A 54,789-nucleotide genomic window follows, 5' to 3' on the forward strand; every position below is an offset into this window, starting at 1 on the left:
ATCGACTCGCGCACGATTCTCGACCAGATGGGTGCCGAATCGCTGCTCGGGATGGGCGACATGCTGTTCCTGCCGCCGGGCACCGGTTATCCGCAGCGCGTGCACGGCGCGTTCGTCGCGGACGAAGAAGTGCACCGGGTCGTCGAGTACCTGAAGCAGTTCGGCGAGCCGCAGTACGAGGAAGGGATCCTCGACGGCCCGACGGCCGACGGCGCGACGCAGGACCTGTTCGGCGATGCGCCGGACGCGGAAGCCGATCCGCTGTACGACGAAGCCGTCGCGTTCGTCGTGCGCACGCGGCGCGCGTCGATCTCGTCGGTGCAGCGGCAGTTGCGCATCGGCTACAACCGCGCCGCGCGCCTCGTCGAGCAGATGGAGGCGGCCGGGCTCGTGTCGCCGATGGGCATCAACGGCAGCCGCGAGGTGCTCGTGCCGGCCGCGGCCGACTGAGCGCGGCGGCCGGTCGGCCGCCGTCAGCCGATACGGGCGCGCCGGGAAACCGGCCGCCCCGACACACGAAGGGCGCTGCATCGGCAGCGCCCTTTTTCATTTACAGCACCGGCACCAGCTTGAAGTCGACCGGCTTGCCGACCGCCACCTTCTGCGGATTCGGGCCGAGCTGCCCCGTTTCGACATTGCGGCTGAACACGTAGAACGTATCGCTGTCCTGGTTGCCGACGATCAGCCACTTGCCGGTAGGATCGATCAGGAACTCGCGCGGCGTCTTGCCGAGGCTCGACTGGCGGCCGACGTGCTTCAGCCGGCCGTCGGCCTGGTTCACCGCGTAGATCACCAGGTCGTTCGCGTCGCCGCGGTTGCTCACGTACAGGAAGCGGCCGTCCGGCGACAGGTGGATCGCGCCGCCGCCGACCTTGCCCTTGAAGCCCGGCGCGGTCATCGACACGGTCTCGACCGGCGTCAGCTTGCCGTCGTGATAGCCGAACACCTCGACCGACGCGTTGAGCTCGCTCGTTACGTACGCGTACCGCCCGTCGGCGCCGAACACCATGTGGCGCGGGCCCGAGCCCGCCTTCACCGGCGTGTAGCGCGTGTCCGTCGGGCTGATCAGCCCGCGGCTGCCGTCCACCGTGTAGCGGTAGCCGTAGATCTTGTCCGCACCGAGATCCTGTACGAACAGATAACGGCCGTCCGGCGAAAACACCGTCGAATGCACGTGCGCGCCGTCCTGGCGGCCCTTCACCGGCCCCGTGCCCTCATGGTGCACGGTCAGCGCGGCCTGGCCGACCGCGCCGTCGTCGCGCAGCGGAAACACCGCGAAGCTGCCGCCGGGATCCTTCGCGACCGAGTAGTTGGCGGTCACGAGGTACTTGCCGTCGGGCGACAGCGCGAGATAGCAAGGATCGTTCCCTTCCGACGACACGCGGTCGATGAAACTCAGCGCGCCCGTCTTCGCGTCGAAGCGGAATGCGCTGATGCCGCCGCGCGTGGTCGCCGGCCCGTCGTCGCCGGGCAGTTCGTTGACCGCGTAAACGGTGCGACCGTCGCGGCTCGGCAACAGGTACGACGGATTCACGGTCTTCGCCGACGACACGGGTGCGACGCTGCCGGTTTTCGTATCGAAGCGGTAAACATAGATGCCGTCGCTGCCGCCCGCCGTATAGGTGCCGACGAGCAGGTTGTAGACGCCGTCGGCCGGGGCGGGCGATTGCTGCGCGAATGCGTGGGTCGCGGAAAGGGAAAGCACGATCGCGAAACCTTTCATCCAGTGAGCGAGCCTAAGCGGGAACCCTCGTGTCGAAGCGCGTGCGTCACGCTCGCGTAAACGGTTGGGCATTGAATCCTCCTTGCGTCGAGTCGCTTCAAGTGTTGAGATAGGACGAAACGCCGGCCGTTCATGCGCTCCGCCGCCCGGCCGAGTATACGGGGCGCGGTGCCGGCGCGTGAAGCCTCGGCCGCCGCCGTCCGCATTGTGAACTCGAATACCCAAGGATCGCCTGCCCATGCCTGCCCTGATCGAAGACTACGCCCTCGTCGGCGACGGCCACACCGCCGCGCTGATCGCTAAAGACGGCTCCGTCGACTGGCTGTGCTGGCCCCGCTTCGATTCGGGCGCCTGCTTCGCGGCGCTTCTCGGCACCCCCGAGCACGGCCGCTGGCTGCTCGCGCCGGCCGCCGACGCCGCGATCACGCACACGACGCGCCGCTATCGCGGCGACACGCTGATTCTCGAAACCGACTACGAAAGCGCCGACGGCGCCGTCACCGTGGTCGACTTCATGCCGCCCGGCAACGGCTGGTCCGAACTGGTGCGGATCGTCGTCGGCCGCCACGGCACGATGAAGATGCGCATGGAACTGGTGTTGCGCTTCGACTACGGCTTCTCGATCCCGTGGGTCACGCAACTGACCCGCGAGGACGGCATGAAGGCGATCGCGGGCCCCGACACCGTCGTGCTGCGCACGCCGGTGCCGCTCACCGGCAAGAATCTCCACACGCTCGCGGAATTCACGGTGAGCGCCGACGAGCGCGTGCCGTTCTCGCTCAGCTATGCGGCGTCGCACCTGCGGCTGCCGCCCGCGCGCGATCCGCTGTCGATGCTCGCGCGCACCGAGAACTACTGGCTCGAATGGTCGGGCCGCTGCCAGGTACAGGGCCGCTACGCGGCCGCCGTGCGCCGCTCGCTGATCACGCTGAAGGCGCTCGCGTACGAGCCGACCGGCGGCATCGTCGCGGCGCCGACCACGTCGCTGCCCGAGAAGATCGGCGGCAACCGCAACTGGGACTACCGCTACTGCTGGCTGCGCGACGCGACGATCACGCTGCTCGCGCTGATGCGCGGCGGCTACTACGACGAGGCGCGCGCGTGGCGCACGTGGCTCGGCCGCGTGATGGCCGGCTCGCCCGAGCAGATCCAGATCATGTACGGGATCGCCGGCGAACGCCGGCTGCCGGAAATGGAGCTCGACTGGCTACCCGGCTACCAGGACTCGAAGCCGGTGCGCATCGGCAACGGCGCCGCGAACCAGCTCCAGCTCGACGTGTTCGGCGAGGTGATGGCCGCGCTGCACCTCGCACGGGTGGGTGGCCTGCAGGCCGACGACACGGTCTGGTCCGTGCAGTGCGCGCTGCTCGACCATCTCGAGAAGATCTGGCAGGAGCCCGACGAAGGCATCTGGGAAACGCGCGGCGGCCGCCGCCATTTCACGTTCTCGAAGGTGATGGCGTGGGTCGCGTTCGACCGCGCGATCAAGTCGGCGGAGATGTTCCGGCTGCCCGGCTCGCTCGACCGCTGGCGTGCGCTGCGCGACCAGATCCATGCCGACGTGTGCGCCAACGCGTGGCACGAAAGCAAACGGGCGTTTGCGCAGAGCTACGGCAGCGACGAGCTCGACGCCAGCGTGCTGCTGATGCCGCTGCTCGGCTTCCTGCCGCCGGAAGATCCGCGCATCGTCGGCACGGTCGAGGCGATCGAGCGGGAATTGCTGCACGACGGCCTCGTGATGCGCTACCGCACGACCGAGTACGACGACGGCCTGCCGCCCGGCGAAGGCACGTTTCTCGCATGCAGCTTCTGGCTGGTCGACAACTATGCGCTGCTGGGCCGGATCGACGACGCGCACCGCCTGTTCAGCCGGCTGCTTGCGCTGTCGAACGACCTCGGGCTGCTCGCGGAGGAGTACGACCCGGTGGCCGGGCGGCTCGTCGGCAACTTCCCGCAGGCGTTCTCGCACGTGGCGCTCGTGCATACCGCGATGAACCTGATGCACCACGAGGACGCAATGGCGCGCGCAGCCGGCCAGCCCGCGCCGGCCGTCGCGACGGGGCGTTGAACGGGGGCGCGAGCGGCTTGGTCAGATAACGTCAAATCGCAAAACTTTGATGAAAAATCGGGGAAATGTTGCATTGCACCACCCATCGTTGTCCGATATGATCGACGCGATTGTCCGGCTGCAATGCAACATGGCCGGTCGCTGACCCACACGGCACGCCGCGACGCCCCACGCCGCCCTTGCGCTCCGTCCCCCACGCGGGAGTAGTCTGCATGCTTTACCAACTGCACGAATTCCAGCGCGCCATGCTGAGCCCGCTGACGGCCTGGGCCCAGGCCGCGTCCAAATCGTTCGCCAATCCGTCCAGCCCGTTCTCGCTGATGCCGGGCGCGACGCGGATGGCCGCCGCGTACGAGCTGATGTACCGGCTCGGCAAGGATTACGAGAAGCCCGAATTCAACATTCATCAGATCGTCAAGGACGGCCACAACATCCCGATCGTCGAGCAGACGATCGTCGAGAAGCCGTTCTGCCGGCTGCTGCGCTTCAAGCGCTATTCGGACGACGCCGACGCCGTCACGCAACTGAAGGACGAACCGGTCGTGCTGGTCTGCGCGCCGCTGTCGGGCCACCACTCGACACTGCTGCGCGACACCGTGCGCACGCTGCTGCAGGATCACAAGGTCTACATCACCGACTGGATCGACGCACGGATGGTGCCGATCGAGACCGGCCCGTTCCACCTGCACGACTACATCGCGTACATCCAGGAGTTCATCCGTCATATCGGCGCGCGCAACCTGCACGTGATCTCGGTGTGCCAGCCGACGGTGCCGGTGCTCGCGGCGATCTCGCTGATGGCGAGCCGCGGCGAGGACACGCCGCTCACGATGACGATGATGGGCGGCCCGATCGATGCGCGCCGCAGCCCGACGTCGGTGAATTCGCTCGCCACGCAGCACTCGACCGCGTGGTTCGAGAACAACGTGATCCACACGGTGCCGGCGAACTATCCGGGCGAAGGCCGCCAGGTGTATCCGGGCTTCCTGCAGCACACGGGCTTCGTCGCAATGAACCCGGAGCGGCACGCGCAATCGCACTGGGATTTCTACCAGAGCCTGCTGCGCGGCGACGAGGACGACGCCGAAGCGCACCGCCGCTTCTATGACGAATACAACGCGGTGCTCGACATGGCCGCCGAGTATTACCTCGAGACGATCCGCGTCGTGTTCCAGGAATTCCGCCTGGCCGAAGGCACGTGGGATGTCGAAGGCGAGCGCGTGCGTCCGCAGGACATCCGGCACACCGCGCTGATGACGATCGAGGGCGAACTCGACGACATCTCGGGCAGCGGCCAGACGCACGTCGCGCACGAGCTGTGCACGGGCATCCCGCAGGACCAGCGCCGCAGCCTGACCGCCGAGAAGTGCGGTCACTACGGGATTTTCTCGGGCCGTCGCTGGCGCACGATCATCTATCCGCAGCTGCGCGATTTCATCCGCGAGCATGCACCGGAGCCGAAGCACGGTGCGACGAAGGATGTCCCGGAAACGCCGGCCGCCAAGACGCTCGCCGCCGTGCCGGCCGCCGACGCACCGGCCGAAACGACGCGCGCCACCACGGCGAAGCGCACGCGCGCGAAGGCGCCGGCGAAGGCCGCCGCCCCCGCCAAGGCCGCACCGGCCGCGAAACGCGCCGCCGCCGTCAGCCCGCGCGCAAAAGCCGTGCGCACGCGCAAGGCCGCCTGACGCATCGCGTCCCGACGAAAAAACGCCGCCGTTGCCTGCGCACGGCGGCGTTTTTACATCGGGCGGCCACTTCAGCGCCGCAGCAGATAGGCGAGCAGCACTTCGGTGTTCATCCTGACCATCTCCGCGCGCTCGTCGGCGTCGGTGAAGTCGCGGCCGAGCGTCGCGGCGAGCGTGAAGCGGTTCGACACGATGTAGTAGCCGAGCCCCGACAGCGTCACGTAGAAGCGCAGCGGATCGACGTCGGTGCGGAACAGCCCGGCCTTCTGGCCGCGCGTCAGCACGTTGCCGAGCTTCGCGACGATCGGCGACATCATCTCGCGGATCCGCGTCGACTTGTGCAGGTAGCGCGCTTCGTGCAGGTTCTCGTTGTTGATGAGCCTGAGCAGTTCCGGATGGTCGCGGTAGTAGTCCCAAACGAAATGCGCGAGCCGCGTGACGGCTTCGACCGGCGCGACGCCGTCGAGATCGAGCTCGCGCTCGGCCTCGGTCAGCGCGGAGAACGCGTGTTCGAGCACCGCCGTGAACAGCTGTTCCTTGCTGCCGAAATAGTAGTAGAGCATGCGCTCGTTGGTTTCGGCCCTGCGCGCGATCTGGTCGACGCGCGCGCCGAACAGCCCTCCACTCGCGAACTCTTCGGCTGCCGCCATCAGGATGCGGCGGCGCGTACCTTCAGGATCTCTTTTGATTTTTGGCTGATTCATGGTGGCGTTTTGCTATGTGAGCCGCTTGATCCGGACCGGCACCCCCACCGCCTTGGCGCCGGCCGCCCTGGAACGGGCGCGCCGCGAGCGGCCGCCCTCCTGCTGAGCCCCTGCAAAAAAGCGGTTCGATTATGCGCACAGACGGCGTCCAGCGCAATGCGGGAAATCGGCGATAATCGAGCTTTGGCAAACCTTTCCGGCCGCGCCCGACGCGGCCGAGAGCCATTCGGCGCCGCTGCGCCCGTTGTCACCGTGACCGATTCCAAAACACTCGCAGATCGCATCGAAGATCTGCTTCCCCAGACGCAATGCACGAAGTGCGGCTATAACGGCTGCCGTCCGTACGCCGAGGCGATCGCCGCCGGCGAGGCGAACTACAACCAGTGCCCGCCCGGCGGCGCCGAGGGCATCGCGCGCCTGTCGAGCCTGCTCGGCAAACCGGTGATTCCGCTGAACCCCGTCAACGGCACCGAGCATCCGCGGGCGGTCGCCTTCATCGACGAAAGCCTGTGCATCGGCTGCACGCTGTGCATGCAGGCGTGCCCGGTCGACGCGATCGTCGGCGCGCCGAAGCAGATGCACACGATCATCGAGTCGCAGTGCACCGGTTGCGATCTGTGCGTGCCGCCCTGCCCGGTCGACTGCATCGCGATGCTGCCGGTGACCGGCGAACGCACCGGCTGGGATGCGTGGTCGCAGGAGCAGGCCGACGCCGCACGCGAGCACCACGACCTGCGGCTCGCGCGCCAGCGCCGCGAACGCGAAGCCGCCGAAGCGCGCGCGGCCGCACGCCGCGCGGCGAGTGCCGCAAAACCGGCTGCGGGACAAGCGGAAACGCCGTCCGCCGCGCCGGCCGCCGCACCCGCGGACGACGCCGAAGCGAAGAAGCGCGCGATCATCGCCGCCGCGCTCGAACGGGCGCGCAAGAAGAAGGAAGAGCTGTCCGGGCAAGACGCCGGGCCGAAGAACACCGAAGGCGTGAGCGCGGCCGTCCAGGCGCAGATCGACGCGGCCGAGGCGCGCCGCAAGCGGCTCGCCGAACAGCAGGCCCAACGCGACGCCGAGGCGGCCGCCGCGAGCGGCAACGACGAAAAGAACGACGCAGGCAACGACGGCCCGGATGGCCCGTCCGCACCGCCCGACCCGAACGCTCCATGAACGCCAGCAAACGACGCGCGATCTACGAAACGCTGCAGGACCTCAATCCGCATCCGACCACCGAGCTCGAATACTCGACGCCGTTCGAGCTGCTGATCGCCGTGATGCTGTCCGCGCAGGCGACCGACGTATCGGTCAACAAGGCGATGCGGAAGATGTTTCCGGTCGCGAACACCCCGCGACAAATCGTCGCACTCGGCGAAGAAGGCGTCACCGAGTACATCAAGACGATCGGCCTGTACCGGACCAAGGCGAAGAACGTGGTCGCGACGTGCCGGATCCTGCTGGACCGCTACGACGGCGAGGTGCCGGCCGATCGCGAAGCGCTCGAAGGGCTGCCGGGCGTCGGCCGCAAGACCGCGAACGTCGTGCTGAACACCGCGTTCGGCCAGCCGACGATCGCGGTCGACACGCATATCTTCCGCGTCGCGAACCGCACCGGGCTCGCGCCGGGCAAGGACGTGCGCGCCGTCGAGGCCGCGCTCGAGAAGTTCACGCCGAAGGAATTCCTGCAGGACGCGCATCACTGGCTGATCCTGCACGGGCGCTACGTGTGCAAGGCCCGCAAGCCCGAGTGCTGGCATTGCGCGATCGAGCCGCTGTGCGAATTCCGGCCGAAGACGCCGCCGCCGAACGAGTGATGCGCCACCGAGATTGACATGCCGCAGGCCGCCCGGCGCCAGACAGCCAGGCGCACGATGCACGCCGCGTCGGCCGTTGGCCGGCCGGCATACCGCAGCCGCCACCACGATAGCGCGTCGCCACCCGCGCTGCCGCCCCGCTTCCCCCCTCCCCCCTTCCCGACTTACGCGTTGGACGTCGCCGTCGCGTCGTCTGCCGCCGCACCGCCCGCGCGCACCAGCGCCAGCACGGCAGCCAGAATCGCGACGCCACCCGCCCACTGCAGCGGCGACAGCGCTTCGCCGAACAGCAGCGCCGCAAGCGCGACCGTCACGACCGGTTCGAGCGTCGACAGCATCGACGTGCGCGCGGCCCCGAGCCGTTCGAGCCCGGCAAAGAACGCGAGCATCGCCGCCACCGTCGACACGAGCGCGATCGCGAGCATCGACGCCCAGCCGCCGGCCGTCGCGGGCCAGCGCGGCGGCGCGCCGAACGCGGCGCTCCGCACGACGGCGATCGCCACGAGCGTCGCGGTGGCCGACAGGCAGATGATCGCGGTGGTCGCGAGCGGATCGACGCCGCGCGTCGCCTTCGTGCCGCCGACGATGTACAGCGAATAGATCACCGCGGCGGCCAGCGCGAGCGCGATCCCGAGCGGCTCGCCATGCCCGCCGCCGACCATCAGCGCCGAACCCGCGACGCACAGCACGAGCGCGACGGCCTTCGCGCGCGTGAGGCGCTCGCCGAGCCACCACGCGGCCAGCAGCGTGACGAACGCCGGATACAGGTACAGCAGCAGCGCGACGAGGCTCGCCTGTGCGTGCTGCAGCGCGCTGAAATAGCAGAACGACTGCCCGACATAGCCGAGCGCGCCCATCGCCACGAGCGGCGCGAGCGCACGCCCGCGCGGCCACGCGACACGGCGATGCCGTGCGATCGCGGCGAGCACCGCGCCGCCGATCGCGAAGCGCACGATCAGCAGCCCGAGCACGTCGACGCCGGCCGCATACGCGTAGCGGCCGAAGATCGCCATCGCGCCGAATGCGGCGGCGGACAGCGCGACGTAGAGCGTGCCCTGCAGGGCGGCGGACGACGGGCGGGCGGTAGCGGTCATGATGGAACGAGGACGATCGGCGTGGCGCCGGAAATCGTCGGAGTGTAACGGCGCGGCGGCGGCGAGCCTAGCCCGCGCTTACCCGTTCCCCGGCGCCGGCTCAGGGTGCCGGCAACCCGCCGGCGCCGCGCGGCTACGCACCTGCTCGCCCGGCGGGCCGCCGCACAACCCGCTCCCGCCCGCCGCCAGCGCCGTCCGCCGACCCGGCGTACAATGCGCGACGCGGCACCACGCCGTCCGAATCACGACGTTTCCCCACCATGTTCAATCCAAGCCGCGACGAAGTGCGTCGCTTTTTCACCGAGACCTGGCGCAAGCAGCGCGCCGGCGAGATCCTGACGCCGCTGGAAGCGATGGCAGCCGACTGGATCGTCGAGCATCCCGAATACCACGACGAACTCGCCGATGCCGATGGCGCGAACGCGCGCGAGTACACGCCCGAGGAAGGCCGCACGAACCCGTTCCTGCACCTGTCGATGCATCTCGCGATCAGCGAGCAACTGTCGATCGACCAGCCGCCCGGCATCCGCGCTGCACACGACAAGCTCGCGGCCAAGCTCGACTCGACCCACGACGCGCAGCACGTGATCATGGAATGCCTCGGCGAGACGATCTGGGAAGCCCAGCGCACGAGCACACCGCCCGATACCGACGCGTACCTGCAGCGCATCTTGCGTCGCGCCTCGCGCGACTGAGCGCCGCGGCGCCGGCCCACGGGCGCGGCGCGCGGCGCGCGGCGCGCGGACAAAAAAATACCCCGCCGAGGCGGGGTATTTTTGCTGCGCGAGCCCGTCGGGCCCGTCGCGCTTACTTCTTGAACACGAGATCGGTTTCTTTCAGCGACTCGATGTAGGCCGCGATGTCCTTCATGTCGCTGACCGACAGGCTCTGCACCTGCGCCTGCATGATCGCGTTGTTGCGACCGAGCAGCGGATTCGTGAGGCCCATCTGGTACTGGCGCATCGCCCACACGAGGTAGTCGGCGTGCTGGCCGGCGAGGCGCGGATATTCGGCGTTGATCGGCTTGTTCATCTGCGCGCCGTGGCAGGCGGCGCAGTTGTGCGATTCGACCAGTTCCTTGCCCTTCGTGGTGTCCGCCGCGTGCGCGGTACCGATCGCGAGGCCGGCCGCCAGTGCAACCGCCGCCGTCTTGAATGCGTTGTTCATGAATGCTCCTGTCCCGCCGGTCAGATCGGCGGCGCGCGCTTTACTTGTAGGGATTGTCCTTCGTGTCGGCCTTCTGGACGGCGTAGTACGCCGCCAGATCCGCGATGTCCTGGTCCGTCAGCGAACCGGCGATCGCATTCATCGACGGGAAGTGACGATCCTTCTTGCGATAGGCCTTCAGCGCGTTCTCGAGGTATTGCTGGTTCTGGCCGCCGAGGACAGGCACCCGGTAGACCTCCGGGTACGCCGCGCGGTAGTCCTGGATGCCGTGGCAACCGATGCACATGGCGGCCTTGCTCGCCCCGTCCTTCGGGTTGCCGACCACACCGGCCGCCTGCGCGCTGCCCGCGAGCGCCACGAGCGCTGCGACAACGACGTGTTTGCCGACGAATTTGTTCATAGCTCTTGTAACCTAGCTTGAGGGGAAACTGGCGCCGAAGCGGCAACGGCCCGCGCCGTTATGCTTATCAGGTCGCCACGCAGGCCAAAAAAAACGGCCAGATTGTACCGCGTCGGCGGGGAACGCGTCCACAAGGCACCCCGGTTCGCCCCGCCACAGCCCCGCAACGATACGCGGGCGTGGCCCAACCGGACAGCCCTTCTGACTTATACTGGGTTTTTTCCCCCGATTGAGAAGAGCGCCGCCATGCGTTTCGAAGGGTCCTCGCACTACGTCGCCACCGACGATCTGAAGCTCGCGGTCAATGCCGCGCTGACGCTGCAACGCCCGCTGCTGATCAAGGGCGAGCCCGGCACCGGCAAGACCATGCTCGCCGAGGAAGTGGCCGCCGCGCTCGACATGCCGCTGCTGCAGTGGCACATCAAGTCGACCACGAAGGCGCAGCAGGGCCTGTACGAATACGACGCCGTATCGCGGCTGCGCGATTCGCAGCTCGGCGACGCGCGCGTGAAGGACATCTCGAACTACATCGTCAAGGGCGTGCTGTGGCAGGCGTTCGATGCCGAGCATCCGAGCGTGCTGCTGATCGACGAGATCGACAAGGCCGACATCGAATTCCCGAACGACCTGCTGCGCGAGCTCGACCGGATGGAGTTCCATGTGTACGAAACACGGGAAACGGTCCGCGCGAAGCACCGCCCGCTCGTCATCATCACGTCGAACAACGAGAAGGAGCTGCCCGACGCGTTCCTGCGCCGCTGCTTCTTCCACTACATCCAGTTTCCCGACCCGGCGACGATGCAGAAGATCGTCGCGGTCCATTTCCCGGACATCCGCGAGGAGCTGCTGCGCGCGGCGCTCGAGAGTTTCTTCGAATTGCGCGGCGTGTCGGGCCTGAAGAAGAAGCCGTCGACGTCCGAGCTGCTCGACTGGCTGAAGCTGCTGCTCGCCGAGAACATCCCGGCCGACCAGTTGCGCGGCGTGGATGCGAAGCAGATCGTGCCGCCGCTCGCGGGCGCGCTGCTGAAGAACGAGCAGGACCTGAGCCTGCTCGAACGGCTCGTCTACATGAACCGGCACAACCGGTAATCCTCTCTCACCCGCGAAGGCCCGGCCATGCTGCTCAATTTCTTCTACGCGCTGCGCGCAGCCAAGCTGCCCGTCTCGGTGAAGGAATACCTGACGCTGCTCGAATCGCTGAAGGCCGGGCTGATCTCGCCGTCGATCGACGCGTTCTACTTCCTCGCGCGGATGACGCTCGTCAAGGACGAGCAGTACTTCGACAAGTTCGACCAGGCGTTCGGCGCGTACTTCCACGGCGTGTCGGCCCTGCCGTCCGAAGCATTCGACATTCCGCTCGACTGGCTCGAAAAGCGCCTCGAGCGCGAGCTGTCGCCCGAGGAAAAGGCGCAGATCGAGGCGATGGGCGGGCTCGACAAGCTGATGGAGCGCCTGAAGGCACTGCTCGACGAGCAGAAGGAACGCCACGAGGGCGGCAACAAGTGGATCGGCACCGGCGGCACGTCGCCGTTCGGGCACGGTGGCTACAACCCGGAAGGCGTGCGCATCGGCGGCCCGTCGAACGGCAACCGCACCGCGGTGAAGGTGTGGGAGGCGCGCGCGTATCGCGACTACGACGATTCCGTCGAGATCGGCACGCGCAACATCAAGGTCGCGCTGCGGCGGCTGCGCCGCTTCGCGCGCGAAGGCGCCGCCGAGGAGCTCGACCTGCCCGGCACGATCCGCAGCACCGCCGCGAACGCGGGCTGGCTCGACCTGCGGATGGTGCCCGAGCGCCACAACAACGTGAAGGTGCTGATGCTGCTCGACGTCGGCGGCTCGATGGATGATCACATCAAGCGCACCGAAGAGCTGTTCTCCGCCGCGAAGGCCGAATTCAAGCACCTGGAGTTCTTCTACTTCCACAACTGCGTGTACGACCACCTGTGGAAGAACAACCGCCGCCGCCACTCGGAACGCACCGCGACGTGGGACGTGCTGCACAAGTTCACGCCCGACTACAAGCTGATCTTCGTCGGCGATGCAACGATGAGCCCGTACGAAGTGCTGCAGCCCGGCGGCTCGGTCGAGTACAACAACCCGGAAGCCGGCGCCGTATGGCTGCGCCGCCTCGCCGACCAGTTCCCCCATCATGCATGGCTGAACCCCGAGCCCGAACGGCTATGGGAATACCGGCAGTCGGTCGCGGTGATCCGCGACCTGCTCGGCCATCGCATGTATCCGCTCACGCTCGCGGGCCTCGAAACCGCGATGCGCGCACTCAGCAAGTAACGACACCCACCAAGCACGAAGGCCGCGTCCGAGCGGCCTCCCCCGGAGATAGCATGAACCCCTCGCCCACCGCGAGCGCCAGCCGCGCCGGCGGCCGCCGCTTTTTCGCCGATACGTCCGTCTCGGCCCTCGTCGCCGGCTTCGTCGCGATGATGACGGGCTATACGAGCTCGCTCGTGCTGATGTTTCAGGCCGGCCGCGCCGCCCACCTCACCGATGCGCAGATCTCGTCGTGGATCTGGGCGCTGTCGATCGGCATGGCGTTGACGACGATCGGCCTGTCGCTGCGCTTTCGTGCGCCCGTCGTCGTCGCGTGGTCGACGCCCGGCGCCGCGCTGCTGATCGCGTCGCTGCCCGGCGTGCCCTACCCCGAGGCGATCGGCGCATTCGTCGTCTGCGCGGTGCTGCTGACGGCCGTCGGCGTGAGCGGGCTGTTCGACACGCTGATGCGCAAGATTCCGGCCGGCATCGCAGCCGCGCTGCTCGCGGGCATCCTGTTCGAGATCGGCATCGAGATCTTCCGTGCCGCGCAGTTCCAGACGGCGCTCGTGCTCGCGATGTTCTTCACCTACCTGATCATCAAGCGGCTCGCGCCGCGCTACGCGATCGTCACGACGCTGATCGTCGGCACGGCAGTCGCCGGTGGTCTCGGCCTGCTCGACTTCAGCGGCTTTCACATCGCGTTCGCGAAGCCCGTGTTCACGATGCCCGCGTTCTCGATCGCGTCGATCGTCAGCATCGGCATCCCGCTGTTCGTCGTCGCGATGGCGTCGCAGAACGTGCCGGGCATCGCGGTGCTGCGCGCGGACGGTTATCAGGCTCCGTCGTCGCCGCTGATCGCGACCACCGGCCTCGCGTCGCTGCTGCTCGCGCCGTTCGGCTCGCACGGCGTCAACCTCGCGGCGATCACGGCCGCGATCTGCACCGGCCCGGAAGCGCACGAGGATCACGCGAAACGCTACACGGCCGCCGTGTGGTGCGGCACGTTCTACCTGGTCGCGGGAATCTTCGGCGCGACGATCGCCGCGCTGTTCGCGGCGCTGCCGAAGGCGCTCGTCGTGTCGGTCGCCGCGCTCGCGCTGTTCGGCTCGATCATGAGCGGCCTCGCGAACGCGATGCAGGACGTGAAGCAGCGCGAAGCCGCGCTCGTCACGTTCATGGTCACCGCGTCGGGCCTCACGCTGCTGTCGATCGGCTCGGCATTCTGGGGGCTCGTCGCGGGCGTCGTCACGCAGGTGATCCTGAACGCGCGCCGCCCCGCGTGACGCTGCACGGCGCCCGCCGCCGCGGCCATCGGACACGCCAGAACGTGCCCGACACGAATCGGGCCTAGAATAGCGGATCGGAGGCGGTGCCCGGCGCCGCCTCGCTTCGCCGCCGCGTTCGCGCGGCCCGTGAGAACCCGGCGCCTTGCGCCCTTCTTCCGAATCGCCATGACTACCGCACTCGACCAGCTGAAGCAGTACACGACCGTCGTCGCCGACACGGGCGATTTCCAGCAGCTTGCGCAATACCAGCCGCAGGACGCGACCACGAACCCGTCGCTGATCCTGAAGGCCGTCCAGAAGGATGCGTACAAGCCGATCCTCGAGAAAACCGTCCGCGATCATCGCAACGAAAGCACCGATTTCATCATCGACCGCCTGCTGATCGCATTCGGCACCGAGATCCTGAAGCTGATCCCGGGCCGCGTGTCGACCGAGGTCGACGCACGTTTGTCGTTCGACACGCAGCGCTCGATCGACAAGGGCCGCGAGCTCATCAAGCTGTACGAAGCAGCCGGCATCGGCCGCGAACGCATCCTGATCAAGCTCGCGTCGACGTGGGAAGGCATCCGCGCGGCCGAGGTGCTGCAGAAGGAAGGGATCAAGTGCAACATGACCCTGCTTTTCTCGCTCGTGCAGGCCGCTGCATGCGCGGAAGCCGGTGCGCAGCTGATCTCGCCGTTCGTCGGCCGCATCTACGACTGGTACAAGAAGCAGGCCGGCGCCGAGTGGAATGAAGAGAAGGACGGCGGCGCGAACGATCCGGGCGTGCAGTCGGTGCGCCGCATCTACACGTACTACAAGACGTTCGGCTACACGACCGAAGTGATGGGCGCGAGCTTCCGCACGACCAGCCAGATCACCGAACTGGCCGGCTGCGACCTGCTGACGATCAGTCCCGATTTGCTGCAGAAGCTGCAGGACAGCAACGAGACGGTCGCGCGCAAGCTGTCGCCGGAAGCGCTGCAGGACAAGCCGTCCGAGCGTGTCGCGATCGACGAGGCCGCGTTCCGCTTCCAGCTGAACGACGACGCGATGGCGACCGAAAAGCTCGCCGAAGGCATCCGCGTATTCGCCGCCGATGCGGTGAAGCTCGAGAAACTGATCGACTCGCTGCGCTGAGCCACTGAGCCGCGACAAGCGTCAGCGGCTGTCAGCAACACTGGCAACAGCCGTCAGCACGCACGCCGCACACGGCCGCGAACGTCATGTTCGCGGCCGTTTTTATTTTTCATTCCATCGTCAAGCACGCGCACTACAATCCACGTCACGGGTGCGTCGGCCGCCTCCCGAGGCCCCCTTTCCCAGTCAGTCTTGTACGACGCCGAACCCGCGCAGAAGCGTAGGCCGGCCCCCTCAATACAGGAGACAACGATGCAAGTCCAACCGTACCTGACGTTCTACGGTCGCGCCGACGAAGCCCTTCAGTTCTACGAAAAGGCACTCGGGGCGAAGACGATGTTCAAGATGCACTTCAAGGACGCGCCGCCGAATCCCGACTATCCGATGACGCCGGAGATGGCCGACAAGGTGATGCACGCGAGCTTCACGATCGGCGAGTCGATGATCATGTGCTCGGACGGCGACTGCAGCCAGCCCGGCGGCGGCGTGCACGCCGGCTATTCGCTGTCGCTGAACCCGGCGACGGTCGAGGAAGGCCAGAAGCTGTTCAATGCGCTCGCCGACGGCGGCGAAGTGACGATGCCGTTCGGCAAGACGTTCTGGGCGCTCGGCTTCGGGATGGCGAAGGATCGTTTCGGCGTGCACTGGATGGTCAACGTCGAGGATCTGTCGCAGCGCGAGAACCTCGCAGAGCGCGCGCAGGGATAACGCGAAAAGCAAAGCCCGCCACCTTGCCGTGAACTGCACCCCAAAAGTTGGACATCGATCCAACCTTTGGGGTGTTTTTCATGAGCAAGTACACGGAGCAGTTCAAGGTATCCATTGCAGAGGAGTACGAGTCCGGCCACGCTGGGTTCCGTGAGATGTCCAAGCGCCACGGCGTCGATGAGGCGACGATCCGCAAGTGGGTGGCGGCCCATCGCATACATGGTCCGGCAGGCTTGAAGAAGAAGTGCGAGCGCTACAGCGCAGAGTTCAAGTTGCTTGTACTGCAGCAAATGCGTAGCGAAGGGTTGTCAGCGCGTGAGACGGCTGCACGCTTCAACATTAGGAACCGTACGGCCATCGGCCAGTGGAAACGCCAGTATGATGAAGGCGGTATAGACGCACTGTCGCCGCGCCAGCGGGGGCGCCCCAGGAAGATGCCCAAGCCACCGCTCACGCCACCGCCGCTACCCGAGGACGATACGCGCTCCCGACAGGAACTACTCGACGAGTTGAACTTCCTGCGCATGGAGAACGCGTACTTAAAAAAGCTCGAAGCCTTGGCTCAAGCGCAGCAGCGATCAGCGCAACGCAAAAAGCGCAAATCGTGCTCGAGCTAAGGCAGCAATATCCGCTTGCGGGCTTGTTGAAGGTTGCCGGCTTGGCGCGCAGCACGTTCTACTATCATCAGAAATTGCTCGGAGCAGCCGACAAGTATGCCGATACAAGGGCAAGAATCTGCTCGCTGTTCGAACGGCACAAGGGCCGCTACGGCTATCGACGCATCACGCTCGCTCTACGTAATCTGGGACAGGTGATTAACCACAAGACTGTGGCGCGTCTGATGGGTGAGTTGCGGCTGAAGTCTTGTGTGCGCCCGAAGAAATACCGCTCCTACAAAGGTAGCGTCGGACGTGTTGCACCTCATGTTTTACAGCGTCGGTTCTACGCAAAGCGTCCGAATGAGAAGTGGGTAACGGATGTCACGGAATTCAACGTGGGTGGCCAGAAGCTGTACCTGTCACCAGTGCTCGATCTGTACAACGGCGAGATCATTGCTTATGAAACCGCGAGGCGCCCGGCGTTCGAGATGGTCAGCGCAATGCTTCGCAAGGCATTGGCGCGCTTGAAGTCACACGAGCGGCCTCTCTTGCATTCGGATCAGGGCTGGCAGTACCAGATGCCTGCGTATCGCCGCCTACTGCAGCAACGAGCGCTCACGCAAAGCATGTCGCGTAAAGGGAATTGCCTGGACAACGCCGCCATGGAGAGCTTCTTCGGCACGCTGAAATCCGAGTTCTTCCATCTGAATCGGTTCCGCAACCTGGACGAACTGCAAACCGGCTTGGCAAGCTACATCCACTACTACAATCACGACCGCATCAAACTGAAACTAAAAGGGCTGAGTCCCGTGCAATACAGAACTCAGCCCTCTCAGCCCTAGCCGTCATAACCCGTCCAACTTTACGGGGTCAGTTCAGCCGGTGGCGGGCTTTTTCATTGCGTGGCCGTGCAGGCGGCGTCAGCCTTCCACCACGTCGAGATAGTCCTCCGGCCGCGTGCGATCCTCCGCGTGCGCCATGCCCATCACGCGCACCAGCACGCTCACCACCACCGCCACCACCAGGTTCACGATCAGCGACCACACGGCTGCATAGCCGGGAATCGCGAGACCGAACAGGTGGATCGTGAAGATCGATCCGGCCAGCTTCAGCGAGATCGCCATCCACGTGCCGCACACGATGCCGGCCGCCCAGCCGGCCAGCAGGCCGCGATGGTCGAGCACGCGCGTGTACAGGCCGAGCACGATCGCCGGCAGCGTCTGGATGATCCAGATCCCGCCGAGCAGCTGCAGCTGGATCGCGTAGGTCAGCGGCAGCCCGAGGATGAACGCGACGGCGCCGACCTTCACGATCAGCGACACGAGCTTCGCGACATGCGTTTCCTGCTCGTGCGACATGTTGCGGTTCACGAACTCGCGGTGAATGTTGCGCGTGTACAGGTTCGCGGCCGCGATCGACATGATGGCCGCCGGCACCAGCGCGCCGATGCCGATCGCCGCGAACGCGACGCCGACGAACCACGACGGGAAATACTGGAGGAACAGCGCGGGCACCGCGAAGTTCGGGCCGAAGGCCTTGAAGTACGGCGCGTACTGCGGCATGTCCTTCACGCCCGATGCGAGCGCCATGTAGCCGAGCAGCGCGAGCAGGCCGAGCACGAACGAATACGCGGGCAGCATCGCCATGTTGCGACGGATCGAGTTGCCGGACGACGACGACAGGATCGCCGTCACCGAGTGCGGATACAGGAACAGCGCGAGCGCCGAGCCGATCGCGAGCGTCGCGTACGCGCTGTAGCCGTTCAGGCTCATCGCGTCGGGCGCCTTCAGCAGCAGCTTCGCAGGCGGCACGCTCGCGAAGATGTGCCCGAAGCCGCCGAGCTTCGCCGGGATCACGATGACCGCCGCGGCGATCGTGATGTAGATCAGGATGTCCTTGACGATCGCGATCATCGCCGGCGCGCGCAAGCCCGACGTGTACGTGTACGCGGCGAGGATCGCGAACGCGATGATCAGCGGCAGGTCGCCGACGAAGCCGGTCGTGTCGAAGCCGAGCGCGCCGATCACCACCTCGATGCCGACGAGCTGCAGCGCGATGTACGGCATCGTCGCGACGATGCCCGTCACCGCGATCGCGAGCGCGAGCATCCGGCTGCCGTAGCGCGCGTTGACGAAGTCGGCGGACGTCACGTAGCCGTGCCGCTTCGCGATGCTCCACAGCTTAGGAAACACGACGAATGCGAACGGGTAGATCAGGATCGTGTACGGCAGCGCGAAGAAGCCCATCGCGCCGGCGCCGAACACGAGCGCGGGCACCGCGACGAACGTGTAGGCCGTGTAGAGGTCGCCGCCGAGCAGGAACCACGTGACGATCGTGCCGAAGCGGCGGCCGCCGAGGCCCCATTCGTCGAGATGGGCGAGATCGCCGCGCCGCCAGTTCGCGGCCAGGAAACCGATGATCGTGACACCGATGAACAGCAGCACGAAGACGAAGGTTGCGCCGAGATTCATCGTGCACCTCCCTGCGGGCCGCTCGCCTTCCACGCGTTCTTGGTCTTGAAGTACACGAACGCGGTGATCACCGCGCTAATGAAGACCCAAAGCAGCTGGTACCAGTAGAAAAACGGAAAACCCAACCATTGCGGTTCGATCTTGCTGTACGACGGTACCCAGACCATCGCGATCAGCGGCAGTACCAGCAGCCAGAGCCAGCGCTTGGCGGCCCGGTTGGCGTCGGCATCGTGAGCCATGACGTCTCCTCATCTTTCCCGGTTATCGATCTTGTTGAGCGGGTACGGCGCCGAGAGGAGCGCAAAACGGGTAGGCTGCGGCTCCCCTGGCTTCGCGCCAGTATAGGAGCCGCTAGCACGCGGTCAAGCGGGGGCGAACCCGAGTGATCCGCCCCTAGTCGCGTGGTTGCACCGGCATGCCGCCGGTGCATGAGGCGTCAGATCGCGAACGCGGTGTCGCGTGCGCCGGTCGTTTCTTTCAAAGCTTTCACCCACTTGCGCGCGGGCAGCTTCAGCGTGTCCTCGATCAGCTTCGCGCGTTCGTCGAGCTGCGCGAACGACACGTCGAGCGCGGGGCCCGAGAACGCGATCGCGATCCGGTTGCCGTCATGCACTTCCGGCAGCGCGATCACGCGGTGATCGAACGCCGCGTTCAGGTGCTTCATGTTGCGCACGAAGCTCGGATGATCGCCGAACAGGTTGATCGTCGCGATGCCCGCGTCGGCGAGGCAGCCGCGCACCGCGCGGTAGAACGCGACGCTGTCGAGCACGGGGCCGCGCGCGGTCGCGTCGTACAGGTCGATCTGGATCGCGCCCGTCGTGCCGCGGTTGGCCGGATCGTTGACGAAATCCCAGGCGTCGGCTTCATGCACGGCGAGACGTGCATCGTCGGGCGGCAGCGCGAACATCGTGCGCGCGGCGACGATCACGGCCGGGTTCAGCTCGACGGCCTCGACCTTCGCGTGCGACAGGAAGCGGTGCGAGAACTTGGTCAGCGCGCCGGTGCCGAGCCCGAGCTGGACGATCCGCTCGGGCGTTTCGAGGAACAGCAGCCACGCCATCATCTGCTGCGCGTATTCGAGCTCGATATGCAGCGGCTTCGAAATCCGCATCGCGCCCTGCACCCATTCGGTACCGAAGTGCAGGAAGCGCACGCCGCCCTCTTCCGAGAACGTGACGGGCGCGAAGCGCGGCTTGCGCGGGGCTTCGAGCACGGGCACGTCGTCGTGCTCGTCGATGTCCGGGCGGCGCTTCACGCGCGGCGGCTGGAGTTTTTCGGAGCCGTTGTACGCGGACGGCTTGCTGCGCTTGGACGCGCGCGCCTCGGCGGACGCGCGCTTGATCAGTCGGGTCATGTGTGAATCTCGCTGGGTGAAGCTGGTTTTAGCGGACGAGAGGATAGCATTGGCGGGACGATAGTCGCTGTCGGACACCGATCCGCCACTGCGTCCGTTGGCCTGTCACGTGCACAATCGCTGCGCGTGGACGACAATGCATTGAAATCGTGTTCGTGGAAGTCGCCCGATGAAGACCACCGTTTCTCAGCCCATCCCCATCGAACCCGAACTGCTCACCGTTGCCGAACGCGTCCTGCGTGACGGCGAAACGCTGTCGAGCTTCGTCGAGCAATCAATCCGCGACGGCATCGCGCGTCGCCGGCTTCAAAGCGCGTTCATCGCACGCGGCATGGCATCGCGCGACGAGGCGCGACGCACGGGCGAGTACGTTTCGTCATCCGACGCGCTCGCACGGCTGGAACGCCTGCTCGATACGATGAGTGCCCGCCAGCGACACGCTCGCTAACAAAAAGTCAACGTAACAATCATCAGACAACGAGGAGCCACATGGCCTCGCACCACAAGACGATCTGGTTTCCGGCGAAACGCTACGGCTGGGGCTGGGGGTTGCCGGTCGCGTGGCAGGGCTGGGTCGTCCTGCTGCTCTTCGTGATCGGGATCGTCGTGGTTGCGACGCACGTGCCGCCCGCCCAGTCACCGCTGGCGTTCGCGGCTTGCATCGTGGTGCTGGTGGCCGCGCTCACGATCGTGTGCTGGCTGAAAGGCGAAAAACCGAAATGGCGCTGGGGCAAGGACGAATAAGCGACGATCCGTCCATTCGTCAGGCACGAATCCCGTGCCACTGCGCAAGCTTCTGCTCGAACGTCAGCATCGCATTCGCCGGGCTCGACGAAGGCAGCACGAGCGTGTCGTACCCCGCCGCGCCGATCACCTCCGCGAACCGCCCCGCCGTCTTGCCGTTGAAACACACGCGCTTGAGCAACGGCGCATGCTCGCGCAACGACGCGAAATCGTTCGGCTTCGCATGCCGGATCGCCGAATCGAGGCTGCCCTCACGATGGCACGCGGCCAATACATCCCAGATTCCGATCCCGTGCGACAGCACACGCTCGAGCCGCGCGTCGTACGCGAACTCGTGCAGCCCGTGCTCGCCGAGCACAGTGCCGAGCAACCGCCAGAACTGGTTGCGCGGATGCGCGTAATACTGCGCGGCATCGAGCGACGCCTCGCCCGGAAAACTGCCGAGGATCATCGTGTGCGTATTCGCCGCGACGACCGGCGGAAAACCCCGCAACATCACGCGCCTCCGTCCGGCCCGCCCGAGCGCGGCCCGTCGCCGTGCGCATCGAGATGGCGCCACAGCGCCGGCAGCATGCACTCGGTGACCATCAACGGCTTGCCGTGACGCTGGAACACCGAGCGCCGCGCGGCGAACGAATGCGGCGCACGCGCCGCGCCAAGCGCGTGGCTCGCCAGCGCATACAGCGGATGGCCGGCGATCACGCGCCGGCTGACGAGCGCCGAACGCTCGACCTGCGGATCGCTGTACAGCAGCTCCGCCAGCGGACGCGTGCGCAGCCGCCGCATCGCCTGCCACACGCCCTTGCTGGCCGCGAGCGGCGCGATGCTGTGCGCGGCGACGAACGGCGTGCCGTCGACCGACAGGATCACCTCGCGCACCCACATCGGCGCGCGCGGCGCACTGGCGAGCGCGTCCGGCTCGTCGAACCACGGGCAGTCGACGGCCTCGCGCGTCACGCGCACGTTCACGCGGCCGAGCCGCGCGAGGTGCGCGGTCAGCGATCCGCCGCGCGTCAGCCAGTCACGCTGATCGAGCGTGCAGCCAGGCCGAGGCGTCTCGCGCCAGCCGGCCTGACCGCCGTCGAATCGCATGCGTGCGTTCACGCGGCGCGCGACAGCAGCAGCGCGTTGGTCCGCTTCACGAAGCTTGCCGGATCGTCGAGCATGCCGCCTTCGGCGAGCAGCGCCTGATCGAACAACAGATGGCACCAGTCGCCGAAATCGGCGCTGTCGGCGTTCAGCTGCTTCACGAGCGCGTGCTCCGGGTTGATCTCGAGGATCGGCTGCATCGCCGGCGCGTTCTGGCCGGCCGCCTTCAGCATGCGCTGCAGGTAGCCGCTCATGTCGTTGTCGTCCGCGACGAGGCACGACGGCGAATCGGTCAGGCGGAACGTGACGCGCACTTCCTTCACCTTGTCGCCGAGCGCTTCCTTCATCTTCTCGACGACCGGCTTGATCGCCTCGCCCGCCTGCTCCTGCGCCTTCTTCTCCTCGTCGTTCAGCTCGCCGAGGTCGAGATCGCCACGGGCCACGCTCGCGAGCGGCTTGCCGTCGAATTCGTGCAGGAACGACAGCATCCATTCGTCGACGCGGTCGGTCAGCAGCAGCACCTCGACGCCCTTCTTGCGGAACACTTCCAGATGCGGGCTGTTCTTCGCGGCCTGCCACGTATCGGCAGTCACGTAGTAGATCTTGCTCTGCTCGGGCTTCATGCGCGACACGTAGTCGGCGAGCGACACGTCCTGCGCGTCGGTGTCGCCGTGCGTCGACGCGAAGCGCAGCAGCTTCGCGATACGCTCGCGGTTCGCGTGATCCTCGCCGAGGCCTTCCTTCAGCACCTGGCCGAACGCGCCCCAGAACGTCTTGTACTTCTCCTTGCCGGCATCCTCTTCCGCGTTCGCGAGCTCTTCGAGCATCGACAGCGCGCGCTTCGTCACGCCTTCGCGGATCGCCTTCACGTCGCGGCTTTCCTGCAGGATTTCACGCGACACGTTCAGCGGCAGGTCGGCCGAATCGACGACGCCCTTCACGAAACGCAGGTATTGCGGCAACAGCTGCTCGGCGTCGTCCATGATGAACACGCGCTTCACGTACAGCTTCAGGCCGCCGCGATAGTCGCGGTTCCACAGGTCGAACGGTGCGTGCGACGGCACGAACAGCAGTTGCGTGTATTCGCTGCGGCCCTCGACGCGGTTATGCGTCCACGTGAGCGGATCCTGGTGGTCGTGCGCGATGTGCTGGTAGAACTGCGTGTACTGCTCGTCGGTGACGTCGCTCTTCGACCGCGTCCACAGCGCGCTCGCCTGGTTGACGGTCTCGTCCTCGTCCTTCAGGACCATCTCGCCCTTTTCCTGATCCCATTCTTCCTTCTGCATCAGGATCGGCAGCGCGATGTGGTCGGAATACTTCTGGATGATCGACTTCAGGCGGTGCGACGACAGCAGGTCGTCCTCGCCTTCGCGCAGGTGCAGCGTGATCGTCGTGCCGCGCTGCGCGCGCTCGATCGCGTCGATCGTGAAATCGCCCTCGCCCGCGCTTTCCCAGCGCACGGCTTCGCTCGCCGGCAGGCCCGCGCGACGCGTTTCAACCGTGATCTTGTCGGCAACGATGAAGCCCGAGTAGAAACCGACGCCGAACTGGCCGATCAGCGCCGCATCCTTCTGCTGGTCGCCCGACAGCTTCGTGAAGAACTCCTTGGTGCCCGAACGCGCGATCGTGCCGAGGTTCGCGATCGCTTCGTCGCGGCTCATGCCGATGCCGTTGTCGTCGATCGTGATCGTGCGCGCGGCCTTGTCGTAGCCGATGCGGATGCGCAGGTTCGGATCGTTCTCGTACAGCGCGTTGTCCGCGAGCCCTTCGAAACGCAGCTTGTCGGCCGCGTCGGACGCGTTCGACACCAGTTCGCGCAGGAAGATTTCCTTGTTGCTGTAGAGCGAATGGATCATCAGGTGGAGGAGTTGCTTGACCTCTGCCTGAAAGCTCATCGTTTCATGTGCCATGGATGCTGTTTCCTCTTACTTGAACTTGAATGGGGTGCCGCGAGCGCCCGGCGCGCGACGCCGGCCGGCCCGTGAAAGGCGACCGCCTGGCGCTAGCGGTTTGCGCGCGTATCTGGAGGCGGCACGCCCGATTTCAAGGGCGGGCGTGCCGCGCCGCTTCACGATGCGCGGCGCACGGCCGAATCGATGTAGCGCGACAGCAGCGCCGGCAGCGCGGGATCGCCGCAGTTCGCGACGTTGAAGCGCATCCACGTGGACGGCGATTGCTGCGGCGAGAACAGGCTGCCCGGCGTCAGCAAAAAGCCGGCCTCGTGCGCGACCGCCGCGAGCGCGTCCGAATCGACACCCGTGTCGGCCCACAGGAACATTCCGGCCGCCGGCATCGTGAAAAGGCCGAGCCCCGTGCGCTCGAGCATCCGCGCGGTCTTGTCGCGCACGCCGTCGAGCCGCGCGCGCAGCCGCTCGACGTGACGCCGGTAATGCCCTTCGGTCAGGATCTTGTAAAGCACGCGCTCGTTGAGCTCGGGCGTCGTCATCCCCACCAGCATCTTCTGGTCGGTGACCGCCTTCGCGATCTCCGGCGCGCACGCGACATAGCCGACCCGCAGGTTCGCCGCGAGCGTCTTCGAATAGCTGCCGAGGTAGATCACGCGCTTCAACTGGTCGAGGCTCGCGAGGCGCGTGGCCGGATAGCTCGGCGGGCACAGGTCGCCGTACACGTCGTCCTCGACGACGAGGAAGTCGTACGCCTCCGCGAGCTTCAGGATCCGGAACGCCTGCGCAGCCGACAGCGACGTGCCGGTCGGGTTCTGCAGCACCGAATTGATCACGAGCATCTTCGGTCGCCACATCTGCACGAGCGTTTCGAGCGCGTCGAGATCGGGGCCGTCCGGCGTGTACGGCATCCCGACGAGCTGCGCGCCCTGCGCCGCGAAGCGCCCGAACATCTGGAACCAGGCCGGATCGCCGACGATCACCGCATCGCCGGGCTTCACGTAGATCCGCGCGATCAGGTCGATCGCCTGCGTGATCCCCGACACCAGCACGATCTGTTCGGGCTTCGCGCCGATCTCCACTTCGGCGAGGCGCGTCTGCAGTTGCTGGCGCAGCGGCAGGAAGCCCTGCGCGGTGCCGAAGCCGAGCATCTGCGCGCCGGACTGGCGCCCGAGCGCGCGCAGCGCGCCGGTGATCAGTTCGCCGTCGAGCCAGCGGCCCGGCAGATAGCCGAGACCCGGCCCCTTTTCCGGGCTGACGGTGTGCAGCATGTTGCGCAGCAGCCAGACGACGTCGATCGTGTTGTGCACCGGCGCGGCCTCGGCCACGCGTGCGACGCCGTCGGCCGGCTGCGGGCCGGCGGCCGTGCGCTCGCGCACGTAGAAGCCCGAGCCGCGCCGCGAGTCGAGGTAACCCTGGGCGACAAGGCGCTCGTACGCCTCGACGACGGTGAAGCGCGACACGCTCTTGTCGAGCGCGAGCTTGCGGATCGACGGCATCCGCATGCCGGGCCGGAACACGCGTTCGTCGATGCGCCGTCGCGCCCACTGGACAAGCTGGTCGACGAGCGTGAGCGTGGCCGTGTCGTGCGGCACGGGAATCTGGGCGAGTGGGACGGTGGACATGGGCGGCAGCTCCAACTGTACCGAAGGCTATCGCGCCGATTGTACCGTTACTGTGCCGGTAGCGACGATTACAGTTGACCGGAATGGCGGCCGTGCGGCCACCGTTCCGGCCCCGCCGCACCTGGCACCGCGCCCACCGGCCCGCATCGCGTCCGGTACGCCGGCCGGCCCGGCCACCGCCCGGCGCATCACCTGCCCACCATGACACTTTCGCTTCCCGACCGACGTTCATGCCAGCCCGCTCCCTGACACTCGACCATCTCGTGATCGCCGCGCGCACGCTCGACGAAGGCGTCCGCCACGTCGCCGACGCGCTCGGCATCGAACCGGCCGGCGGCGGCCGCCACCCGCTGATGCGGACCCACAATGCGCTGTTCGGCGTATGGGGCGGGCTCTACCTCGAAGTGATCGCGATCGATCCCGATGCGCCTGCGCCGAACGCCGACGCCGAGCCGCCGCGCGCGCGGCTGTTCGGGCTCGACGATCCGGCCATGCACGCGCGGCTTGCGCAAGGCCCGTTTCTCGCGCACTGGGTCGCGCGGGTCGACCGTCCGCGCCAGCTCGCGCTGTGGCAGAGCCAGTACCCGGCGCGCATCCCGCCGGTCGTCGCAATGCGGCGCGGCGACCTGAGCTGGGGCCTCACCGTGCCCGACGACGGCACGTTCCCCGCGTGGCAAGGCGCGGGCGACGGCCTCCTGCCGTCGCTGATCCAGTGGGACAGCGCGCGCCACCCGGCCGAATCGCTGCCGGGCGACGGCGTCGCGCTGAAAGCGCTCAAGGGCGCCCACCCGCGCGCCGACGCACTCCGCGAGCAGCTCGACTGGCTCGGCGCCGCCCACCTGCTCGACCTCGACGCCGCCGACGGCCCACCCGCGCTGGTCGCCGAATTCGACACGCCGCAGGGCGCGCGCACGCTGCGCTGAACACCCTGCCGCCTCGCTGAACTACACCCATACCGGCAACACGGAGACACCCACTTCATGAATTCGCGCGAAACCCGGGGCATGCTGCTCGGCCTCATCGGCGTGATGATCTTCAGCCTGACGCTGCCGATGACGCGCATCGTCGTCGCCGAACTCCATCCGCTGCTCAACGGGCTCGGCCGCGCGCTCGCCGCCGCGGTGCCGGCCGGCCTGCTGCTGTGGTGGCGCCGCGAGCCGCTGCCGACCCGCGCGCAGCTGAAAAGCCTCGCGATCACGTCGCTCGGCGTGATCATCGCGTACCCGGTGTTCTCCGCATGGGCGATGAAAACGGTTCCGGCGTCGCACGGTGCGGTGGTCAACGGCCTGCAGCCGCTGTTCGTCGCGCTGTACGCGGCCTGGCTGTCGCACGAGCGGCCGTCGAAGGCGTTCTGGGCCAGCGCGGTGGCCGGCAGCGCGCTCGTGATCGCGTTCGCGCTGCGCGACGGCGGCGGCACGGTGCAGGCCGGCGACGCGCTGATGCTCGTCGCGGTCGGCATCGGTGCGCTCGGTTATGCGGAAGGCGCGCGGCTCGCGCGCCAGATCGGCGGCTGGCAGGTGATCTGCTGGGCGCTCGTCGTGTCCGCGCCGTTCCTCGTGCTGCCGGTCGGCTGGCTCGCGTGGACGCAGCATGCCGCGCATCCGGGCCCGCTCGCGCTGCGCACGTGGCTCGCGTTCGGCTACGTGACCCTCTTTTCGCAATTCATCGGCTTTTTCGCGTGGTACGCGGGGCTCGCGATGGGCGGCATCGCGCGCGTCGGCCAGGTGCAACTGCTGCAGATTTTCTTCACGATTGCTTTTTCCGCGCTGCTGTTCGGCGAAACGGTGACGCCGTCGACGTGGCTGTTCGCAGCCGCGGTGATCGCCACCGTGGTGCTCGGGCGCCGCTCGGCGGTCGCCACCGCCGCGCAACCGGCTCGCGCCGGCTGAACAGCTGCGCCATAATGGACGTTTTGCCTGATAGGTTTGCCCACCCGGCCGCGAAGGCTCGATCGCGCTCGTGCCCGCCCACCCGGCGGCGTCGAAGCGATTTGCCCGAACGACCTTTCTTGACTGACCACGATATCCGAACGAGGAGACTATGAATCCGAGCGACCTGCATCCGCCGCACTGGCAGCTTTCCGAACGCGCACGCAAGCTGACGAGCTCTGCCATCCGCGAAATCCTGAAGGTCACGGAACGCCCCGAGGTCATCTCGTTCGCCGGCGGCCTGCCCGCCCCTGCCACGTTCCCGGCCGAGCGCATGCGCGCCGCCGCCGATCGCGTGCTGCGCGACGCGCCGGCCGCCGCGCTCCAGTACAGCGCGACCGAAGGCTACCTGCCGCTGCGCGAATGGATCGCCGAGCGCTACAGCGTGCGCGTGTCGCAGGTGCTGATCACGACCGGCTCGCAGCAGGCGCTCGACTTGCTCGGCAAGGCGCTCGTCGATCCGGGCAGCCCGATCCTCGTCGAAACCCCGACCTACCTCGGCGCGCTGCAGTCGTTCTCGCTGTACGAGCCGCGCTACGTGCAGGTGCCGACCGACGAGCAGGGCCTGCTGCCGGACGGCCTCACGCCCGAACTCACGCAAGGCGCGCGCCTGCTGTACGCGCAGCCGAACTTCCAGAACCCGACCGGCCGCCGCCTGCCCGTCGAGCGCCGCCGCGCGCTCGCCGCGTTCGCGCAGTCGAGCCCGTTCCCGGTGCTGGAAGACGATCCGTACGGCGCGCTGAACTATCGCGGCGAGCCGCTGCCGACGATGCTGTCGATGGCGCCCGATCACATCGTGCACCTCGGCACGTTCTCGAAGGTGCTCGCACCGGGCCTGCGGATCGGCTACATCATTGCGCCCGAGGAACTCCACTTCAAGCTCGTGCAGGCCAAGCAGGCCACCGACCTGCACACGCCGACGCTCACGCAGCGCATCGCGCACGAAGTGATCAAGGACGGCTTCCTCGACGAGCACATCCCGACGATCCGCGAGCTGTACAGCGCGCAGTGCGACGCGATGCTCGGCGCGCTCGAGCGCCACATGCCGGAAGGCGTCACGTGGAACCGCCCGGAAGGCGGGATGTTCATCTGGGTGAACCTGCCCGCGCAGATCGACAGCATGAAGCTGCTCGCCACGGCCGTCGACAACCACGTCGCGTTCGTGCCGGGCGCGCCGTTCTTCGCGGACAACGCACAGCAGAACACGCTGCGCCTGTCGTTCGTGACGGTGCCGCCCGAGAAGATCGAGGAAGGCGTCGCGCGCCTCGGCAAGCTGCTGCGCGAGCGTCTCTGATCCCCTTTTTCCTGTCACGACTCTCTACGAGGAATCGAATCCATGGCTAACGTCTACGACAAGCTGAAGTCGCTCGGCATCGAGCTCCCGACCGCCGGCGCACCGGCCGCCGCCTACGTGATGAGCGCGCAAACCGGCAACACGGTGTTCCTGTCGGGCCACATCGCGAAGAAGGACGGCAAGGTCTGGGCCGGCAAGCTCGGCGCGGATCTGCAGACGGAAGACGGCAAGGCCGCCGCCCGCTCGATCGCGATCGACCTGCTCGCGACGCTGCACGCGCACACCGGCGACCTGAACAAGGTCACGCGCATCGTCAAGCTGATGAGCCTCGTCAACTCGACGCTCGACTTCACCGAACAGCACGTCGTGACGAACGGCGCGTCGGAACTGATCGCGGAAGTGTTCGGCGACGCCGGCAAGCACGCGCGCTCGGCGTTCGGCGTCGCGCAGATCCCGCTCGGCGCGTGCGTCGAGATCGAGCTGATCGCCGAAGTTGCGTAACGAACGCAGCCCGATGCCCGGCCGTCTCGTCCGTTTCAAGCAGGTCGACGTATTCACGTCGGTACCGTTCAAGGGCAACGCGCTCGCCGTGGTGTTCGACGCCGATTCGCTCGGCGACGACGACATGCTCGCGATCGCCCGCTGGACGAACCTGTCGGAAACGACGTTCCTCTGCACGCCGACCGATCCGGAAGCCGACTACCGCGTCCGGATCTTCACGACGGAGGGCGAACTGCCGTTCGCCGGCCACCCGACGCTGGGCACTGCGCATGCGTTCCTGGAAAGCGGCGCGCGGCCGCGCACGCCGGGCCGGCTGATCCAGCAGTGCGGGGTCGGCCGGGTCGCGCTGCGCGAGCAGGCCGACGGCTGGGCGTTCGCCGCGCCGCCGGCACGCGTCACGCCGCTCGACCGCTCGGACTACGCGGCGCTGGCTGCCGCGTTGCGCAGCGACGCGCTCGATCCGGATGCCGAACCGTGCGCGGTCGACAACGGCGCGCCATGGCTGGTCGTGCGGCTGAAGTCGGCCGATGCCTGTATCGGCCTGACGCCCGATCCGGCCGCGCTGGCGGCGCTCACGCACCGCTACGGCATGGACGGCGTCGCCGTCTACGCGCCGCACGCGGAAGGCGGCCCCGCGACGTTCGAAGTCCGCTGCCTGATGACGGGCGGCAATTTCGGCTTCGGAGAGGATCCCGTCACCGGCAGCGCGAACGCCGCGCTCGCCGGGCTGCTGACGCGGCAGGAACGCCGCCCCGGCCAGTCGTATACGGCCCGCCAGGGTACGGCGATCGGCCGCGACGGCCGCATCTTCGTCAGCTATGACGAAGACGGCACCACGTGGATCGGCGGCCAGGTCGTCACCGTCGTCGACGGCACTTTCCTGTCACCCGCCTGACATTTCGCGATGTGCGATGGCGCCGGCCCGTCCGGCGCCCCCTACGATTCGCCCAACTATCGCAAAAACGTTCCAACCAGTAATATCGGGCCTAATCCGTTGTTTCGGAGGTCTGTCCATGGTTGCGTGTCCCGCGAACGAACAGACGTCGGGACAACCCCAACCAATAGTCAGCCATCCAGACGGATGGCGCACGCGAGCAGGACGCCACCCGCTTCGATGAGCTCCGCCCGGTCCAACCACACGCCGCCGCCCCGGCCGCTACGCGCGCCGCGCAAATCGCGCCGGCGTGCGCTATTTGCGATCCCGCTGCTCGGGATGCTGGCGCTCGCGCTGCTGTGGGCCGTGATCATCGCGCGTCTGTCGGTGGAAAAGGACAGCGCGTACAAGGAAGCAGCGGCTTCCGCCGCGATCCTGTCCTCCGCGCTCGAGCAGCATACGGTCAAGGCGATCCACCAGGTCGACCAGATCACCCGCTTCGTCAAGTTCGAATTCGAGAAGTCGCCCGCCCGCTTCAACCTCGCCGGCGCCGTCGAGAAAGGCGTCGTGCCGAGCGACACGCTGATCCAGGTGTCGCTCGTCAACGCGAAGGGCATCCTGTTCGCGAACACGGCCGAGCTGCATCCGCAGCCGATCAACCTGTCCGACCGCGAGCACTTCAAGGTCCACCTCGCGCACAACGACGACCGCCTGTTCATCAGCAAGCCCGTACTCGGCCGCGTGTCGAGCCACTGGACGCTGCAGATGACACGGCGCCTGAACAACCCGGACGGCAGCTTCGCGGGCATCGTCGTCGTGTCGGAAGACCCGAGCTACTTCACCAACGACTTCTACAACAACGCGGCGATCGGCAAGGAAGGCGTGATCGCGGTCGTGTCCGATACCGGCGCGGTGCTCGCGCGGCGCACGGGCTCGGTCAGCAATGCGCCCGGCGCGTTTTCCGCGTCGGGTGTTTACCCGATCGCCGAGCGCGTGACGGGCACGATCATCGATCCGATCGACGGCGTGACGCGCATCGTGTCGTACCGCCACCTCGACGGCTACCCGCTCGCGGTGATGGTCGGGCTGTCGCAAACCGAGGAATTCGCGGACTACTACCACACGCGCAACGTCTACCTGCTGATGACGAGCTTCATCACGCTCGCGATGCTCGCGTTCTTTGGCGTCGCGACGGGCCTGATCGGCAAGCTGCTCGGCCGGGAGCGCGAAATGACGCAGCTCGCCGAGTACGACCTCCTCACCGGCCTCGCGAACCGCTATGCGACGCTGCGCGGGTTGCGCAACGACGTGTCGATGCCGGCGAGCCTGTCGCGGCTCGGGCTGCTGTTCATCGATCTCGACAACTTCAAGACCGTCAACGACACGCTCGGCCACAACGCCGGCGACATCGTGCTGCAGATGACCGCGTCGCGCCTGTCCGATGCGGTCGGCGACGAAGGCTCGCTCGCGCGCATCGGCGGCGACGAATTCGTCGTGGTGATGAAGGGCGACGACGTCGAGCGGCGCGCGGTGCGGCTCGCGGAAGCGATCATCCGGATGTTCGGCGAACCGTTCGACGTGCGCGGCAGCTCGTTCGTGCTGCATGCGAGCATCGGCATCGCGCTGCACACGGTGGCGAACGAGAGCGAGATCGACCTGCTGAAGAAGGCCGATCTCGCGATGTACAGCGCGAAGGACGCCGGCAAGAACTGCTACCAGTTCTATGCGCCGCACCTGTCGCACCGCGCCGACCACCTGATGCGCTGGGAACAGCAACTGCGCGTCGCGCTCGCCGAGGGGCAGCTGTTCCTCGCGTACCAGCCGAAGATCGACCTCACGCACCGCCACATCACCGGCTTCGAAGCGCTCGCGCGCTGGGATCATCCGGAGCACGGCGTCATCTCCGCGAACGAATTCATTTCGATCGCCGAATCGACCGGCCTGATCGTGCCGATCGGCGACTTCGTGATCCGCACCGCGTGCGAGCAGATCGCGCGCTGGCGCGACGAAGGCCACGACACGCTGACGCTCGCGGTCAACATCTCGCCGGTGCAGTTCTGGCGCGGCGACCTGATCGAGACGATCTCGCAGGCGCTACAGGACACCGGCATCGACGCGAACCGGCTCGAGATCGAGATCACCGAGACCGCGATGATGGAATATCCGGAGCTCGTGTCCGAGAAGATCGTCGCGCTGAAGAAGCTCGGCATCCGCATCGCGCTCGACGATTTCGGCACCGGCTATTCGTCGCTGTCGTACCTGCACCGCTTCTCCGTCGACACGCTGAAGGTCGACCGCTCGTTCGTGCAGGCGATCCCGAACGATCGCAGCGTGTGCGTGATGGTGTCGTCGATCGTGCATCTCGCGCGCTCGCTCGGCCTGACCGTCGTCGTCGAAGGCACGGAAACCGAGGAGCAGATCACATGGCTCGCCGCGCTCGGCGAGATCGAGGCGCAAGGCTTCCTGTTCTCGCGACCGGTGCCGGCCGACGCGATTCCCGCGCTGATCGCACGCTTCGGCGTGCGCGGCGACGCGCCGAACGTGATCGCGCATCGCGCGACCGGCAGCACGGGCGCGTAAGCGCAGCGCGGCCGTGGCCTTGGTGGCTATTGCGTGCGCCGGCATTGTTTCGTTTTCCGATCCAATTGTTTAGTTCATGAACTAGCGTTTTCGCGCATGGCAGTGTCACGGTGCGCGGCGGACAATTGGGAGGGCCAACGTGTCGGCGGGCCGCCGGCATGGCCACACGCGAGAGATCGGGCCCCGCGCTCATACCACCAACATGACTACCGTCGAAATCGAAGCGACCGCTGATATCGAACAGGCGCAGGCGTCCCTGTGGGACCTGTTCAAGGTCGTCGCCAGCATTTCGGCGGTCTCGTGGGGCGGGCTGTCGATGATGGCGCAGCTCGAACGCCACTACGTGGAGCGGCTGAAGCGCATCGAGCCCAACGTCTTCGGCGACCTCGTCGCGCTGGCCTGGCTGGTGCCGGGCCCCGTCGGCTGCAACGTGGCGGTGCAGGTCGGCCAGATCCTGCATGGTCGCATCGGCGCATGGATCGCCGGCATCGCGAGCGTGCTGCCGTTCTCCATCCTGATGACGCTGTTCGCGATCTTCTACCGCACGCCGCTCGTGCGCTCGCTCGCCGCGCCGATGCTGATCAATCACTTCGGGATGGTGCTCGCCGCGCTGATCGGCGTCACGTGGGTCAAGCAGCTGCGCTCGCTCGCGCGCACACGGCGCGAACAACTGATCGCCGCGCTGTCGACGATTCTGCTCGGTTTCGCACATAATCCGGCCGCCTTCGTCGGGATTCTCTTCGCCGCGTTCGCGGCCGGCTGGCTCACGGGGCCGCCGCAACGCGACGCGGTCGATTTCACGTTGTCGACCCGCGACCGCAACCTGCTCGTGCTGCTCGGCGTGCTCGTCACGCTGTTCGCGGTGCCGCTGCCCGGCGATTACCAGGCGACGCTGCTGTGGCCGCGTCTCGCCGGCGCCGGCATGACGCTGTTCGGCGGCGGCTTTTCCGCGCTGCCCGTGCTCAAGACGCTGTTCGTCACGCCCGCAACGGGCATCTCCGATCACGACTTCACACTGGCGTTCGCGCTGTCCCCTGTCGCGCCGGGGCCGCTGCTGAACGTCGTCCCGTTTCTCGGCTACCTGACCGACGGCTGGGTCGGCGCGCTGCTCGCGACGGCCGCGTTGTTCATTCCGTCGGGATGCCTCGTCGTGTTTGCGCAGAACCACCTGTCCCGGCTCAAGCGCCACTCGCGCTTCGAGCACGGGATGCGCCTGCTGCGTGCCGCGACCACGGGTTTTCTCGTCGTCGCCGTCGTGAGAATCCTGCACCGCGAACCCGTCGACCCCGTTTACTGGCTGACGGGCGCCTTCGCGACGCTGTGCTTCGCGCGCTTCAAGGTGCCCGTCTATGCCGTGTACGGCACGGTCGCGGTGGCTTGCGGCGTGTGGCTGCTGGCCGCCGCGCGCTGACGGGCGACGGCCACCGCCCCGCCGGGTTCTACCGGCCTTCGCCCGTCCAGGCCCTCCTCAACCTGCCTGCATCGCGACCCGGCGTGCCATCCAGCGGGCGCGCAGCGCGTCGTAAGCGAGGTTGAAGCAGAACGTGTAAGGCAGGAAGAACAGCACGATGCCGAGGTCGAGCAGCAGCGCCTCGACGAGGCTCACGTTCAGCCACCACGCGGCGACCGGCACCACCATCGCGACGAGGCCGAGCTCGAACGTGACCGCATGCGCGATCCGCATGCCGAGCGTGCGGGTCAGCCCCGCGCGACGCTCGAAGCGGTCGAACAGCGTATTGAACGCCATGTTCCACGCCATCGCGATCAGCGACACCATTACCGTCAGCACGCCGACGTGCGACACCGGCATGTCGAGCAGCCACGCGCCGATCGGCGCGCACAGCGCGATCGCGACCAGCTCGAACGTCAGCGCATGCAGCAGCCGTTCCGTCACCGTTTTGTTGACCTGTTTCATGATTCCCTCCGATTCGTCTACTTCGTACATGGCCGCCATTCTGATCGGCATAACCGTATGAATCCAGTTTGATATCATCGGTTTTACCGATATATCACCCGCCAGGAGCGCCGCATGCGCCACGCCCCCGAAGCCCTGCTCGCCTTCGCCGAAGCCGCGTTGCTCGGCTCGTTCACGGCCGCCGCGCGCAAGCTCGGCAAGCGCCAGTCGACCGTGTCGGAGGCGATCGCGAACCTCGAGATCGATCTCGGCGTGCAGTTGTTCGACCGCTCGACGCGCGCACCGACGCTGACCGATGCCGGGCGTGCGCTGCTGCCGCAGGTGCAGCGCGCGCTCGAGGCCGGCGCGGCGATCGACCGGACGGCCGCGCGGCTCGCGCGTGGCGAGGAAGCGCGGCTGACGCTCGTCGTGTCCGATACGTACCAGTCGAAGCGCTACGAGGAAACGTTGATGGCGCTCGAACGGCGCTTTCCGGCGCTCGAGCTCGAATGCCAGATCGCCGAGCACGAAGACGTGCTCGACCTGATCCAGCAGGGGCGCGCGCAGTTGGGGCTGATGGCCGCGCGCGCGGCCTACCCGGCCGATATCGGCGCGGCGACGATTGCGGAGGAATCGGAAATCGGGCTGTTCGTCGGCCGCACGCACGCGCTCGCCGAATACGGCGACACCGACGTGCCGCACGCCGCGCTGCGCGACGTGCGCGAACTGCGCCTCAATACCTATGTGAAAACGGAAGGCCGCGGCGCCGACGACCGGATCGTCGTCGGCACGCAGCACTGGCTGGCGCCAAGCTACCTGATGCTGCTGGAGATGGCCGTGCTGGGGTTCGGCTGGGCCGAACTGCCGCGCTGGATGGTCGACCACTTCGCGCGCGATCGGCTGTGCGAACTGCGTGCGCGCGGCTGGCCGCGCCGTGTGCGGGTCGATGCGGTCTGGTCGCGCAACCGGCCGCTCGGACCGGTCGGCTCATGGCTGCTCGATGCGATGCTGGCCGCGTAGCGGCGCTTGCCGGCGCACCCGCGGCTGCGCGCGGGCCGGCCGGCTGCGGTCAATCAGAAACCGCGCGACAACACCGCCGCGCCGATCGTGACGACGCCGAGCACGAGGTTCACGAGCACGAGCAGGCGCACCGTATTCACCGCGCGCGCGCCGTCCGGCCACTTCTGCGCCTGCACCGCACGGCGGATGCGCGGGAACAGCGCGAACCGGATATGCCCGAAGATCAGCATCATCACGACGCCGAGCCCGGCCATCGCGTGCAGCGACCACGTCGCGTGCGCGCCGCCGAATTGCACGAGCAGGAAGCCGCCGGTCAGCAGAATCACGATCACGGAACCCGAGACCCAGTTGAAGAAGCGGCCGAACACGCCCTCGATCAGCGGCAACCGCAGCTGCGGCGACAGGTCGGACAGCGCCGGACGCAGGCAGAAGTTGGCGAAGACCATCCCGCCCACCCACACGGCGACGGCCAGCAGATGAAGAAACAGCGCGACGGAGACAGCATGGGACATGACGGCGATCCTGTGAGGAGTGGGGTGCGGCGAACGGCCGCGTCGTACGCGGCATCGAGCGACGTTCGACCGGATTGTCGCCGAGCGGTTCAGACCCCAGGCGCGATTTCACATTATTTTGCAAGTTCCGCGTGACAGCGCCACGCTTGCTTACCCGAATCCCCGTCCAAAAGAAAAGGCCGCACGTCCGCCGAAGCGGAGGTGCGGCCTTCGATCGCGGCTGAACCGAGCGATCGAACGTGCGTAGCGTCAGCCGAGCAGCGGACGCAGTTCGCTGACGACCTTGAGCTTCGTGTCCGGCGTGCGGCCCTTGCGGGCGCGCTTGCCGACGTGCGGCGCCAGCCCCGCATACGACAGCGTTTCGTCCATCGTCTTGCCGCCGCGGCCGGTGCCGATCAGCACGACGCCGGCCGGATCGATCGCGAGCGCCTGCACGAGCGTTTCCTTGTCGTCGAGCGCCATCAGGATCACGCCGCGACCGCCGCCGGACAGCGTCTTCATCTCGTCCATCCCGAACACGAGCAGGCGGCCGCCGCTCGACAGGCACGCGACCTGCGTCGCGTTCGGCAGCACCGGCATCGGCGCGAGCGGCGCCGCGCCCGCATCGATCGTCATGAACGCCTTGCCGGCCTTCACGCGGCTCACCATGTCGCCGACCTTCGCGAGGAAGCCGAAGCCGTTGCTCGACGCGAGCAGCAGTTGCTGGTCGGCCGGCGCCGCGTAGTAGTGCATCAGGTGCGAGCCCGACTCGAGCTCGATCAGCGACGTGACGGGCACGCCGTCGCCGCGCCCGCCCGGCAGCACCGACACGTCCACCGAGTACACGCGGCCGCTGCTGCCCCACGCGATCAGGCGATCCGGCGTGCGACACTGGAACGCCGCGTACAGATGATCGCCGGCCTTGAACGAGAAGCTGGCCGGGTCGAGCCCGTGGCCCTTCAGCGCACGCACCCAGCCCTTCTGCGACACGACCACCGTGACCGGCTCGTCGACCACCTTCGCCTCGAAGGTCGCGCGCTTTTCCTGCTGGATCAGCGTGCGGCGATCGTCGCCGTACTGCTTCGCGTCGGCCTCGATCTCCTTGATCATCAGCCGCTTCATCGCGCTTTCGTTCGCGAGCAGTTCCTCGAGCTTCGCCTTTTCGTCGCGCAGCGCTTCGAGTTCCTTCTCGATCTTGATCTTCTCGAGCCGCGCGAGCTGGCGCAGCCGGATTTCGAGAATATCTTCCGCCTGCCGTTCGCTGAGCCCGAACGCGCTCATCAGCGCGGCCTTCGGCTCGTCCGACTCGCGGATGATGCGGATCACCTCGTCGATGTTCAGGAAGACGATCATCCGCCCTTCGAGGATGTGGATGCGGTCGTCGACCTTCGCGAGACGATGGCGGCACCGGCGCGTCATCGTCAACTGGCGGAACTTCACCCACTCGTCGAGGATCGTCAGCAGGCCCTTCTGGCCCGGCCGGCCGTCCGCGCCGATCATCACGAGGTTCAGCGTCGCGTTCGACTCGAGGCTCGTGTACGCGAGGAGCGTGTTCACGAATTCCGTCTGGTCGATCGTGCGCGACTTCGGCTCGAACACGAGCCGCACCGCCGCTTCCTTGCCCGACTCGTCGCGCACCGCGTCGAGCAGGTCGAGCATCGCCTTCTTCGTGTTGAGCTGCTCGGGCGTCAGCGTCTTCTTGCCGAGCTTGAGCTTCGGGTTCGTCAGCTCCTCGATTTCCTCGAGCACCTTCTGGCCCGACGTGCTCGGCGGCAGCTCGGTCACGACGAGCTGCCACTGGCCGCGCGCGAGATCCTCGATCTTCCAGCGCGCGCGCACCTTCAGGCTGCCGCGGCCGGTTTCATAGGCCGCCGCGATTTCGGTGTCGCTCGAGATGATCTGCCCGCCGCCCGGGAAATCCGGGCCGGGAATCAGGTTCATCAGCTCCGCGTGCGAGAGCTTCGGATTGCGGATCAGCGCGACCGCTGCGCCCGCGACTTCACGCAGGTTGTGCGACGGGATTTCGGTCGCGAGACCGACCGCGATGCCCGACGCGCCGTTCAGCAGCACGAACGGCATGCGGCTCGGCAGCGTCTTCGGCTCCTCGAACGAGCCGTCGTAGTTCGGCATGAAGTCGACCGTGCCCTGGTCGATCTCGTCGAGCAGCAGCTTCGCGATCGGCGTGAGGCGAGCTTCGGTGTATCGCATCGCCGCCGCGCCGTCGCCGTCGCGCGAGCCGAAGTTGCCCTGCCCGTCGATCAGCGGGTAGCGCAGCGAGAAATCCTGCGCGAGACGCACCAGTGCGTCGTATGCCGACTGGTCGCCGTGCGGGTGGTATTTACCGAGCACGTCGCCGACCACGCGCGCCGACTTCACCGGCTTCGCGTCCGGGCCGAGGCCCATTTCGTTCATCGCGTAGAGAATCCGGCGCTGCACCGGCTTCTGGCCGTCGCACACGTCGGGCAGCGCGCGGCTCTTCACGACGCTGACCGCGTAGCTGAGATACGCCTGCTCCGCGTAGTTGCCGAGCGTCAGCGCGTCGGCATCCGGTGCATCGGAGCTGGCGAAGAGATCGGAAGTGTTGTCGTCCATCTGAATTCCGTATTCGTAAGTGGCGTAAGGCCGGGCCGGGCGTCATGCCCGGCCGCGCAGGTGTTCGGCTTAGATGTCCGCTTCGACGTCGTTGCCCTTTTCCTCGAGCCAGCCGCGTCGCGCGGCTGCCTCGCCCTTGCCCATCAGCATCGTCATGCGTGCGACGGTCGCCTCGTAGTCGAGCTCGCCGAGCTTCACCGGCATCAGGCGGCGCGTGTCGGGGTTCATCGTCGTATCCCACAGCTGCTCGGCGCTCATTTCACCGAGACCCTTGAAGCGGCTGATGCTCCATTGCGTCTCGCGCACACCGTCCTTGCGCAGCTTGTCGAGGATCGCCTCGAGTTCGCCTTCGTCGAGTGCATAAAGCTTCTGCGCAGCCTTCTTGCCGCGCGCGGGCGCGTCGACGCGGAACAGCGGCGGGCGCGCAACGCATACATGGCCGCGCTCGATCAGTTGCGGGAAATGCTTGAAGAACAGCGTGAGCAGCAGCACCTGGATGTGCGAACCGTCGACGTCCGCGTCCGACAGGATGCAGATCTTGCCGTAGCGCAGGTTCGACAGGTCGACGCTTTCATCCGGGCTGTGCGGATCGACGCCGATCGCGACCGAGATGTCGTGCACCTCGTTGTTCGCGAACAGGCGGTCGCGCTCGGTTTCCCACGTGTTCAGCACCTTGCCGCGCAGCGGCAGGATCGCCTGGTATTCCTTGTCGCGGCCCATCTTCGCGGAGCCGCCTGCCGAGTCACCCTCGACCAGGAACAGCTCGTTGCGCGCGATATCTTCCGTCTCGCAGTCGGTCAGCTTGCCGGGCAGCACCGCGACGCCCGAGCTCTTGCGCTTCTCGACCTTCTGGCCGGCGCGCGTGCGCGCCTGCGCCTGCTTGATCACGAGTTCGGCGAGTTTCTTGCCGTGCTCGACGTGCTGGTTCAGCCACAGCTCCAGCGCCGGACGCGAGAACGACGACACGAGCTTCACCGCGTCGCGGCTGTTCAGGCGTTCCTTGATCTGCCCCTGGAACTGCGGATCGAGCACCTTCGCGGACAGCACGAACGACACGCGCGCGAACACGTCTTCCGCGAGCAGCTTCACGCCCTTCGGCTGCAGGTTGTGCAGTTCGACGAAGCTTTTCACTGCCTGGTAGAGACCGTCGCGCAGGCCGGATTCGTGCGTGCCGCCGGCCGGCGTCGGGATCAGGTTCACGTACGACTCGCGCACGAGCGAGCCTTCCTCGCTCCATGCGACGACCCACGACGCGCCCTCGCCTTCGGCGAAGGTGTCGTCGCCCGAACGCGAATCGGCAAAGCGCTCGCCTTCGAACAGCGGAATCAGCAGCTCGCTGCCGTTCATTTCGTCGAGCAGGTAGCCGCGCAGGCCGTCTTCATACTTCCACGTCTGGCGCTCGCCCGACTTCTCGTTGACGAGCACGACCTCGACGCCCGGCAGCAGCACGGCCTTCGAGCGCAGCAGGCGCTGCAGTTCGCCAAGCGGCAGGTTCGGCGAATCGAAATACTTCGGATTCGGCCACACCTGCACCCGCGTGCCGGATTTCTTCTCGCCGCGGCCCGCGCCCTGCGTCGCGAGCGGTTTCACCACGTCGCCTTCGGCGAAGCCGAGTTCCGCGATCTTGCCGTCGCGCCAGACCGTCACGTCGAGGCGTGTCGCCAGCGCGTTCGTCACCGACACGCCGACGCCGTGCAGGCCGCCCGAAAACGTGTAGGCGCCGCCCGCGGCCTTGTCGAACTTGCCGCCCGCGTGCAGGCGCGTGAATACGATCTCGACGACCGGCACGCCCTCTTCAGGGTGCATGCCGAACGGGATGCCGCGGCCGTCATCCTCGACCGAGACCGACTGGTCGGCGTGCAGCGTGACCGTGATCTGCTTGCCGTAGCCGCCAAGCGCCTCGTCGGACGCGTTGTCGATGACTTCCTGGATGATGTGCAGCGGATTCTCGGTACGGGTGTACATGCCGGGCCGCTGCTTGACCGGCTCGAGACCCTTGAGCACCTTGATCGATGCTTCGCTATAGGCCGCGCTGGGTTTCTTCGTTGACATAGGCGCTGAATTTCGTCATTCATCGGGACGTTGTCCACACCTCGTGTGGATAACGTCGTGGACAAAACGTTGAGTTCCGTAAAAAAGCGAATCGAAACAACGGTGTGCTTGGACTGCTCCGAAAGCGGGCGCGCGGCGTGCGCTGCGCTGCCCGGGACGCGCGGTATTTTACTGGTTCCGCGTGGCACGCCAATCGCGGAATCGCGCGCGGCGGCCGCCGGCCGCGCGACGCGTCTGCGTTTTACGCGGGCTTGCGCTTCGCCTCGAGCGTTTCCCACCGCTCGAGCGCTTCGAGCAATTCGTCGTCGATCGCCGCGAACCGCTCGGTCAGGCGCGTGCCTTCCTGCGGATCCTTCGCGAAAATCGAGCCGTCTTCGAGCCGCGCATTGATCGTCTTCTGCTCCTCTTCCAGCGCCGCGATCTTCTCCGGCAGCGAATCGAGCTCGCGCTGCTCGTTGAACGACAGCTTCACCGTGCGTTGCGTGTTGCGGCCCGCGGCGCTTTTCGCCGCCTCTTCCTTGACGGGCGCGGCTTCCTTGACCGCACGCTTCGCGGCTTCCTGCTGCGCGAGCTGATCGGCACGCGCGCTCTGGATCTGCCAGTCGCTGAAGCCACCCACGTATTCGCGCCATTTGCCGTCGCCCTCGGCCGCGATCACCGACGTCACGACGTTGTCGAGGAACGCGCGATCGTGGCTGACGAGCAGCACCGTACCGTCGTAGTCGGCCAGCAGCTCCTCGAGCAGTTCGAGCGTCTGGATGTCGAGGTCGTTGGTCGGTTCGTCGAGCACCAGCACGTTGGCCGGACGCGCGAACAGGCGCGCGAGCAGCAGCCGGTTGCGCTCGCCGCCCGACAGCGACTTCACCGGCGAACGCGCGCGTTCCGGCGCGAACAGGAAATCGCCGAGATAGCTCATCACGTGCTTGCGCACGCCGCCGATCTCGACCCATTCGCTGCCGGGGCTGATGGTATCCGCGAGGCTCTTCTCCTGGTCGAGCTGTGCACGCATCTGGTCGAAATAGGCGACCTGCAGGTTGGTGCCGATGCGCACCGTGCCCTCGTCGGGCTTCAGTTCGCCGAGAATCAGCTTGAGCAGCGTCGTCTTGCCGGCGCCGTTCGGGCCGATGAAGCCGATCTTGTCGCCGCGCATCACCGTCGTCGAGAAACGATCGACGACCGCGCGGCCGCCGTAGCGCTTCGTCACGTCGGTCAGCTCCGCGACGATCTTGCCGGACTTCTCGCCCTGCGCGACATCCAGCTTCACGTTGCCCAGCGTGTTGCGGCGCTCCGCGCGCTCGTTGCGCATCTGCACGAGCCGCGCGATGCGGCCGACGCTGCGGGTGCGGCGCGCTTCGACGCCCTTGCGGATCCACACTTCTTCCTGCGCGAGCAACTTGTCGAACTTCTCGTTTTCCACGCGCTCGATTTCGAGCTGCTGTGCCTTGCGCGTCTGGTACGCGGAGAAATTGCCCGGGTACGACAGCAGGCGGCCGCGATCGAGATCGACGATGCGCGTCGCGACGCGGTCGAGGAACGCGCGATCGTGCGTGATGAACAGCAGGCCGGCGCGCTGCGCGACGAGCAGTTCTTCCAGCCAGCGGATGCCGTCGAAGTCGAGATGGTTGGTCGGTTCGTCGAGCAGCAGCACGTCGGGCTGCAGCACCAGCGCGCGCGCCAGCGCGACACGCTTCTGCATCCCGCCCGACAACGCATCGACGGGAGCATCGACGTCCGCCAGGCCGATCTGCGCGAGCGTCATCGACACGCGCGTGCGCCAGCTCCACGCGTCGTGCGCATCGAGCGACGACTGCAGCACGTTCATCCGCGCGAGCAGCGCATCGTGCTCGGCGCCTTCGGGTATATCGGCGAGGCGGTGCGCGATCGAATCATATTCTTCGAGCAGTTCGCGCGTGTGCGCGAGCCCCGATGCGACTGCCTCGAACACCGTCGCGCCCGGCTCGAATTCGGGCTCCTGCGGCACGTAGACGGTCACGAGTTCCTGCTGGCGCGTGACCAGCCCGTCGTCGGGCTTCGCGAGCCCGGCGACGATCTTCAGCAGCGACGACTTGCCCGCGCCGTTGCGGCCGATCAGGCCGACGCGCTCGCCGGCTTCCAGCGAGAAATCCGCGTGATCGAGCAACGCGACGTGACCGAACGCGAGCTGCGCACCGGAAATGGAATAGAGCGACATGGGGAGACGGCGAAGAGAGAAATCGGAAGCGCCCATTGTACCGGTCGCGGGCGGCGTTGCCGGTATGGCCGGACGGATAAGGCCGGCAAACGGGTTGGGAGGCGGGTTGGAACGTGCGTTTGGCGGCAGGCAGGCGGGGCGTCGATCGAAGCGCATCGACGCAATGCGCTTCGCTGGCACGCGCCGGGCGCGCCCGGCTTCCGTTCGCGGAACGCCGGGCGTGCGTTCCGGGCAAAACGCCTGCGTCGGCCGGATGCTGCGGCCGTCCGATCGACCATTTCGCGCCGGACGCCCTGGGCGTCCGTACGCGGCACGTGCAATTACTTCACGTTGACCGTGATCGTCGAGCTCAATTCGGGGCCGTACGAGCGGTGCATGCCGTCGCCCAACTGCAGCGTCAGCGTGTGCTGGCCGGGCGGCAGCTTGATGTCGGTCTCGGTCTGCGCCTTGCCGAAGTGCAGCGAACGTTCGCTCGCGGGGATCACGTCGCCCTTCGGAATCGGCCGGCCGTCGATCAGCAGGTGATGATGGCCAGTGTTCGGCGTGTTGTCGCCGGCCGGTCGAAGCTCCATTCCTTCGAGCCCGAACTTCACGTGCACCGGGTTCGACACCGTCGCGCCCTCGCTCGGCGCTTCGAAATACACGCGCGCCTCGGCCCGCGCCATCGTCGACACGGCCATCGCCGCCACGCATACCGCACCTGCGATCCACTTTCTGTTCAGCATCGCATTCTCCTTATGATTGGACAGCCTCGGAAGCATACACCGCACGCACGGCAGGCGTGTTTCGGTTGCGTTGTTCGCGATGCGTACGTTTAAAACGACGTTGCGGAGCCGTTCGACGAAATTCCGGTACCATTGCGCCTTTCGTCCGCCGGCCACGCCGCGGACGGCATCACCGAATTTCCATTTTCCCGAGCGCTACATGAGCGAAGTAACCGAATACCAGAGCTGGGTCTGCCTGATTTGCGGGTGGGTCTACAACGAAGCGGAAGGGCTGCCCGACGAAGGCATCGCGCCCGGCACCCGCTTCGCCGACATTCCCGCCGACTGGCGCTGCCCGCTCTGCGATGTGGGCAAGGAAGATTTCGTCGTCGTCGATTTCTGATTCGCTGACACTCTGATTTCCGATCGCGGGTGATGACGCGATCACGCGCGTCGGCATGCATTCCGCCCCGCCGACGCGCCGCGCGTTTGCTATACTCTGCGCGCTGTCCACACCGCCGTCCGGTTCGCGTTTTTTGCGTTCCCTGGACATGGCTCTCCCCGTAGTTCAATGGATAGAACAAGCGCCTCCTAAGCGCTAGATACAGGTTCGATTCCTGTCGGGGGGACCAGCCATCCTCATGGCCTCATCCACTTTCCCACGATCGCATACCGCAACGGCGGCGACGAAAAGCGCCTGACGTCGAAGCGGATCGGGAAGCATCGGCAGCCAACCTGCACGCCGGATCTCGCGCTTGTTGAAAGTGAGCCGCCGATTCCATTCGACGCAAATCACCAATCGATTGACTCTCCACATCAGCCCTAGTACACTTCGCGCCGCGGGGTGGAGCAGTCTGGCAGCTCGTCGGGCTCATAACCCGAAGGTCGTAGGTTCAAATCCTACCCCCGCAACCAATACCGAAGCCCGCTCTGCGAAAGCAAGCGGGCTTTTTGCTTTGCGCATGCACTGCTGCGTGCTCAAGGCCTGCCAGCATCACATACGGGTCGAGGAGCATTCAGCCGCCGACGTCCCCTGCGACACACGATCGCATCCCGCCCGATCGCCACGGCCCTGCGCCCCATATTGCGTAGAATTCCGAACCTTCTTCATCATCCGGACTCCCGCAATGATTCGAGCGATCGCGGCACTCGCCGCGCTTTCAGCGATGACCGGCACGGCAAACGCCGCCGACACCCTTACCGCACCCGCGAAGCCGCGCTATGTCAGCCCCGGCATCGCCAACATCACGAACGCCGCAGCCCCGCACGCGGAAAACCTCTCCCCCGACGCACGCTGCCGTGAACTGGCCGCCGGCATCGACGCCGTCACGCACGCCCCCGACCGCGGCCAGAAGGTCGTGCGCGGAATGGCCCCGGACGGCAAACCCCGCAACGAGCTGCGCGCTTACGACAAGCGCGCCGATCTCGAAACCGAGCATCACCGGCTCGGCTGCCGATAACGAACGCAACGCCGCCCGGTCGAACAATCACGCCGGGCGTCGGCATTCACGCACTCACGCGTTCGCACCACCATCGATCGTCAACCCGGTCCCGTTGATCGACCGCCCTTCCGGCCCGACCACGAACGCGACGAGCGCCGCCACGTCGTCGGCCTTGCCGTACTGCGGGATCGCCATCCGCGAACGCTGCGCACCGGCATGTTCGCCGTCGGCCGGGTTCATGTCGGTATCCGTCGACCCCGGATGCACGATGTTGACCGTGACGCCGCGCGGGCCGAGATCGCGCGCAAGCCCCTGCGTCCAGCCGATCAGCGCGGCCTTGCTCGCGGCATAGAGGCTCATCCCCGCATCGGGCACGCGCGTGGCGAGGCAGCTGCCGGTCGACACGATGCGCCCGCCTTCCCCGAGATGCCGCGCCGCCGCCTGCGACGCGACGATCACCGCGCGCACGTTCACGTTCAGCGTCGCGTCGATATCGTCGAGCGTGAGGTCGTCCAGCGCGCCGGCCCGGAAAATCCCCGCGTTGTTGACGAGAATGTCGAGACCGCCGAACGCCTCCGCCGCACGATCGACCGCGTCGCGCACGGCCACCGGATCGGCGCTGTCGGCCTGGATCGCAACGGCGCGGCGGCCCAGCGCCTCGATGCCGGCGACGACGGCCTGCGCCCGCTCCGCCGATTTCTCATAGGTGATCGCGACGTCCGCGCCCTCGGCCGCCAGCCGTTTCGCGATCGCCGCACCGATGCCGCGGCTGCCGCCCGTGATGAGTGCACGCTTGCCCTGAAGTCGGTTCATGTCGGTTCCTTTCCTAATTTATGTAACGACCGACACAGAATGTGGCAAGTTGCGCGACACAGTCAATTGATTTAATTTATCGATCGATACAGAAATCGATGAAGGAACGGACGCAATGGCTGAACGGGGCCGACCGAGAAGCTTCGACAAGGAAGCGGCGCTGGATCGCGCGATGGAGGTGTTCTGGCGCCTCGGCTACGAAGGCGCGTCGATGGCCGACCTGACGGCCGCGATGGGCATCGCGTCGCCGAGCCTGTATGCGGCATTCGGCAGCAAGGAAGCGTTGTTCCGGCTGGCGCTCGAGCATTACAGCGCAACGGAGGGGCGGGAAATCTGGGGCGGCGTCGAACAGGCCGGCAGCGCGCACGACGCCGTACGGAACTACCTGATGGATACCGCACGCGTGTTCACGCGGCGGTCGAAGCCGGCCGGCTGCCTGATCGTGCTGTCGGCACTGCATCCGGCCGAGCGCTCCGATACGGTTCGGCAAACGCTGATCGCGATGCGCGAGCGCACGGTCGAGCACCTGCGCGAACGTCTCATGCAAGGGGTCGCGACCGGCGAGATCGCCGCACAAGCGAACCTCGATGCGATCGCGCGGTACTACGTCACGGTCCAGCAGGGGATGTCGATCCAGGCGCGCGACGGTGCGAGCCGTCGCGATCTGGAGGCCGTCGCGCAAGCCGCGCTGGCCGCATGGCCAGCGCTCGTCGGTACGGGCGGCGCGTAGCGGCAGGACGCCGCGGCCGCGCCGTAACGTTACTGCTTTGCCGCGTGTTGCACGTCCTTCGACGCATGCCACACGCGATAGCGCACCTCGAAGCCGTCCGGCACATAGACGACGAGCGGCAGGCGGCTGTTGTAGCGCAGCAGCTGGCCGTCACCGCGCACCTGCACGAACCGTTGCTGCGGCGCCTGGCCCGGGCATGCCATCAGCGTCGATGCCGGCCCCTTCACGTCGGTGAGCTGGTAGTACGTATAGCCCCAGCCCTTCACGTCCTCGGCGGTCAGCTCGCCGCCGAACCACTGCTGGTTGCAGTCGGTCTGCAGCGTCTTGCCGATCATCAGCTCGACGCGCGCATCGCCTTCGTTCTCGAGCGCGGGCAGCGCGATCACGACGCGCTGCTGGCCGGCCGCTGCCTGCGGAAACATCTTGATCGACTCGGCCGTCACGGCGGGCGCCGAAGCGGGCCCCGCCACGCAGGCGGCGGCTGTCGTCACGCAGAAGGCGGCCAGTGCGGCCCGGATCGCGAATTTCATCGATGTACTCCTGAAAAACAAAATGAGCCCCGGATGCTAACACTTCCGTCACACGACCTTACGCCGCTGTAATTTGACGACACAATTGCAAACAGCTGGCAATCCCCTTGCGCGGTACTTATACGGGAACCAACGGAGAACATCATGCTGAAGCTCATTGCTGCCGCCGGCGTCGCCACCCTGCTGGCCGGCTGCGTCGTCGCCCCGGACGCCGGATACGGCTACGGGCAGCCTTACTATTCCGATCCCGGCTACGCGTACGCCCCTTCGCCCGTGTACGGCACGGTCAATATCTGGGGCGGTGGCGGCGGACGCGACTGGGATCGCGGCCGGCGCGACTACCATCGCTGGGACGGCGATCGCGGCAACCGCGGCAACGGCTGGGGGCGCGGCGGCGGACACCGCGGCGACTGGAACGATGGCGGCGGAGGCGGCGGCGGCCATCGCCACTGACGCGCATTTGCAACCGTTTGTATCCGCGTGCCGCGCGCCACGATGGCCGACGCGTCACGCGGACGAACGGACGGCCGCGCAAAAGACGAAGGCCCTCGCATGAAGCGAGGGCCTTTTTGTCGTTCGGTGCGGTGAAGCGAACGGCGCCACCGCCGCCTGCTCACGCTTCGCGCGTCAGCCTGCTCACCAGCCGGCCGGCTGCGCGTAGCCACCCGAGACGGGCGCGCCGCACACATACGCGCGCTGGTAGCGGTCGTAGCAATAGTTCGGGCCGTCGTCCTGGTACTGCGCCTGCTGGTAGGTCGGATACGCAGGCTGCTGATACGCGGGCGCCTGGTAGTACGTCGGCGGCTGATAAGCCGGTGCCTGGTACGCGGGCGCCTGATACGCGACGGGCGGATTCATCGCGGACGTCACGATCGCGCCGAGCACCGCGCCGCCGATCAACGCGCCGATGACGGCGCCACCGTCGCGGCCATGCGCGGACGCCGGGCCTGCCACGGCAAGCGAACCGGCGAGGACACACACTGCGGCAATTTTTTTCATGATGGACTCCCACGCGAAGTGGTACTGGATGCGATGCATTGTGGCGGCTTGCGGCCGTAATAGATGCAGCAAGTGGTAACGCGCGATTACCGGTATCACGCCCATCGAAAGGCGCCGTCGCCGTGCTACGATTTTCGGCATACAGGAGACGCCGTCATGCAGCCGGAAACCGCCCGCCGTTTCGATACCGAATTCGCCCCGCGCATCGCACAGGCAATCGCCGCCTTCTTCGCCGAACACGTGCTGACCGACGTCGTCCCGTATGGCGGCCACGGCCACCCGACGCGCGTGCAGATCCGCAGCGCGCCGCACGAGCACGTCAGCGGCTTCGACCATCCGCTGAATCTCGAACTGACCTGGGACACCGACGAAATCGAGCGGCTGATGGAGCCGGACGGCCCGCAACGCTTCGAGCACTACCTCGCCGCGCTGCCGAAAAAGCTGGGGGCATGGCAGAGCGCGCGCGACATCGATCTCCTGTCGCGCACGCAGGCCGACCCGCTCGTGCGGCTCGGCGGCCTCGACTTCGAAGGCTGAGCGCCGGCGTCGCGCGATGCGGCCCGGTGATACACTCGACCGGCCCCGCTCCGGTGCCGTTGCGCCGGCCGGGCCGCTCATCGCCGCCTCCACCCTTGCGCATGGTTGCGCACGCAACCGGCAACCGGGCGCGCGGACAACCACGCCTCTGCTCCCGCCATGAACGCCGATACCGGCCTGCCGCTTCCGCAACGCTACTGGGCGATCGTCTGCGTCGCACTGGGCATCACGCTCGCCGTGCTCGACGGCGCCATCGCCAACGTCGCGCTGCCGACGATCGCGCGCGACCTGCACGCATCCGACGCCGCCTCGATCTGGATCGTCAACGCGTACCAGCTCGCGGTCACGATCACGCTGCTGCCGCTCGCGTCGCTCGGCGAGCGCATCGGCTATCGCCGCATCTACATCGCGGGGCTCGCGCTGTTCACCGCTGCGTCGCTCGGCTGCGCGCTCGCCGGCTCGTTGCCGATGCTGGCCGTGATGCGCGTGATCCAGGGCTTCGGCGCGGCCGGCATCATGAGCGTCAACGCGGCGCTCGTGCGGATGATCTACCCGTCGTCGATGCTCGGGCGCGGGCTGTCGATCAATGCGATGGTGGTGGCGCTGTCGTCGGCGATCGGGCCGACGGTCGCGTCCGCGATCCTGTCGTTCGCGTCGTGGCCGTGGCTCTTCGCGGTCAACGTGCCGATCGGCATCGCCGCGGTAGTCGGCAGCGTGCGTGCGCTGCCGGCCAACCCGCTGCACGACGCACCGTACGATTTCGCGAGCGCGGTGATGAACGCGTGCGTGTTCGGGCTGCTGATCACGGCCGTGGACGGGCTCGGCCATGGCGAAAGCCATGCGTATGTCGCGGCCGAGCTGGCCGTCGCGTTCGTCGTCGGCTACTTCTTCGTGAAGCGCCAGCTGTCGCAGCCGGCGCCGCTGCTGCCGGTCGACCTGATGCGCATCCCGATGTTCGCGCTGTCGGTCTATACGTCGACGGCGTCGTTCACGTCGCAGATGCTCGCGTTCGTCGCGCTGCCGTTCTGGCTGCAGAATTCGCTCGGCTTCTCGCAGGTCGAGACGGGCCTGTACATGACGCCGTGGCCGCTCGTGATCGTGTTTGCCGCGCCGCTCGCGGGCGTGCTGTCCGATCGCTATTCAGCCGGCATCCTCGGCGGGATCGGGCTCGCGCTGTTCGCGGCCGGGCTCTTGTCGCTCGCGACGATCGGCGCGCACCCGGGCACCGTCGACATCGTGTGGCGGATGGCGCTGTGCGGTGCGGGCTTCGGGTTGTTCCAGTCGCCGAACAACCGCGCGATGCTGTCGTCGGCGCCGCGCGAGCGCAGCGGTGGCGCGGGCGGCATGCTGAGCACCGCGCGGCTGACCGGGCAGACGCTCGGCGCCGCGCTCGTCGCCTTGATTTTCGGGCTCGTGCCCGATCGCGGGCCGACGATCGCGCTCTATGTCGCCGCGGCATTCGCGGCGGTGGCCGCGGTCGTCAGCATGCTGCGCATCACGTCGCCGCGGCCGGACACGGCGACCTGACACATCGCTCGCCGTCCTCGCTCCCGCTCGTCATTCCGCGTCGAGCGCGTCCGTCACGAAGCGCACGCGCGCCTGCACGCTGTCGCGCGGCAGTTCGATCAGCCGGTAGCCATATGACGTGTAGCACTCGACCATCGCGTCGTAGGTGCGCACGGCTTCCGCGAAATCCTGCCGGCGTTCAGTGTCCTGCGCATAGATGTCCGGCCACGGCGGCGCGATGAACACGCGCCGGTGGTAGCGGAAACGGCGGGCCGCGGCTTCCGCATGCGCGGGCACCGCGAGCCCTGTCAGCCGTAGATAGCCGACCACGTCCGGCACGCCGCGATCGAAGAACACGGGCCCGCGCGCGTGGCGCGCAAGATCGTACGAGCGCATCTCCCAGCTCAGCATCAACTCGGTGAACGCCGCCGGGTCACGCCACGGCAACGCCTGGCCGTCGATCGCCATCTGGTCGCGGATCACGCCGCGACCGGCTTCCTGCGAGCGCGCGAAACCGGCGCGTTCGAGCGCGTCGAGCAATGTGCTCTTGCCCGAGCCCGGGCCACCGGTGACGATAAAGAAGCGGCGTGCGGCTTCCTCGCCCGCATCGTCGGCGGCGCCGGGCGCCTGCACGACCTCACGCATGCGCAACCCGCCGGCCCACGCGCCGCGTGACCGACGCGGCCGCCGCGACGCTGCGCAAGTCGGCGACGAACGTATCGCGCCAGACCGACAGGTCGTTCGCGCGCAGCCGCGCGAGGTTCTCCTCGTGGCGCGCCTGCCGCTCCGCGAGCGGCATCGACAGCGCGCGCTCGAGCGCCTCGGCCATCTGCGACAGGTCGTACGGATTGACGAGGAGCGCGCCGGTCAGCTCGGCCGCCGCGCCCGCGAACTCCGACAGCACGAGCACGCCCGGATCGGCCGGATCCTGCGACGCGACGTACTCCTTCGCGACGAGATTCATCCCGTCGCGCAGCGGCGTCACGTAGCCCACCTGCGACATCCGGAAGAACGCCATCAGCAGGTTGCGCTCGTACTTGCGGTTCAGGTACTGGATCGGCGTCCAGTCGAGCTGCGAGAAGCGGCCGTTGATGCGGCCGGCCTCGCCCTCGAGCGTTTCGCGGATGTCCTGATAGGTCTTCACGTCGGAACGCGTCGGCGGCGCGATCTGCAGCAGCGACACACGCCCTTGCCAGCCCGGCGCGTTCGCGAGCATCCGCTCGAACGACTGGAAGCGCTCGACGAGCCCCTTCGAATAATCGAGGCGGTCGACGCTCATCACCAGCTTGCGGCCGTCGAGCGCCTCGCGCAGCATCTTCACCGGCTTGCGCGTGCCGTACTGGACGGCCGCCTGCGCGATCGCGTCGGGATGCACGCCGATCGGATAGGCGGCGACCTTCACGACGCGGCCATGCGCGTGCAGCATCCCGTCGTCGCTCGCCGCGCCGATCCCGCGCCGCTCGATGTAGTCGGTAAACGCCTGCTTGTCGGCCTCGGTCTGGAAACCCGCGACGTCGTACGCGCACATGAACTTCACGAGTTCCTCGTGCGGCGGCACGAGACGCAGCATGTCGGGCGACGGAAACGGGATGTGCAGGAAGAAGCCGATCGGGTTCTTCACGCCGAGCTCGCGCAGGTAATGCGCGAACGGCAACAGGTGATAGTCGTGCACCCAGATCAGGTCGTCGGGGCGCAGCAAGGCGGCGAGCTGCTTCGCGAGCATCGCGTTCACGCGCAGGTAGCCCGCGTATTCCTGGCGGTCGAAGCGCGCGAGATCACCGCGGTAATGGAACACCGGCCACAGCGTCGCATTCGAGAAGCCGCGGTAGTACTGGTCGTAGTCGCGCCGGGTCAGCCCGACCGTCGCATAGGTGACGTTGCCGTCCCGCTGGATCGCGGGCTCGGTGTCGGGTGCGCCGACGATCTCGCCGTTCCAGCCGAACCAGACGCCGCCCGTTTCCTTCAGCGCGTCCATCACGCCGACCGCAAGGCCACCCGCGCTCGGGCGCGTGTCCTCGCCGGCGGCGACACGGTTCGATACCACGATCAATCTGCTCATGCGACTTCCCCTCCTCGATTCGATTAGCTGGCGCGCGACGCACGCCAAAGCGGGCGCGGCGGCCCGAAGGCGGCCGCGCGGCGATTCAGTTCCGAGAATTGCGATGAAATACGGCGGTGGAATGCGGCTACGACGGAATCACGCGTCCTGCTCCTGACCGAGGTCACGTTGATAGTCGAGCCCTTCCGGGCGGGCGCCGCCCTGGTTGTGATCGCCGTCCGACGGCGTGTCGTCGGGCGCGCCCGGCGGCGGCGCCGATGGCGCGTCGGTCCGCGGACGCGGGAGGTCTTCCGGACGGACGGCCGCATCGGACGGCCGAGGTGATAGCCGTTTCGAACGGCGCATAGCTGGGTGTCTCATATGCGGCGCGGCCCAAGGCCGTCGTAGAAACATTCCATAGCACAACAGTCTAGGTCGCCTGATCGCATCCGAAGGTAACAATTACCTTCAATTTGTAACGTTTCGACCCCTCCGCAAGCATCTATCCGACAATAACGCCGCTCGCGCGCACGCGGCCTGCCGCACGGCGATTTGTCAAAGCTTTGCAGTTTTCCTATGACAATTGCGAAACAATGACGCGGCATTGACGGTGTGCATGCCACGCCGCTCACCCAGACAGGACTTGCACTCAGGGATGAACATTCGTTTCGAATCGCCGCGCCGGGCCACGCCGGCGCGCGTCGTGCTGGCCGTGATCGCCACGGCCGCACTGCTGTCCGGCTGCAACTCGCTGTACAGCGAAGGCGCGACTGCCGGCGCCGGTATCGCGGGCGCCGCGATCGCCTCCAAGGTCACCAACAACGCCGCCGTCGCGACGGGCATCGGCCTCGGTGCCGTCGCCGGGGCGCGGGCGGGCGTCCAGTACTCGCAGCGGGTCGCACACCGCTACACCCAGGAACAGATCGCGAAGGCGGCGGGCCCGCTCGACGTGGGCGGCGTGGCGCCGTGGTCGACGCACCACTCGTTCCCGATCGAGGACGACGAGCAGGGTCGCGTGACGGTCAGCCGGATGATCAGCATCGGCCCGCTCGACTGCAAGGAAATCGTGTTCGCGGTCGATACGCCCGCGAAACCCGACAAAGCCGCGCAATCGGCCTTCTACGTCGCCACGATCTGCCGCGACGGCCCCGTCTGGAAATGGGCATCGGCCGAACCGGCGACCGAACGCTGGGGTGCGCTGCAATGAGCGTCGCGCTCCGTATCGCGGCCATCGGCGCGCTGTGCGCGGCAACGGCCACGCTGTCGGGCTGCGGGTCGGTCGGCGCGGCGAGCGGCGCCCTCGCCGGCGCGGCGACGGGCCTCGTCACCGCGAACCCGGCGGTCGGCGTCGGCGTCGGGATTGCCGTGCAGGCCGCGACCGACGAAGCCGTCAACCGCACGATGAAGCAGCTCCATCAGAACCAGCAGGACGCGATCGCGAAGACGGCCGGCAGCCTGGCCGTCGGCGAAGTGAAGCCGTGGAAGGTGAAGAACACGCTGCCGCTCGAAAACGGCGAAGGCGAAGTGCGCGTCACGCGCGCGTACGCGTCGGCGCTCGCGATCTGCAAGGAATTCGCGTTCTCGGTGAAGGATGGCAACAAGGCCGACTGGTATTTCGCGAATGCGTGCCAGCAAGGCACGCACTGGAAGTGGGCGTCGGCGGAACCGGCGGTCGACCGGTGGGGGAATCTGCAGTAAGTGTGCGATACGCCGCGCGTGACGCGCGGCGCACACGCATGCCGGGCCGCACGGCCCGGCACGTCGATCAGGACTCGACGTCCTCGAGACTGAAAATCTCGGTCTGGTCGTTGTACGAGAAGATCTCGCCGTAACGGCCCCAGTCGATCACCGCGTCGAGCGTCTCCTCGGCGGCGCCGTCCGACAGGAAATCCTCCAGCTCCTGCTCGAAGCGCACGCGCGGCGCACGATGGCCCGGGCGCTCGTTCAGCACCTTCTTGATCCGCGCGGCGAGCGGCACGTGCTTCAGCAGGTGATCCGCGAACATCAGCTTGCGCTCCTGCGTGCCGAATTCCGCGAACACGCGCCCCGGCGGCGTCAGGAACACGTCCCCTTCCCGCACGTCCGCGAAGCCGAGGTACTGCAGCACTTCGGCGATCGGGAACAGGTCGTCGACTTCCAGATGCAGCGTGCGCGCGATTTCCGGCATGTCCGCGCGGCCGTGGTACGGCGCCATCGCGAGCGTCTCGATCAGGCCGGCCATCAGGTTGGTCGACACCTGCGGCAGCCAGCTGCCGAG

At 67.1% G+C, this 54,789-nt stretch carries 55 protein-coding genes and 2 tRNA genes (2 of these 57 running past the window's edge); 32 read left to right on the forward strand and 25 right to left on the reverse strand.

The features are described from left to right. Positions 1-450, forward strand: the end of a protein-coding gene (locus tag CFB40_RS12845) for a DNA translocase FtsK (protein WP_089431533.1). It extends 4,458 nt beyond the left edge of the window; only the last 450 of its 4,908 coding nucleotides appear in the window; its start codon lies off the left edge, out of view; the stop codon is at positions 448-450. Between the two features lie 100 nt (positions 451-550). Here CFB40_RS12845 and CFB40_RS12850 read toward each other — a convergent pair whose 3' ends face one another. After that, positions 551-1,795, reverse strand: coding sequence for a lactonase family protein (locus tag CFB40_RS12850; RefSeq protein WP_089431535.1), 1,245 nt, complete (start codon positions 1,793-1,795; stop codon positions 551-553). A gap of 166 nt (positions 1,796-1,961) precedes the next feature. On the opposite strand from CFB40_RS12850, the gene CFB40_RS12860 reads away from it, so the two are divergent. Together CFB40_RS12860 and CFB40_RS12870 are read left to right on the forward strand one after the other, a co-directional pair. Continuing rightward, positions 1,962-3,791: a glycoside hydrolase family 15 protein gene (locus tag CFB40_RS12860; protein WP_089426027.1), complete on the forward strand. Its 1,830-nt coding sequence runs from the start codon at positions 1,962-1,964 to the stop codon at positions 3,789-3,791. A 212-nt stretch (positions 3,792-4,003) separates the two neighbouring features. Further along, the gene (locus CFB40_RS12870; protein WP_089426029.1) at positions 4,004-5,479 is read left to right on the forward strand and encodes a polyhydroxyalkanoate depolymerase; all 1,476 of its coding nucleotides are present in this window, start codon (positions 4,004-4,006) and stop codon (positions 5,477-5,479) included. Between the two features lie 71 nt (positions 5,480-5,550). Here the strand turns inward: CFB40_RS12870 and CFB40_RS12875 are convergent, their stop codons facing one another. Continuing rightward, positions 5,551-6,183: a TetR family transcriptional regulator gene (locus CFB40_RS12875; protein WP_039370405.1), complete on the reverse strand. Its 633-nt coding sequence runs from the start codon at positions 6,181-6,183 to the stop codon at positions 5,551-5,553. Positions 6,184-6,339: 156 nt separating this feature from the next. Here CFB40_RS12875 and rsxB point away from each other — a divergent pair, with 156 nt between their 5' ends. Next, positions 6,340-7,341 carry an electron transport complex subunit RsxB gene (gene rsxB, locus CFB40_RS12880; protein ID WP_089426030.1) on the forward strand — a complete coding sequence of 334 codons (1,002 nt, stop codon included), beginning with the start codon at positions 6,340-6,342 and terminating at the stop codon, positions 7,339-7,341. Further along, positions 7,338-7,982: an endonuclease III gene (gene nth, locus CFB40_RS12885; RefSeq protein ID WP_089426031.1), complete on the forward strand. Its 645-nt coding sequence runs from the start codon at positions 7,338-7,340 to the stop codon at positions 7,980-7,982. Before rsxB ends, nth begins: the two co-directional genes overlap by 4 nt. Positions 7,983-8,146: 164 nt before the next feature. Here nth and CFB40_RS12890 read toward each other — a convergent pair whose 3' ends face one another. Then, a complete protein-coding gene (locus CFB40_RS12890; RefSeq protein ID WP_089426032.1) occupies positions 8,147-9,076 on the reverse strand; it encodes a DMT family transporter in 930 nt (309 codons plus the stop codon). A gap of 260 nt (positions 9,077-9,336) precedes the next feature. Between CFB40_RS12890 and CFB40_RS12895 the strand changes: the two genes are divergently transcribed. Further along, positions 9,337-9,771 carry a DUF1841 family protein gene (locus CFB40_RS12895; RefSeq protein WP_089426033.1) on the forward strand — a complete coding sequence of 145 codons (435 nt, stop codon included), beginning with the start codon at positions 9,337-9,339 and terminating at the stop codon, positions 9,769-9,771. A gap of 112 nt (positions 9,772-9,883) precedes the next feature. Here CFB40_RS12895 and CFB40_RS12900 read toward each other — a convergent pair whose 3' ends face one another. Continuing rightward, positions 9,884-10,243 (reverse strand): c-type cytochrome, encoded by a 360-nt coding sequence (locus CFB40_RS12900; RefSeq protein WP_011352792.1) that lies wholly within the window; start codon positions 10,241-10,243, stop codon positions 9,884-9,886. Between the two features lie 40 nt (positions 10,244-10,283). Then, on the reverse strand, positions 10,284-10,643 hold the full coding sequence (locus tag CFB40_RS12905) for a c-type cytochrome (protein WP_011352793.1): 360 nt from the start codon (positions 10,641-10,643) through the stop codon (positions 10,284-10,286). 246 nt (positions 10,644-10,889) lie between these two features. Between CFB40_RS12905 and CFB40_RS12910 the strand changes: the two genes are divergently transcribed. From CFB40_RS12910 to CFB40_RS12935, 6 genes are all read left to right on the forward strand, one after another. After that, a complete protein-coding gene (locus CFB40_RS12910) occupies positions 10,890-11,732 on the forward strand; it encodes an AAA family ATPase (protein ID WP_089426034.1) in 843 nt (280 codons plus the stop codon). Between the two features lie 27 nt (positions 11,733-11,759). After that, entirely contained in the window at positions 11,760-12,935 is a 1,176-nt protein-coding gene (locus CFB40_RS12915; RefSeq protein WP_034190734.1) for a vWA domain-containing protein, read from the forward strand. 53 nt (positions 12,936-12,988) lie between these two features. Next, a complete protein-coding gene (locus tag CFB40_RS12920) occupies positions 12,989-14,200 on the forward strand; it encodes a benzoate/H(+) symporter BenE family transporter (RefSeq protein ID WP_089431537.1) in 1,212 nt (403 codons plus the stop codon). A 168-nt stretch (positions 14,201-14,368) separates the two neighbouring features. Continuing rightward, positions 14,369-15,322: a transaldolase gene (gene tal / locus CFB40_RS12925; RefSeq protein ID WP_089431539.1), complete on the forward strand. Its 954-nt coding sequence runs from the start codon at positions 14,369-14,371 to the stop codon at positions 15,320-15,322. A gap of 252 nt (positions 15,323-15,574) precedes the next feature. Next, the gene (locus CFB40_RS12930) at positions 15,575-16,030 is read left to right on the forward strand and encodes a VOC family protein (RefSeq protein WP_089426037.1); all 456 of its coding nucleotides are present in this window, start codon (positions 15,575-15,577) and stop codon (positions 16,028-16,030) included. A gap of 80 nt (positions 16,031-16,110) precedes the next feature. Beyond that, positions 16,111-17,471 (forward strand): IS3-like element ISBam1 family transposase gene (locus CFB40_RS12935; RefSeq protein ID WP_089425429.1). Its coding sequence is split into 2 segments (ribosomal slippage): positions 16,111-16,570 and positions 16,570-17,471, totalling 1,362 coding nucleotides; the frame shifts between segments, so codons are not numbered across the junction. A 78-nt stretch (positions 17,472-17,549) separates the two neighbouring features. On the opposite strand, the gene mctP is transcribed toward CFB40_RS12935, so the two are convergent. From mctP to CFB40_RS12950, 3 genes are all read right to left on the reverse strand, one after another. After that, positions 17,550-19,100 carry a monocarboxylate uptake permease MctP gene (gene mctP, locus CFB40_RS12940; RefSeq protein WP_089426038.1) on the reverse strand — a complete coding sequence of 517 codons (1,551 nt, stop codon included), beginning with the start codon at positions 19,098-19,100 and terminating at the stop codon, positions 17,550-17,552. Beyond that, positions 19,097-19,339 carry a DUF3311 domain-containing protein gene (locus tag CFB40_RS12945; protein ID WP_011352801.1) on the reverse strand — a complete coding sequence of 81 codons (243 nt, stop codon included), beginning with the start codon at positions 19,337-19,339 and terminating at the stop codon, positions 19,097-19,099. Before CFB40_RS12945 ends, mctP begins: the two co-directional genes overlap by 4 nt. A 197-nt stretch (positions 19,340-19,536) precedes the next feature. Continuing rightward, entirely contained in the window at positions 19,537-20,454 is a 918-nt protein-coding gene (locus CFB40_RS12950; RefSeq protein WP_089431541.1) for a spermidine synthase, read from the reverse strand. A gap of 169 nt (positions 20,455-20,623) precedes the next feature. On the opposite strand from CFB40_RS12950, the gene CFB40_RS12955 reads away from it, so the two are divergent. Both CFB40_RS12955 and CFB40_RS12960 read left to right on the forward strand, forming a co-directional pair. After that, positions 20,624-20,902, forward strand: a complete 279-nt coding sequence (locus CFB40_RS12955) for a YlcI/YnfO family protein (RefSeq protein ID WP_089431542.1) — start codon at positions 20,624-20,626, stop codon at positions 20,900-20,902. Positions 20,903-20,943: 41 nt separating this feature from the next. Next, entirely contained in the window at positions 20,944-21,198 is a 255-nt protein-coding gene (locus CFB40_RS12960) for a hypothetical protein (RefSeq protein ID WP_089431544.1), read from the forward strand. Positions 21,199-21,217: 19 nt separating this feature from the next. Here the strand turns inward: CFB40_RS12960 and CFB40_RS12965 are convergent, their stop codons facing one another. From CFB40_RS12965 to CFB40_RS12980, 4 genes are all read right to left on the reverse strand, one after another. Then, positions 21,218-21,694, reverse strand: coding sequence for a DNA-deoxyinosine glycosylase (locus CFB40_RS12965; RefSeq protein WP_089431546.1), 477 nt, complete (start codon positions 21,692-21,694; stop codon positions 21,218-21,220). Beyond that, positions 21,694-22,290: a chorismate--pyruvate lyase family protein gene (locus tag CFB40_RS12970; RefSeq protein ID WP_089426045.1), complete on the reverse strand. Its 597-nt coding sequence runs from the start codon at positions 22,288-22,290 to the stop codon at positions 21,694-21,696. Before CFB40_RS12970 ends, CFB40_RS12965 begins: the two co-directional genes overlap by 1 nt. Before the next feature lie 8 nt (positions 22,291-22,298). Continuing rightward, positions 22,299-24,197 carry a molecular chaperone HtpG gene (gene htpG / locus CFB40_RS12975; RefSeq protein WP_089426046.1) on the reverse strand — a complete coding sequence of 633 codons (1,899 nt, stop codon included), beginning with the start codon at positions 24,195-24,197 and terminating at the stop codon, positions 22,299-22,301. A gap of 158 nt (positions 24,198-24,355) precedes the next feature. Next, the gene (locus CFB40_RS12980; protein ID WP_089426047.1) at positions 24,356-25,816 is read right to left on the reverse strand and encodes an aminotransferase-like domain-containing protein; all 1,461 of its coding nucleotides are present in this window, start codon (positions 25,814-25,816) and stop codon (positions 24,356-24,358) included. Between the two features lie 230 nt (positions 25,817-26,046). Here CFB40_RS12980 and CFB40_RS12985 point away from each other — a divergent pair, with 230 nt between their 5' ends. The 7 genes from CFB40_RS12985 to CFB40_RS13020 all read left to right on the forward strand — a co-directional run bounded on the left by CFB40_RS12985 (position 26,047) and on the right by CFB40_RS13020 (position 34,404). Further along, on the forward strand, positions 26,047-26,739 hold the full coding sequence (locus tag CFB40_RS12985) for a VOC family protein (protein ID WP_089431547.1): 693 nt from the start codon (positions 26,047-26,049) through the stop codon (positions 26,737-26,739). 57 nt (positions 26,740-26,796) lie between these two features. Next, entirely contained in the window at positions 26,797-27,705 is a 909-nt protein-coding gene (locus CFB40_RS12990; protein WP_089426049.1) for a DMT family transporter, read from the forward strand. A gap of 151 nt (positions 27,706-27,856) precedes the next feature. Next, positions 27,857-29,038, forward strand: a complete 1,182-nt coding sequence (locus CFB40_RS12995) for an aminotransferase-like domain-containing protein (protein WP_047852437.1) — start codon at positions 27,857-27,859, stop codon at positions 29,036-29,038. A gap of 42 nt (positions 29,039-29,080) precedes the next feature. Then, complete coding sequence (locus CFB40_RS13000) at positions 29,081-29,539, forward strand: RidA family protein (RefSeq protein ID WP_011352811.1); 459 nt, start codon at positions 29,081-29,083, stop codon at positions 29,537-29,539. Between the two features lie 13 nt (positions 29,540-29,552). Beyond that, entirely contained in the window at positions 29,553-30,434 is an 882-nt protein-coding gene (locus CFB40_RS13005) for a PhzF family phenazine biosynthesis protein (protein WP_089431549.1), read from the forward strand. A 219-nt stretch (positions 30,435-30,653) separates the two neighbouring features. Next, positions 30,654-32,993 (forward strand): bifunctional diguanylate cyclase/phosphodiesterase, encoded by a 2,340-nt coding sequence (locus CFB40_RS13015; protein ID WP_089431551.1) that lies wholly within the window; start codon positions 30,654-30,656, stop codon positions 32,991-32,993. Between the two features lie 202 nt (positions 32,994-33,195). Beyond that, the gene (locus tag CFB40_RS13020) at positions 33,196-34,404 is read left to right on the forward strand and encodes a chromate transporter (protein WP_089426053.1); all 1,209 of its coding nucleotides are present in this window, start codon (positions 33,196-33,198) and stop codon (positions 34,402-34,404) included. Positions 34,405-34,461: 57 nt separating this feature from the next. On the opposite strand, the gene CFB40_RS13025 is transcribed toward CFB40_RS13020, so the two are convergent. Beyond that, positions 34,462-34,908 carry a multidrug/biocide efflux PACE transporter gene (locus CFB40_RS13025; protein WP_089426630.1) on the reverse strand — a complete coding sequence of 149 codons (447 nt, stop codon included), beginning with the start codon at positions 34,906-34,908 and terminating at the stop codon, positions 34,462-34,464. A 114-nt stretch (positions 34,909-35,022) separates the two neighbouring features. Here CFB40_RS13025 and CFB40_RS13030 point away from each other — a divergent pair, with 114 nt between their 5' ends. Further along, a complete protein-coding gene (locus CFB40_RS13030) occupies positions 35,023-35,907 on the forward strand; it encodes a LysR family transcriptional regulator (RefSeq protein WP_089426054.1) in 885 nt (294 codons plus the stop codon). A gap of 53 nt (positions 35,908-35,960) precedes the next feature. Here the strand turns inward: CFB40_RS13030 and CFB40_RS13035 are convergent, their stop codons facing one another. The 5 genes from CFB40_RS13035 to CFB40_RS13055 all read right to left on the reverse strand — a co-directional run bounded on the left by CFB40_RS13035 (position 35,961) and on the right by CFB40_RS13055 (position 43,958). Continuing rightward, positions 35,961-36,419, reverse strand: coding sequence for a CopD family protein (locus CFB40_RS13035; protein WP_069248551.1), 459 nt, complete (start codon positions 36,417-36,419; stop codon positions 35,961-35,963). Between the two features lie 249 nt (positions 36,420-36,668). After that, complete coding sequence (parC, locus tag CFB40_RS13040; RefSeq protein WP_089426055.1) at positions 36,669-38,990, reverse strand: DNA topoisomerase IV subunit A; 2,322 nt, start codon at positions 38,988-38,990, stop codon at positions 36,669-36,671. Between the two features lie 69 nt (positions 38,991-39,059). Continuing rightward, positions 39,060-41,042, reverse strand: a complete 1,983-nt coding sequence (parE, locus tag CFB40_RS13045; RefSeq protein ID WP_089426056.1) for a DNA topoisomerase IV subunit B — start codon at positions 41,040-41,042, stop codon at positions 39,060-39,062. A 241-nt stretch (positions 41,043-41,283) separates the two neighbouring features. After that, positions 41,284-43,233 (reverse strand): ATP-binding cassette domain-containing protein, encoded by a 1,950-nt coding sequence (locus tag CFB40_RS13050; protein ID WP_089426057.1) that lies wholly within the window; start codon positions 43,231-43,233, stop codon positions 41,284-41,286. A gap of 320 nt (positions 43,234-43,553) precedes the next feature. Next, on the reverse strand, positions 43,554-43,958 hold the full coding sequence (locus tag CFB40_RS13055) for a DUF4399 domain-containing protein (protein WP_089426058.1): 405 nt from the start codon (positions 43,956-43,958) through the stop codon (positions 43,554-43,556). 199 nt (positions 43,959-44,157) lie between these two features. On the opposite strand from CFB40_RS13055, the gene CFB40_RS13060 reads away from it, so the two are divergent. From CFB40_RS13060 to CFB40_RS13075, 4 genes are all read left to right on the forward strand, one after another. Beyond that, on the forward strand, positions 44,158-44,340 hold the full coding sequence (locus CFB40_RS13060; protein ID WP_006398668.1) for a rubredoxin: 183 nt from the start codon (positions 44,158-44,160) through the stop codon (positions 44,338-44,340). A 154-nt stretch (positions 44,341-44,494) separates the two neighbouring features. Continuing rightward, positions 44,495-44,569, forward strand: a tRNA-Arg gene (locus CFB40_RS13065). 206 nt (positions 44,570-44,775) lie between these two features. After that, a tRNA-Met gene (locus tag CFB40_RS13070) sits at positions 44,776-44,852 on the forward strand. A gap of 212 nt (positions 44,853-45,064) precedes the next feature. Beyond that, positions 45,065-45,397, forward strand: a complete 333-nt coding sequence (locus CFB40_RS13075; protein WP_089431553.1) for a hypothetical protein — start codon at positions 45,065-45,067, stop codon at positions 45,395-45,397. 54 nt (positions 45,398-45,451) lie between these two features. Here CFB40_RS13075 and CFB40_RS13080 read toward each other — a convergent pair whose 3' ends face one another. After that, positions 45,452-46,192, reverse strand: a complete 741-nt coding sequence (locus tag CFB40_RS13080; protein WP_089431554.1) for an SDR family NAD(P)-dependent oxidoreductase — start codon at positions 46,190-46,192, stop codon at positions 45,452-45,454. A 115-nt stretch (positions 46,193-46,307) separates the two neighbouring features. Between CFB40_RS13080 and CFB40_RS13085 the strand changes: the two genes are divergently transcribed. Next, positions 46,308-46,922: a TetR/AcrR family transcriptional regulator gene (locus tag CFB40_RS13085; protein ID WP_089426061.1), complete on the forward strand. Its 615-nt coding sequence runs from the start codon at positions 46,308-46,310 to the stop codon at positions 46,920-46,922. 29 nt (positions 46,923-46,951) lie between these two features. Here the strand turns inward: CFB40_RS13085 and eco are convergent, their stop codons facing one another. Next, on the reverse strand, positions 46,952-47,452 hold the full coding sequence (gene eco / locus CFB40_RS13090; RefSeq protein WP_089426062.1) for a serine protease inhibitor ecotin: 501 nt from the start codon (positions 47,450-47,452) through the stop codon (positions 46,952-46,954). A gap of 144 nt (positions 47,453-47,596) precedes the next feature. On the opposite strand from eco, the gene CFB40_RS13095 reads away from it, so the two are divergent. Then, positions 47,597-47,905: a hypothetical protein gene (locus CFB40_RS13095; RefSeq protein WP_089426063.1), complete on the forward strand. Its 309-nt coding sequence runs from the start codon at positions 47,597-47,599 to the stop codon at positions 47,903-47,905. A 183-nt stretch (positions 47,906-48,088) separates the two neighbouring features. On the opposite strand, the gene CFB40_RS13100 is transcribed toward CFB40_RS13095, so the two are convergent. Then, on the reverse strand, positions 48,089-48,490 hold the full coding sequence (locus tag CFB40_RS13100; RefSeq protein WP_011352835.1) for a hypothetical protein: 402 nt from the start codon (positions 48,488-48,490) through the stop codon (positions 48,089-48,091). 117 nt (positions 48,491-48,607) lie between these two features. On the opposite strand from CFB40_RS13100, the gene CFB40_RS13105 reads away from it, so the two are divergent. Then, positions 48,608-48,988 carry a DUF5594 family protein gene (locus CFB40_RS13105; protein WP_039368496.1) on the forward strand — a complete coding sequence of 127 codons (381 nt, stop codon included), beginning with the start codon at positions 48,608-48,610 and terminating at the stop codon, positions 48,986-48,988. A 159-nt stretch (positions 48,989-49,147) separates the two neighbouring features. After that, positions 49,148-50,515: an MFS transporter gene (locus CFB40_RS13110; protein ID WP_089426064.1), complete on the forward strand. Its 1,368-nt coding sequence runs from the start codon at positions 49,148-49,150 to the stop codon at positions 50,513-50,515. Positions 50,516-50,545: 30 nt separating this feature from the next. Here CFB40_RS13110 and CFB40_RS13115 read toward each other — a convergent pair whose 3' ends face one another. From CFB40_RS13115 to CFB40_RS13125, 3 genes are all read right to left on the reverse strand, one after another. Beyond that, positions 50,546-51,139, reverse strand: coding sequence for an AAA family ATPase (locus tag CFB40_RS13115; protein ID WP_089431555.1), 594 nt, complete (start codon positions 51,137-51,139; stop codon positions 50,546-50,548). Beyond that, a complete protein-coding gene (otsA, locus tag CFB40_RS13120) occupies positions 51,132-52,553 on the reverse strand; it encodes an alpha,alpha-trehalose-phosphate synthase (UDP-forming) (RefSeq protein WP_089426066.1) in 1,422 nt (473 codons plus the stop codon). Before otsA ends, CFB40_RS13115 begins: the two co-directional genes overlap by 8 nt. A 138-nt stretch (positions 52,554-52,691) precedes the next feature. Next, positions 52,692-52,898, reverse strand: coding sequence for a hypothetical protein (locus tag CFB40_RS13125; protein WP_089431556.1), 207 nt, complete (start codon positions 52,896-52,898; stop codon positions 52,692-52,694). Positions 52,899-53,187: 289 nt separating this feature from the next. Between CFB40_RS13125 and CFB40_RS13130 the strand changes: the two genes are divergently transcribed. Both CFB40_RS13130 and CFB40_RS13135 read left to right on the forward strand, forming a co-directional pair. Then, on the forward strand, positions 53,188-53,739 hold the full coding sequence (locus CFB40_RS13130) for a hypothetical protein (protein WP_089426068.1): 552 nt from the start codon (positions 53,188-53,190) through the stop codon (positions 53,737-53,739). Further along, a complete protein-coding gene (locus CFB40_RS13135) occupies positions 53,736-54,230 on the forward strand; it encodes a hypothetical protein (RefSeq protein WP_089426069.1) in 495 nt (164 codons plus the stop codon). The genes CFB40_RS13130 and CFB40_RS13135 overlap by 4 nt, the downstream gene beginning before the upstream one ends. A 67-nt stretch (positions 54,231-54,297) precedes the next feature. Here the strand turns inward: CFB40_RS13135 and CFB40_RS13140 are convergent, their stop codons facing one another. Beyond that, positions 54,298-54,789, reverse strand: the final stretch of a protein-coding gene (locus tag CFB40_RS13140; protein ID WP_011352844.1) for an ABC transporter ATP-binding protein. It continues 846 nt past the right edge of the window; the window shows 492 of its 1,338 coding nt (coding positions 847-1,338); its start codon lies off the right edge, out of view; its stop codon occupies positions 54,298-54,300.

Source organism: Burkholderia sp. AU31652 (genome assembly GCF_002223155.1).
GTDB lineage: Bacteria > Pseudomonadota > Gammaproteobacteria > Burkholderiales > Burkholderiaceae > Burkholderia.

What these genes read in the sequence shown, in the direction of transcription:
- CFB40_RS13130 (WP_089426068.1), top strand. Translation starts at nt 53,188, where the DNA reads ATGAACATTCGTTTCGAATCGCCGCGCCGGGCCACGCCGGCGCGCGTC.
- CFB40_RS12895 (WP_089426033.1), top strand. Translation starts at nt 9,337, where the DNA reads ATGTTCAATCCAAGCCGCGACGAAGTGCGTCGCTTTTTCACCGAGACC.
- CFB40_RS13025 (WP_089426630.1), bottom strand. Translation starts at nt 34,908, where the DNA reads ATGAAACAGGTCAACAAAACGGTGACGGAACGGCTGCTGCATGCGCTG.
- CFB40_RS12965 (WP_089431546.1), bottom strand. Translation starts at nt 21,694, where the DNA reads ATGTTGCGGGGTTTTCCGCCGGTCGTCGCGGCGAATACGCACACGATG.
- CFB40_RS13030 (WP_089426054.1), top strand. Translation starts at nt 35,023, where the DNA reads ATGCGCCACGCCCCCGAAGCCCTGCTCGCCTTCGCCGAAGCCGCGTTG.
- CFB40_RS12890 (WP_089426032.1), bottom strand. Translation starts at nt 9,076, where the DNA reads ATGACCGCTACCGCCCGCCCGTCGTCCGCCGCCCTGCAGGGCACGCTC.
- CFB40_RS12930 (WP_089426037.1), top strand. Translation starts at nt 15,575, where the DNA reads ATGCAAGTCCAACCGTACCTGACGTTCTACGGTCGCGCCGACGAAGCC.
- CFB40_RS13075 (WP_089431553.1), top strand. Translation starts at nt 45,065, where the DNA reads ATGATTCGAGCGATCGCGGCACTCGCCGCGCTTTCAGCGATGACCGGC.
- mctP (WP_089426038.1), bottom strand. Translation starts at nt 19,100, where the DNA reads ATGAATCTCGGCGCAACCTTCGTCTTCGTGCTGCTGTTCATCGGTGTC.
- CFB40_RS12960 (WP_089431544.1), top strand. Translation starts at nt 20,944, where the DNA reads ATGGCCTCGCACCACAAGACGATCTGGTTTCCGGCGAAACGCTACGGC.
- CFB40_RS12860 (WP_089426027.1), top strand. Translation starts at nt 1,962, where the DNA reads ATGCCTGCCCTGATCGAAGACTACGCCCTCGTCGGCGACGGCCACACC.
- CFB40_RS13035 (WP_069248551.1), bottom strand. Translation starts at nt 36,419, where the DNA reads ATGTCCCATGCTGTCTCCGTCGCGCTGTTTCTTCATCTGCTGGCCGTC.
- parE (WP_089426056.1), bottom strand. Translation starts at nt 41,042, where the DNA reads ATGTCAACGAAGAAACCCAGCGCGGCCTATAGCGAAGCATCGATCAAG.
- CFB40_RS12970 (WP_089426045.1), bottom strand. Translation starts at nt 22,290, where the DNA reads ATGCGATTCGACGGCGGTCAGGCCGGCTGGCGCGAGACGCCTCGGCCT.
- CFB40_RS13050 (WP_089426057.1), bottom strand. Translation starts at nt 43,233, where the DNA reads ATGTCGCTCTATTCCATTTCCGGTGCGCAGCTCGCGTTCGGTCACGTC.
- CFB40_RS13135 (WP_089426069.1), top strand. Translation starts at nt 53,736, where the DNA reads ATGAGCGTCGCGCTCCGTATCGCGGCCATCGGCGCGCTGTGCGCGGCA.
- CFB40_RS13085 (WP_089426061.1), top strand. Translation starts at nt 46,308, where the DNA reads ATGGCTGAACGGGGCCGACCGAGAAGCTTCGACAAGGAAGCGGCGCTG.
- otsA (WP_089426066.1), bottom strand. Translation starts at nt 52,553, where the DNA reads ATGAGCAGATTGATCGTGGTATCGAACCGTGTCGCCGCCGGCGAGGAC.
- CFB40_RS13125 (WP_089431556.1), bottom strand. Translation starts at nt 52,898, where the DNA reads ATGCGCCGTTCGAAACGGCTATCACCTCGGCCGTCCGATGCGGCCGTC.
- CFB40_RS12910 (WP_089426034.1), top strand. Translation starts at nt 10,890, where the DNA reads ATGCGTTTCGAAGGGTCCTCGCACTACGTCGCCACCGACGATCTGAAG.
- CFB40_RS13110 (WP_089426064.1), top strand. Translation starts at nt 49,148, where the DNA reads ATGAACGCCGATACCGGCCTGCCGCTTCCGCAACGCTACTGGGCGATC.
- rsxB (WP_089426030.1), top strand. Translation starts at nt 6,340, where the DNA reads ATGCGGGAAATCGGCGATAATCGAGCTTTGGCAAACCTTTCCGGCCGC.
- CFB40_RS13105 (WP_039368496.1), top strand. Translation starts at nt 48,608, where the DNA reads ATGCAGCCGGAAACCGCCCGCCGTTTCGATACCGAATTCGCCCCGCGC.
- CFB40_RS13080 (WP_089431554.1), bottom strand. Translation starts at nt 46,192, where the DNA reads ATGAACCGACTTCAGGGCAAGCGTGCACTCATCACGGGCGGCAGCCGC.
- CFB40_RS13055 (WP_089426058.1), bottom strand. Translation starts at nt 43,958, where the DNA reads ATGCTGAACAGAAAGTGGATCGCAGGTGCGGTATGCGTGGCGGCGATG.
- CFB40_RS13115 (WP_089431555.1), bottom strand. Translation starts at nt 51,139, where the DNA reads ATGCGTGAGGTCGTGCAGGCGCCCGGCGCCGCCGACGATGCGGGCGAG.
- CFB40_RS13000 (WP_011352811.1), top strand. Translation starts at nt 29,081, where the DNA reads ATGGCTAACGTCTACGACAAGCTGAAGTCGCTCGGCATCGAGCTCCCG.
- CFB40_RS12985 (WP_089431547.1), top strand. Translation starts at nt 26,047, where the DNA reads ATGCCAGCCCGCTCCCTGACACTCGACCATCTCGTGATCGCCGCGCGC.
- CFB40_RS12990 (WP_089426049.1), top strand. Translation starts at nt 26,797, where the DNA reads ATGAATTCGCGCGAAACCCGGGGCATGCTGCTCGGCCTCATCGGCGTG.
- CFB40_RS12850 (WP_089431535.1), bottom strand. Translation starts at nt 1,795, where the DNA reads ATGCCCAACCGTTTACGCGAGCGTGACGCACGCGCTTCGACACGAGGG.
- CFB40_RS13100 (WP_011352835.1), bottom strand. Translation starts at nt 48,490, where the DNA reads ATGCATCGCATCCAGTACCACTTCGCGTGGGAGTCCATCATGAAAAAA.
- CFB40_RS12915 (WP_034190734.1), top strand. Translation starts at nt 11,760, where the DNA reads ATGCTGCTCAATTTCTTCTACGCGCTGCGCGCAGCCAAGCTGCCCGTC.
- CFB40_RS12905 (WP_011352793.1), bottom strand. Translation starts at nt 10,643, where the DNA reads ATGAACAAATTCGTCGGCAAACACGTCGTTGTCGCAGCGCTCGTGGCG.
- CFB40_RS12900 (WP_011352792.1), bottom strand. Translation starts at nt 10,243, where the DNA reads ATGAACAACGCATTCAAGACGGCGGCGGTTGCACTGGCGGCCGGCCTC.
- CFB40_RS12980 (WP_089426047.1), bottom strand. Translation starts at nt 25,816, where the DNA reads ATGTCCACCGTCCCACTCGCCCAGATTCCCGTGCCGCACGACACGGCC.
- CFB40_RS12945 (WP_011352801.1), bottom strand. Translation starts at nt 19,339, where the DNA reads ATGGCTCACGATGCCGACGCCAACCGGGCCGCCAAGCGCTGGCTCTGG.
- CFB40_RS12870 (WP_089426029.1), top strand. Translation starts at nt 4,004, where the DNA reads ATGCTTTACCAACTGCACGAATTCCAGCGCGCCATGCTGAGCCCGCTG.
- nth (WP_089426031.1), top strand. Translation starts at nt 7,338, where the DNA reads ATGAACGCCAGCAAACGACGCGCGATCTACGAAACGCTGCAGGACCTC.
- CFB40_RS13020 (WP_089426053.1), top strand. Translation starts at nt 33,196, where the DNA reads ATGACTACCGTCGAAATCGAAGCGACCGCTGATATCGAACAGGCGCAG.
- CFB40_RS12920 (WP_089431537.1), top strand. Translation starts at nt 12,989, where the DNA reads ATGAACCCCTCGCCCACCGCGAGCGCCAGCCGCGCCGGCGGCCGCCGC.
- parC (WP_089426055.1), bottom strand. Translation starts at nt 38,990, where the DNA reads ATGGACGACAACACTTCCGATCTCTTCGCCAGCTCCGATGCACCGGAT.
- eco (WP_089426062.1), bottom strand. Translation starts at nt 47,452, where the DNA reads ATGAAATTCGCGATCCGGGCCGCACTGGCCGCCTTCTGCGTGACGACA.
- CFB40_RS13095 (WP_089426063.1), top strand. Translation starts at nt 47,597, where the DNA reads ATGCTGAAGCTCATTGCTGCCGCCGGCGTCGCCACCCTGCTGGCCGGC.
- tal (WP_089431539.1), top strand. Translation starts at nt 14,369, where the DNA reads ATGACTACCGCACTCGACCAGCTGAAGCAGTACACGACCGTCGTCGCC.
- CFB40_RS12995 (WP_047852437.1), top strand. Translation starts at nt 27,857, where the DNA reads ATGAATCCGAGCGACCTGCATCCGCCGCACTGGCAGCTTTCCGAACGC.
- htpG (WP_089426046.1), bottom strand. Translation starts at nt 24,197, where the DNA reads ATGGCACATGAAACGATGAGCTTTCAGGCAGAGGTCAAGCAACTCCTC.
- CFB40_RS13005 (WP_089431549.1), top strand. Translation starts at nt 29,553, where the DNA reads ATGCCCGGCCGTCTCGTCCGTTTCAAGCAGGTCGACGTATTCACGTCG.
- CFB40_RS13015 (WP_089431551.1), top strand. Translation starts at nt 30,654, where the DNA reads ATGAGCTCCGCCCGGTCCAACCACACGCCGCCGCCCCGGCCGCTACGC.
- CFB40_RS12875 (WP_039370405.1), bottom strand. Translation starts at nt 6,183, where the DNA reads ATGAATCAGCCAAAAATCAAAAGAGATCCTGAAGGTACGCGCCGCCGC.
- CFB40_RS12955 (WP_089431542.1), top strand. Translation starts at nt 20,624, where the DNA reads ATGAAGACCACCGTTTCTCAGCCCATCCCCATCGAACCCGAACTGCTC.
- CFB40_RS13060 (WP_006398668.1), top strand. Translation starts at nt 44,158, where the DNA reads ATGAGCGAAGTAACCGAATACCAGAGCTGGGTCTGCCTGATTTGCGGG.
- CFB40_RS12950 (WP_089431541.1), bottom strand. Translation starts at nt 20,454, where the DNA reads ATGACCCGACTGATCAAGCGCGCGTCCGCCGAGGCGCGCGCGTCCAAG.